At 44.1% G+C, this 57671-nt stretch carries 48 protein-coding genes and 1 pseudogene; 12 read left to right on the top strand and 37 right to left on the bottom strand.

Annotation, left to right across the window (positions count from 1 at the left end; all coding sequences use genetic code 11):
* Window positions 1-3 precede the first annotated feature (3 nt).
* From E6W40_RS10245 to E6W40_RS10230, 4 genes are all read left to right on the top strand, one after another.
* Window positions 4-1524 carry an ABC transporter substrate-binding protein gene (locus E6W40_RS10245; RefSeq protein ID WP_136605386.1) on the top strand — a complete coding sequence of 507 codons (1521 nt, stop codon included), beginning with the start codon at window positions 4-6 and terminating at the stop codon, window positions 1522-1524.
* A gap of 203 nt (window positions 1525-1727) precedes the next feature.
* Window positions 1728-3491, top strand: a complete 1764-nt coding sequence (locus E6W40_RS10240; protein WP_136605385.1) for a sensor histidine kinase — start codon at window positions 1728-1730, stop codon at window positions 3489-3491.
* Complete coding sequence (locus tag E6W40_RS10235) at window positions 3466-4227, top strand: response regulator transcription factor (RefSeq protein WP_136605384.1); 762 nt, start codon at window positions 3466-3468, stop codon at window positions 4225-4227. The genes E6W40_RS10240 and E6W40_RS10235 overlap by 26 nt, the downstream gene beginning before the upstream one ends.
* 29 nt (window positions 4228-4256) lie before the next feature.
* The gene (locus tag E6W40_RS10230) at window positions 4257-5777 is read left to right on the top strand and encodes an ABC transporter substrate-binding protein (protein ID WP_136605383.1); all 1521 of its coding nucleotides are present in this window, start codon (window positions 4257-4259) and stop codon (window positions 5775-5777) included.
* Window positions 5778-6054: 277 nt separating this feature from the next.
* On the opposite strand, the gene E6W40_RS10220 is transcribed toward E6W40_RS10230, so the two are convergent.
* Both E6W40_RS10220 and E6W40_RS10215 read right to left on the bottom strand, forming a co-directional pair.
* Window positions 6055-6363 carry a hypothetical protein gene (locus E6W40_RS10220; protein WP_136605382.1) on the bottom strand — a complete coding sequence of 103 codons (309 nt, stop codon included), beginning with the start codon at window positions 6361-6363 and terminating at the stop codon, window positions 6055-6057.
* 281 nt (window positions 6364-6644) lie between these two features.
* Window positions 6645-7070, bottom strand: coding sequence for a DnaJ family domain-containing protein (locus tag E6W40_RS10215; protein ID WP_136605381.1), 426 nt, complete (start codon window positions 7068-7070; stop codon window positions 6645-6647).
* A 214-nt stretch (window positions 7071-7284) separates the two neighbouring features.
* Here E6W40_RS10215 and E6W40_RS10210 point away from each other — a divergent pair, with 214 nt between their 5' ends.
* Entirely contained in the window at window positions 7285-8547 is a 1263-nt protein-coding gene (locus E6W40_RS10210; RefSeq protein ID WP_136605380.1) for an FAD-binding protein, read from the top strand.
* An 82-nt stretch (window positions 8548-8629) separates the two neighbouring features.
* Here E6W40_RS10210 and E6W40_RS10205 read toward each other — a convergent pair whose 3' ends face one another.
* From E6W40_RS10205 to E6W40_RS10050, 31 genes and pseudogenes are all read right to left on the bottom strand, one after another.
* Window positions 8630-10474: an Ig-like domain-containing protein gene (locus tag E6W40_RS10205; RefSeq protein WP_136605379.1), complete on the bottom strand. Its 1845-nt coding sequence runs from the start codon at window positions 10472-10474 to the stop codon at window positions 8630-8632.
* 334 nt (window positions 10475-10808) lie between these two features.
* On the bottom strand, window positions 10809-11195 hold the full coding sequence (locus E6W40_RS10200) for a RidA family protein (protein ID WP_136605378.1): 387 nt from the start codon (window positions 11193-11195) through the stop codon (window positions 10809-10811).
* 154 nt (window positions 11196-11349) lie between these two features.
* Window positions 11350-12876 carry a Na+/H+ antiporter NhaC gene (gene nhaC, locus E6W40_RS10195; protein ID WP_136605377.1) on the bottom strand — a complete coding sequence of 509 codons (1527 nt, stop codon included), beginning with the start codon at window positions 12874-12876 and terminating at the stop codon, window positions 11350-11352.
* A gap of 35 nt (window positions 12877-12911) precedes the next feature.
* The gene (locus tag E6W40_RS10190) at window positions 12912-14087 is read right to left on the bottom strand and encodes a MalY/PatB family protein (RefSeq protein ID WP_136605376.1); all 1176 of its coding nucleotides are present in this window, start codon (window positions 14085-14087) and stop codon (window positions 12912-12914) included.
* 40 nt (window positions 14088-14127) lie between these two features.
* Window positions 14128-14799: a helix-turn-helix transcriptional regulator gene (locus tag E6W40_RS10185; protein ID WP_136605375.1), complete on the bottom strand. Its 672-nt coding sequence runs from the start codon at window positions 14797-14799 to the stop codon at window positions 14128-14130.
* 335 nt (window positions 14800-15134) lie between these two features.
* A complete protein-coding gene (locus tag E6W40_RS10180) occupies window positions 15135-15728 on the bottom strand; it encodes a YdeI/OmpD-associated family protein (protein ID WP_136605374.1) in 594 nt (197 codons plus the stop codon).
* A 23-nt stretch (window positions 15729-15751) separates the two neighbouring features.
* On the bottom strand, window positions 15752-16081 hold the full coding sequence (locus E6W40_RS10175) for an ArsR/SmtB family transcription factor (protein WP_136605373.1): 330 nt from the start codon (window positions 16079-16081) through the stop codon (window positions 15752-15754).
* A gap of 128 nt (window positions 16082-16209) precedes the next feature.
* On the bottom strand, window positions 16210-17190 hold the full coding sequence (locus tag E6W40_RS10170) for an alpha/beta fold hydrolase (protein WP_136605372.1): 981 nt from the start codon (window positions 17188-17190) through the stop codon (window positions 16210-16212).
* Between the two features lie 575 nt (window positions 17191-17765).
* Window positions 17766-18959 carry a transposase gene (locus E6W40_RS10160; protein WP_136606927.1) on the bottom strand — a complete coding sequence of 398 codons (1194 nt, stop codon included), beginning with the start codon at window positions 18957-18959 and terminating at the stop codon, window positions 17766-17768.
* A 112-nt stretch (window positions 18960-19071) separates the two neighbouring features.
* A complete protein-coding gene (locus tag E6W40_RS10155) occupies window positions 19072-20277 on the bottom strand; it encodes an alpha/beta hydrolase family protein (protein ID WP_246072948.1) in 1206 nt (401 codons plus the stop codon).
* A gap of 70 nt (window positions 20278-20347) precedes the next feature.
* Window positions 20348-21319 carry an alpha/beta hydrolase gene (locus E6W40_RS10150; RefSeq protein WP_136605371.1) on the bottom strand — a complete coding sequence of 324 codons (972 nt, stop codon included), beginning with the start codon at window positions 21317-21319 and terminating at the stop codon, window positions 20348-20350.
* A 178-nt stretch (window positions 21320-21497) separates the two neighbouring features.
* Window positions 21498-22865 (bottom strand): annotated as a pseudogene (locus E6W40_RS10145) (sensor histidine kinase).
* Entirely contained in the window at window positions 22862-23536 is a 675-nt protein-coding gene (locus E6W40_RS10140; protein WP_136605370.1) for a response regulator transcription factor, read from the bottom strand. The pseudogene E6W40_RS10145 and the gene E6W40_RS10140 overlap by 4 nt, the downstream one beginning before the upstream one ends.
* 229 nt (window positions 23537-23765) lie before the next feature.
* A complete protein-coding gene (locus E6W40_RS10135; protein WP_136605369.1) occupies window positions 23766-24326 on the bottom strand; it encodes a histidine phosphatase family protein in 561 nt (186 codons plus the stop codon).
* 135 nt (window positions 24327-24461) lie between these two features.
* On the bottom strand, window positions 24462-26180 hold the full coding sequence (locus E6W40_RS10130; protein WP_136605368.1) for an ABC transporter ATP-binding protein: 1719 nt from the start codon (window positions 26178-26180) through the stop codon (window positions 24462-24464).
* A 56-nt stretch (window positions 26181-26236) separates the two neighbouring features.
* The gene (locus E6W40_RS10125) at window positions 26237-27274 is read right to left on the bottom strand and encodes a FecCD family ABC transporter permease (RefSeq protein ID WP_425464918.1); all 1038 of its coding nucleotides are present in this window, start codon (window positions 27272-27274) and stop codon (window positions 26237-26239) included.
* Window positions 27274-28338, bottom strand: a complete 1065-nt coding sequence (locus tag E6W40_RS10120) for a FecCD family ABC transporter permease (protein ID WP_136605367.1) — start codon at window positions 28336-28338, stop codon at window positions 27274-27276. The genes E6W40_RS10125 and E6W40_RS10120 overlap by 1 nt, the downstream gene beginning before the upstream one ends.
* 94 nt (window positions 28339-28432) lie before the next feature.
* A complete protein-coding gene (locus tag E6W40_RS10115; protein WP_246072947.1) occupies window positions 28433-29515 on the bottom strand; it encodes an ABC transporter substrate-binding protein in 1083 nt (360 codons plus the stop codon).
* 100 nt (window positions 29516-29615) lie between these two features.
* Window positions 29616-31196 (bottom strand): AraC family transcriptional regulator, encoded by a 1581-nt coding sequence (locus E6W40_RS10110; RefSeq protein ID WP_168928876.1) that lies wholly within the window; start codon window positions 31194-31196, stop codon window positions 29616-29618.
* A 44-nt stretch (window positions 31197-31240) separates the two neighbouring features.
* Window positions 31241-32248, bottom strand: a complete 1008-nt coding sequence (locus E6W40_RS10105) for an ABC transporter substrate-binding protein (RefSeq protein WP_246072946.1) — start codon at window positions 32246-32248, stop codon at window positions 31241-31243.
* Window positions 32249-32821: 573 nt separating this feature from the next.
* Window positions 32822-33130, bottom strand: coding sequence for a hypothetical protein (locus E6W40_RS10100; RefSeq protein ID WP_136605365.1), 309 nt, complete (start codon window positions 33128-33130; stop codon window positions 32822-32824).
* Window positions 33131-33287: 157 nt separating this feature from the next.
* On the bottom strand, window positions 33288-33935 hold the full coding sequence (locus E6W40_RS10095; protein WP_136605364.1) for a FusB/FusC family EF-G-binding protein: 648 nt from the start codon (window positions 33933-33935) through the stop codon (window positions 33288-33290).
* Between the two features lie 332 nt (window positions 33936-34267).
* Window positions 34268-35692 carry an N-acetylmuramoyl-L-alanine amidase family protein gene (locus tag E6W40_RS10090; RefSeq protein ID WP_246072945.1) on the bottom strand — a complete coding sequence of 475 codons (1425 nt, stop codon included), beginning with the start codon at window positions 35690-35692 and terminating at the stop codon, window positions 34268-34270.
* A 188-nt stretch (window positions 35693-35880) separates the two neighbouring features.
* A complete protein-coding gene (locus E6W40_RS10085) occupies window positions 35881-36969 on the bottom strand; it encodes a hypothetical protein (protein WP_136605362.1) in 1089 nt (362 codons plus the stop codon).
* A 61-nt stretch (window positions 36970-37030) separates the two neighbouring features.
* Window positions 37031-38431 carry a sensor histidine kinase gene (locus E6W40_RS10080; protein WP_136605361.1) on the bottom strand — a complete coding sequence of 467 codons (1401 nt, stop codon included), beginning with the start codon at window positions 38429-38431 and terminating at the stop codon, window positions 37031-37033.
* A gap of 3 nt (window positions 38432-38434) precedes the next feature.
* Window positions 38435-39094 (bottom strand): response regulator transcription factor, encoded by a 660-nt coding sequence (locus E6W40_RS10075; protein ID WP_136605360.1) that lies wholly within the window; start codon window positions 39092-39094, stop codon window positions 38435-38437.
* 177 nt (window positions 39095-39271) lie between these two features.
* Complete coding sequence (locus E6W40_RS10070) at window positions 39272-40102, bottom strand: nucleotidyltransferase domain-containing protein (protein ID WP_136605359.1); 831 nt, start codon at window positions 40100-40102, stop codon at window positions 39272-39274.
* 20 nt (window positions 40103-40122) lie between these two features.
* On the bottom strand, window positions 40123-40566 hold the full coding sequence (locus tag E6W40_RS10065; protein WP_136605358.1) for a DUF6843 domain-containing protein: 444 nt from the start codon (window positions 40564-40566) through the stop codon (window positions 40123-40125).
* Window positions 40567-40795: 229 nt separating this feature from the next.
* A complete protein-coding gene (locus tag E6W40_RS10060) occupies window positions 40796-41785 on the bottom strand; it encodes an aldo/keto reductase (protein WP_136605357.1) in 990 nt (329 codons plus the stop codon).
* Between the two features lie 276 nt (window positions 41786-42061).
* The gene (locus tag E6W40_RS10055; protein WP_136605356.1) at window positions 42062-43042 is read right to left on the bottom strand and encodes an aldo/keto reductase; all 981 of its coding nucleotides are present in this window, start codon (window positions 43040-43042) and stop codon (window positions 42062-42064) included.
* A 1-nt stretch (window position 43043) separates the two neighbouring features.
* Window positions 43044-43463, bottom strand: coding sequence for a MerR family transcriptional regulator (locus E6W40_RS10050; protein ID WP_136605355.1), 420 nt, complete (start codon window positions 43461-43463; stop codon window positions 43044-43046).
* 324 nt (window positions 43464-43787) lie between these two features.
* Between E6W40_RS10050 and E6W40_RS10045 the strand changes: the two genes are divergently transcribed.
* The 4 genes from E6W40_RS10045 to E6W40_RS10030 all read left to right on the top strand — a co-directional run bounded on the left by E6W40_RS10045 (window position 43788) and on the right by E6W40_RS10030 (window position 50068).
* Entirely contained in the window at window positions 43788-44108 is a 321-nt protein-coding gene (locus E6W40_RS10045; RefSeq protein WP_136605354.1) for a carboxymuconolactone decarboxylase family protein, read from the top strand.
* Window positions 44109-44128: 20 nt separating this feature from the next.
* The gene (locus tag E6W40_RS10040) at window positions 44129-44524 is read left to right on the top strand and encodes a cupin domain-containing protein (RefSeq protein ID WP_136605353.1); all 396 of its coding nucleotides are present in this window, start codon (window positions 44129-44131) and stop codon (window positions 44522-44524) included.
* A gap of 365 nt (window positions 44525-44889) precedes the next feature.
* Window positions 44890-48900, top strand: a complete 4011-nt coding sequence (locus E6W40_RS10035) for a glycoside hydrolase family 10 protein (RefSeq protein ID WP_136605352.1) — start codon at window positions 44890-44892, stop codon at window positions 48898-48900.
* A 133-nt stretch (window positions 48901-49033) separates the two neighbouring features.
* On the top strand, window positions 49034-50068 hold the full coding sequence (locus E6W40_RS10030) for a phosphotransferase (protein ID WP_136605351.1): 1035 nt from the start codon (window positions 49034-49036) through the stop codon (window positions 50066-50068).
* Window positions 50069-50110: 42 nt separating this feature from the next.
* On the opposite strand, the gene E6W40_RS29425 is transcribed toward E6W40_RS10030, so the two are convergent.
* Window positions 50111-50266 carry a hypothetical protein gene (locus E6W40_RS29425; RefSeq protein WP_168928875.1) on the bottom strand — a complete coding sequence of 52 codons (156 nt, stop codon included), beginning with the start codon at window positions 50264-50266 and terminating at the stop codon, window positions 50111-50113.
* Window positions 50251-51159 carry an NAD(P)/FAD-dependent oxidoreductase gene (locus E6W40_RS10025; protein ID WP_136605350.1) on the bottom strand — a complete coding sequence of 303 codons (909 nt, stop codon included), beginning with the start codon at window positions 51157-51159 and terminating at the stop codon, window positions 50251-50253. The genes E6W40_RS29425 and E6W40_RS10025 overlap by 16 nt, the downstream gene beginning before the upstream one ends.
* A 428-nt stretch (window positions 51160-51587) precedes the next feature.
* On the opposite strand from E6W40_RS10025, the gene E6W40_RS10020 reads away from it, so the two are divergent.
* The 3 genes from E6W40_RS10020 to E6W40_RS10010 all read left to right on the top strand — a co-directional run bounded on the left by E6W40_RS10020 (window position 51588) and on the right by E6W40_RS10010 (window position 55298).
* Complete coding sequence (locus tag E6W40_RS10020) at window positions 51588-52043, top strand: AraC family transcriptional regulator (RefSeq protein ID WP_136605349.1); 456 nt, start codon at window positions 51588-51590, stop codon at window positions 52041-52043.
* 538 nt (window positions 52044-52581) lie between these two features.
* Window positions 52582-54687, top strand: a complete 2106-nt coding sequence (locus tag E6W40_RS10015) for a PrsW family glutamic-type intramembrane protease (protein WP_246072944.1) — start codon at window positions 52582-52584, stop codon at window positions 54685-54687.
* 26 nt (window positions 54688-54713) lie between these two features.
* Window positions 54714-55298: a pentapeptide repeat-containing protein gene (locus E6W40_RS10010; RefSeq protein WP_136605348.1), complete on the top strand. Its 585-nt coding sequence runs from the start codon at window positions 54714-54716 to the stop codon at window positions 55296-55298.
* A gap of 140 nt (window positions 55299-55438) precedes the next feature.
* On the opposite strand, the gene E6W40_RS10005 is transcribed toward E6W40_RS10010, so the two are convergent.
* A complete protein-coding gene (locus tag E6W40_RS10005) occupies window positions 55439-56188 on the bottom strand; it encodes a sugar phosphate isomerase/epimerase family protein (protein ID WP_246072943.1) in 750 nt (249 codons plus the stop codon).
* Window positions 56189-56464: 276 nt separating this feature from the next.
* Window positions 56465-57592, bottom strand: coding sequence for an NAD(P)/FAD-dependent oxidoreductase (locus tag E6W40_RS10000; protein WP_136605347.1), 1128 nt, complete (start codon window positions 57590-57592; stop codon window positions 56465-56467).
* Window positions 57593-57671: the final 79 nt, after the last annotated feature.

Below are 57671 nucleotides of genomic sequence, written 5' to 3'. Positions count from 1 at the left end.
GGAATGAAGAAATCTTTTAAGTTCATCTCTACGCTCTGTGCTCTAACATTGGTAACTACGTTAGCGGCCTGTGGCGGCTCGAAGTCTGGATCTGCAACAGATGGATCTACAACAGACGGTTCTACAACAGATGGATCTACGAAGACAACAGACACATCAAAGGACACCACAACAGCCAGTAAGGATATTCCGACTTTAGTCTGGTGGACCATCGGGGGCCAGGTGCCTAATAACTTCAGTAAAGCTATTGATGCCATGAATGCATACACAGCTGAGAAGATTGGTGTGAAAATTGACATCAAGGTAGCCAGCTGGGGTGAATGGGACACAAAAATAAACACCATTGTGAATACTGGCGAACCATTCGACATTATGTTTACGAACAGCGGTAAATACAGTAAACAAGTGGCTATGGGCGCTCTCGCCGATATCACCGATCTGGTTCAAAGTGAAACACCTGACTTATACAAAGTGATTCCTGAAAAGGTATGGGAAGGTACTAAGATTGGCGGCAAGTATTATTCCGTTCCTACTTATAAGGATTCAGCACTAACGCAGTATTGGGTATACGATGATAAATATGTGCAAAAGTACAATATTGATATCAACAATATCAAAACACTACAGGATCTTGATAAGCCTCTGCACGCCATGAAGGCTGAAGGCAAGAGCTTCTATCCATTGCCAATGACGCAAGGTGAAGGCTTGAACGGTTTCTTAAACGAGTATGACGATTTAACACTGGGCTTCCCTCCGGTTGGCGTCAAAGCTGACGATGCATCACGCACGGTTGTCTCTGTGCTCGAGCAGCCCGATGTGATGGCTAATCTGAAGCTCTTGCATCAATGGTATAAAGATGGCATCATCAACCCAGATGCTCCGACGAAAACAGAGAACGACAAAGGAAGAGCCTTCTTTGCAGCACAGGCATTCCCTGGAGCAGAAGTAGGCTGGCAAATCAATGATGCTGTTCAGAAGTATGATATGGTTCAGCATTATGGACCTATTTATTCAACGAGTACGATCCAAGGCTCCCTAAACGCAATTTCGGCGAATTCAAAATATAAGAAAGAAGCTTTGAAGTACCTCGAATTAGTCAACACAGATCCAAAACTGCGCAATATGTTGGCATTCGGTGAGTTAGGCGTAGACTATAAAAATGTCGATGGTGAAAAGGTTATTGAGCGTACTTCCGATACTTGGCCGCTGGCTGCCTACACACAAGGTACATTCTTTAATCTAGCGGTTACAAAAGGAGCTCCTGAAGATCAATGGGAACAGGTTAAAAAGCTGAATGATGCAGCAACCTCTTCTACTGTCCTTGGCTTTGCACTAGACATCAGCAATCTTCAGACAGAAGTGGCCAATTGCCAAGCTGTATGGGATAAGTACAAATATGAACTCATCACAGGAGCATCCGATCCGGAGAAAATGGTTCCGAAGATTACAGCTGAGTTAAAGTCTGCTGGTATGGACGCGATCATGAAAGCCGCTCAAGAGCAAATTAATAATTATTTCAAGTAAGATTACATTCATGCGCATCCCTTATTGAGACATTCTGTAAGGGATGCTTTTTCCTTGCTTCTCCTTGATTCCATCTGGAATACAGGCGAAGTGTTTTCTCTTTCTTTCGTTCAATTTATATATCTATGAAGCTTCGCTTAATCATGTTAAAGTGGTATGGTAAATGCTTACTTTAAGGCTACCTACTGCAATTGAGGTGTCGTATGAGCTCTTTTTTACAAATCAAAATTTATCGTCACAAGTTTATTGCTTATGTCATCTTCGTTTTGACCATTGGAATCGCACTTGGCATTTTAACCTGTGCAATGCTGCTGAATCAATGGGTTGGTGATGCCCGTATAGAGGCAACCAATGCTTTCGCCGGTGTAGAGAATGAGCTGCAGTATGATGCCGACCGAATTGAGGCTTACATGCAGCGTATATATTCCAATCACAGTCTGATGGATGATGTTCGGAGCTATTCAAGCAGCAGTGTTGAAGGCTACTTAACCAGCAGACTGCAAAACAGTCAATTCTCACAACCTCTGGTATCCTTCCCGGAGGATATTAAAACCTATCTGTACAGCTGGGCGCAAGGTGAAATTACGCAGATTAGCCTGCATACCAACCAATACGGCAATGTCGTACGCTTCACTGATAACGGAAATACGAGCTTCATGTTTGGTCTTCCAAATACAGATGAAGCTTTTCACGATACCCTATTAAAAGGATTCGTATATCGCAAGAAACTATCGGAACCAACATTAGGCTCACAGGAATTCGGAGAGCTGCGTTTCTTGGTCAGCAGTGATCAAATCTTTAAATCCATACAAACTTATCGATTTGGCAAGGCTGCTGCAGTCAGTGCTTCCGGCGACATATACCTTATCGGTAATGAACAGGACCAAGACTTGAAGGAACTGTCCCGTATGGCGGCGGCGAATGGACACAGTCACGGTTTTATTTCAAAGGGTCTTTTTAAGCATATATTTTTTGTCACCTTCCCCTCCACCAAGTTTAATTTCAAGTTCGTTAGCATCGTTGATTTATCTATGCTGATTCGTCAGCATGCCAGGATGCTGCTCACCATCTTTCTGATCATAATTACAACCATGATTAGCGTACTACTGCTCATTGTGTACAACATGCGTGATGATGCCCGCTTTCTGCACCGCATTATTCAATCGATCGGACGCGTGAAAACAGCCAATTTTACACCTAATCGCCCTGCTCGTTATCGACGCAATGAATACGGCATGATCGCGAGGGAATTAGACGATATGATACAGCAATTAGATAAGCATATTCGTAACGAGTATTTGCTTAAGCTAAAACAGCAAGAAACTGAAATGAAAGCGCTTCAACACCAGATTAATCCTCATTTTCTGTACAATACATTAGAGGTTATCCGCTCCACTGCTCTTGTTAACCAGGACAGGGATACCGCTGATGCCATTGCTACCTTGGGTGCGCTCTATCGTGAAATTGTCAAAAAAGAGAATATTATTTCGATTGCCAGTGAGCTGGAATTGCTGCAAAAGTACCTGGAGATTATGGAGTTTAAGTATCCAGAGCGTTTTTATTATCAAGTCAATGTCGAGCCGGCGTTACTCTCGATCCCTACCGTAAAATTCTGGATGCAGCCTTTGGCTGAGAATTTTTTCATCCATGGTTTTATCGCCAGTAAAGAGTTGAACCTGTATGTCGTTAATGGCTGGGAAGCTGAAGACCATTATGTATTGGAATTCGTGGATAATGGGCGTGGTATTCATGAGGAACGCTTAAATACCGTTCGAAGCACCCTCTCGAGCCATGATGATACTTCTTCCAAGAGTATCGGTCTACACAACGTAAACACCCGTCTTCATTTCTTCTATGGGAACAGCTATTCTATAGAAATTGAAAATAATGAGGAAGCTGGAGTCAAGATTTCTGTACGGATATCAAAAGAGGTGATTGAACATGTACAAGCTGATGATTGTGGATGACGAACCTCAGATTTTGGAGGGGATGAAGCGAATCCTGGACTGGAAACAATACGGCTTCGGCCGGATCGATACCTGCGAGTCTACGCAGGAGGCCATATCCAAGATCATAGACCTTATGCCGGATGTCGCCATTTTTGATGTTTGCATTGGCAAGAATCTTGGGTACGAAGCGATCTGCAGACTCAATGAACTTCAAATTCCTACGAAATATGTTATTATGAGCGGCTATAGTGAATTCAAGTATGCCCAAGAAGCCATCCGCTGTGGAGTCAAAGACTATCTGCTCAAGCCTGTAGAACGTCCGAAGCTACAGCAAGTTATTGAGAAGATTATTGTTGAAGATCTGGGTGGTACGATAGGCAATAAGGGCAGCGAGCGTTTGAACAAGGATCCGGTACTGGATGTCAGCTATGATAGCCTATCCAAGCTAGTCAACCGTATTCTGCTTATGATCAAGACGGAGCATGCTCAGAATATTACCTTAAAATCAGTGGCAGAGCGCTTTCAAATGAACAGTACCTACCTTGGGCAATTATTTCTTAAGGAAACCGAAATGAAATTTTCAGAATACCTCATGGCTTACCGTATGCTGCTCGCACAAGAAAGAATTCAATCGACAGATGAGAAGATTTCTTATATCGCACTATCTGTTGGATATAACAATCTCAATTATTTTTATACACATTTTCAAAGCTTTTTCGGAAAATCCCCCTCTGATCTGCGGGGAAAAGGTTAACAACGAACTCGGCGGAAAGGAGGATATTGATGCAAAAGCGCACTAGACACAGATATATCTTCATGACAATCAGCCTCATCCTGCTGCTCACAATAAATATGACTGGCTGTTCCCGGCAGCCTAGCAAAAATAACTACGATAAATTTGGTGGCGACCCCGTCAATCTGATTTATTACACGATTGGAGAGCCCGACAAAGATCTGCAGCTCGTAAATGATAAGATCAATGAAATCATGGCTCCTAAAATTGGTGTAACGATCACCTATATCAAGGTAGGCTGGCAAGAGTATGAAGATCGGCTGAACACGCTTATATCCGCAGGAAGCCCTTTCGATATTGCTTTTGCACCCAATTATGCAGCCACCGCAATGCGCGGAGCATGGCTGAAACTTGATGATTACCTTACGAGTCTGGGCAAGGATTTATATGACAACATTGACCCGACTTTTTGGCAAGGGGTACGAATGAACGATGGAGGCATTTACGGTGTACCGACCAATAAAGAGCTGGCCGTACGTGATCATTGGATGTATCCTGCTTCAATAATAAAAAAGCACAATATCGACATTACCAAATACAACACTCTGGAATCACTTGAACCGTTGCTCCGGATGATTAGAAAGGAAGAGCCGTCATACATACCCATGGAATTGGATCAGGATTCACAAAATTTCTTCGCTCTTTATGGCTATGAATATGTTGTGAACAATAAAGTTCCCTTGATGGTGAAATCTCTGGACCCGAGCGCTAAGGTCGTGAATATCTTCGAAACAAAGGAAGCACGGCAGGTATTAGACACGTTACGTCGTTATTATAAGGAGGGCTTCATTAACAAGGATGCAGCGCTACGGGAGCCTGGCGGACTTAAGCGTGGGGCTAAAGTGTTCTGGAAATCCTCAGGTGGCGGCCCGCTCTCGGAGACGACTTGGAGTAAGGATCGCGGCTACAAGGTTGTATCGAATCCCGTAACCCCCACCGTCGTTACCACGGAATCCGTCCGTGGAGGCATCATGGCTGTTAATGCCAACACCAAGCATCCCGTTGAGTGTATTAAGTTTCTGAATCTACTCAATACCGACCCTGAAATACGAAACTTATTTAATTACGGTATTGAAGGAGTCCACTACACGCTGGATGAACATGGGCAAGTAGCCCCCATTCCTAGCAAAGACAGCCACGGTGAACCGATCCCGGATGCGCCAGCCAGCTATGCAGGAGTACAATACACTCAGGGTAACTGGTTTATACTGAAAACCATGGGCGGTGATAATCCGGAACCTCTCGATAAATGGAATCAATTCCGTAAATACAACGCAGAAGTAATCAAGTCCTCCGTGCTCGGTTTTACTCCTGATCTCTCCAAGTTGACCGCCCAAACCGATAACATCGAAATGATTTGGAAGAAATACTATCCCAGCCTCATGACTGGCTCAGTCGATGTTGACACAATCCTCCCCAAATTTAATGAGGAGCTAAAGCAAGCAGGCATCGACGAGATACGGCAAGAAGTGCAAAAGCAGCTGGATGCGTGGCTTGGCGCAAAGAGGTAAACGCTATAGCAGGCAGCCGCTTTCCTGACTAAGCAAAAGTCCCGCAATCACGAAATTGATTGCGGGACTTTTGTGTTCTTTTGTGGATTTCTATCCATGGCCATAATAATCTAATATTCCAAACTTGGTCGTTTACTCATTTCTCATCATTTTCATCCACGAAGAAACTCCGAATATACAATTCCTGTTGTTTGATCATATAATCCGAAGCTTTTCTCATCATCTCGGCAAAGAGTAGGCTTTCTTCCTCCCCTAAATGCTTAACGAGACCAACGTTTTACCCTTCAACCACATCTGCCCGCAAATCTGTTGCAATTTCAATCATTTTGGGAACTATAGCTTCGCTGGAAATGGCTACATATAAATCTCCTGAATAAAGCCGGAAAGGAATTTCAATGCCCCCTTGCTTCCACATAAAAAAATCCCCATCGATGGACATCGTGCTCTCGGTTCCTTTAACTGTAAAAACCTGTGAATAGGAAAAATCGGGTTTGGATGCAAAGTATTGTTTGCACTCATCCAAAGAAATGGCTTGCTCTGCATTGTCTTCTTGCATCGAACGTGTTATACGAAAACGCTGATTCATGGATATGCCTCCAAATTTTTATAATTCTGATATGTGACAATTTTTCACTCAACTATCGTTCTCCTACAAAACAATATTTTCTCATTCCCTGAATACACTGTCAAAATCCATTTTTGTCAGAGGCCGAAGACGACTTCATTAAGTCACAAAAAAAAGTATTTCCTTTTACGGGAGATACTTCTTTTAATTAAAATGCAACAGCTATGTCTATCGCTCTTAGGCCTATAAATCGACTTTGTTCATTAAACCACTGCACTTGGCGAATAGATTTAATAACCGGGCTAAGCCCATTTATCGTAGGCTGTGTGAAGATTCATGCCGGATACCAGACCTTTTTGCAAAAGCGGGTTCGGAACCAGTCTGTTATATTTCCGGATTTTTTGATTGATGGGCTCCAGCTCAGCTTCCATAAGTGGGTTCAGGCCTGAACGTTCGGTAATCCGCTTTAAGTCGGCAGCAATCTCTTTTCTAAGTTCAATCCATGCAGGCTGGTAGTTGGCGTTTCTCATGATCCCGGTGAGAACATCCCCATCCTCTATCTTTATCGGCTTTCCCTTTCCGGGCAAATCGTCAAAGCCGCCATTTAAGGCAAACTCGTCAACGGCTGACTCCAAAAGCCTACCGCTGGTCGACATCCGGTTCTTTTCTTTTTTGTTATTTTGAGTATCTTCCGGCGCTGCTTCCTTTTGGTTATCGTTCAAATCCATACAAGTCACCTCTCCTTAAAAACGGATATTGATCCATTTTATGAAAAATGCACAAGTTACAGCTTCATTGTAGCATAAGCCTCTCACACCGCTGCTGCTCAAATTTGAATATTTTCCAAATGATAAAAGAGTTACGGCAGGGTTGAGACTCTGTCCCTGCCCCTGCTATCATGTATATATATATGAATATTCAAAGTGAAGGAGGAGTGAGAAGATGAATCAAAATCACAATTGGGCAGGCAACTACAAGTACAGCACCTCGGAGCTCCATATCCCTGAGACCTTGGAACAAGTGAGAGAGATTGTGGCTCGGAGCCGCCGGATCAAGGTGTTAGGCACAAGGCATTCGTTCAATGGAATCGCTGACAGTTCGGAAATGCAGCTATCACTGGAAAAGCTGAACCGGGTAATCGCACTGGATCGCGAGAATCATAGGGTAACTGTTGAAGGCGGAATCCGCTACGGGGATCTGTGCCGTTATCTAAACGATCAAGGCTATGCGCTTCATAACCTGGCATCGCTGCCACATATTACAGTTGCCGGCGCATGCGCAACCGCAACGCATGGCTCCGGCGTGCGGAATGCCAATCTGGCTGCAGCAGTTCATTCCATGGAGATCGTTAGGGCGGACGGAGACATGATGCACTTCTCGCGAGATCATGAAGAAGGAGTCAACGGAGCGGCTGTCGGGCTGGGGGGCCTTGGCGTCGTCACGAAGATCACGCTCGATATCATTCCAGCATTCGAGATGAGTCAGTACGTCTACGAAAATCTGCCTTTGGAGAACCTGGAGGAGCATTTCGATGAAATCACCTCCGCCGCCTACAGCGTCAGCCTGTTCACGGACTGGAAGGAATCCCGCTTCAACCAAGTCTGGCTGAAGCATCGAATGGTGGACGGCATCAGCGTCGGGATGGGACCGGAATTTTTCGGCGCTACGAGGGCGCCAAGAAATGTTCATCCCGTGCCCGGTTATACAGCGGAAAACTGCAGCGAACAGATGGGGATCCCTGGACCTTGGTTCGAGCGGCTTCCTCATTTCCGGATGGAGTTCACCCCAAGCGCCGGAGAGGAGCTGCAAAGCGAGTATTTTGTGCCTCGACAAGTCGCTTACCAAGCCTTATGTGCGATCGATGAGCTGCGGGAGCATATTTCCCCTCTCCTTTATGTATCCGAGGTTCGCATGATTGCAGAGGATGAACTATGGATGAGTCCTTGCTATAAGCAGGATTCGGTTGCGATACATTTCACCTGGAAGCCCTACTGGCAAGCCGTGCAGCAAGTGCTGCCCATGATCGAAGAGCGTCTCTCTCCCTTTGCTGCTTGTCCGCATTGGGCCAAACTGTTCACCATGCCGCCCGCCCAATTGCAAGCGCTTTACAAACGTCTGCCCGATTTCCGAAAACTTCTCCTTCACTGTGATCCGGAAGGTAAGTTTAGAAACCAGTTTTTGAATACGTATCTTATGGCGGATTGATCTATTCATACACAAAAAGCCGCCATTTCGGCGGCTTCTTAAGCTTATCTTCCTCGGTTGCGTGACAATGAACGAAGCTGCCTTATTCTGTCGTTACACTATGTTCAGAATTTTCCATGCTCGGCTGCATTTTTTCTTGAGGAAAAGCTGTACGGACCACCTGCACATCGGCAGAAATGCGGCTTCCTTTGTATTGCGCATAAATTCGGGTCACTCCCAGCTTATGACCAATCAGGTTTCCTTCCTCATCCACCTCTGCTATGTCCGGATGATTACTGGTAAAGGTCGTAAGCTTCGTGATATCCGATTCCGTATTCGTTTTATAGTCATACAGTGTGACCTTCAGATCGAGCATTGAACCTTCCAAAATGGAGTATTCGCCCGAATCAAGCTTGATATAACCGGACACCGGATCGAATTCATCTGTATCCTTAGGCAGCACCGTAATGTTGAGCCTTGAAGTAAACCCTTCAAATGTTGCTTCGACGTACGTTTCTCCCGGCTCGTTCCCCGAAATCCGGCCTAATGCGTCGATGGTTGCAACGGCACTGTCACCCGAAACGTACACTCCGGCACTGGATAAATCTTCTTTGCTTCCGTCGGAATATACGGCTTGAAGCACGGTGGCGGCGCTTGTGCCTGCTTTTAATCTTTTTTCTTTGTCCGTAAACGAAATGCCTGTCAGAGCACGCTCGGCAGGGGTTCCTTCAGCCGGAGGCGACAGCTTCATCACTTGGAATTTATGTGTATCTCCCCGCGTAACGGTTCCAGGGAAAATAAATCCCCCGTCTGGCGTTCCTGCCGCCTTACCGACATAGGTGATCGGAGGACCTTTAAATAAATCCCGGCTAATCACCCCTCCATTAACATTGACACTTAATACGCCGTACTGCGTTTTCGATTCATTCAGACTATTTCTGGAATTATGTCCGCCTAACATGGCATAGCCGTCCTTTGTGCGCACCAGACGATTATACATTTCGGAATTCTCGCCGTCGGAGTAAGTTTTTTCCCATTGCACTTGTCCTTCAAGGTCGAGTTTGGTGAGTAACACCAAATTTTTGTCATCCATTTTTTTTCGGCTTAAGACCACATATCCGCCATCTTCCGCAGCCACAATTGAATGGGCAGTCCACCTGCTTTTCGGATCGACAAACTGTTTCGACCATAGTTCTTTGCCCTGATCGTCGAGCTTCAGGATCAGCATGGCATCATAGTCTTTGGATTCATACTCCGCCAATCCTGCATGACCGATAGCGATATATCCGCCGTCGTTCGCGGGAATCAGATCGGTGAAAAAGTCGCTTCCCGTGAATGGGTATTTGTTATACCATACCTCGTTGCCGTTCGCATCGATTTTCAAAATATAAGCTTGTTCATATGCAACCCAGCTAACAATTCCCCTTCCGGCAATCAAAAAACTGCCGTCGTCCGTTTCTATTACAGATACCGGGGTGCTGTCTATCGCAGCGTCCTCCTTAGTCTTGTCCCATAATACATTGCCCGAGGAATCCAATCTGATCATATAAAGCTCATCTTTGGATTCGCCTTCAGACCTTGACGATCCCAAGACGAGGTAACCTCCGTCTTTCGTCTCCTTCGCCAGGTAAGCCGTATTACTCGAATAGCTATGGGCGAGCTTTTGTTCCCACTTGACCTGACCTTTAGCATTCAGCTTCAAAACATAGGCCTTTTGAAACGAATCATCTCCGTCTTTGTCTCCACCCCTCACATTCCCCGTGGCTAAATAGCCGCCGTCGGAAGTAGAGATCACGCCCTCCCCGGAAGAAATGCTTCCGTAATCCCTGGTCCATTCGACGACAGATTGCGTTCCATCCGCAGAAGCTTTGTCAAATCCCACACCACAATACATCAATAGCGAAGCGGTCATGCATACAGTCAGCATTTTCGATAAAAATCTACCCACAAGCACACTCCTTTCAACACCCGGTTATTTTAGTCGTGAAAATTTGTCAAAATCCTTAATCCCATTCATTATCCATTTGATCCCATTTCATTTCTATCCAACAAATTTCTCAATTCCTTGTTACAATGGTATGATTTGTCATCTGATACTTTAGACGAATACACCGATATCTGATTTGGGCAAGCGACTACAAGTATAGTGCTTTGGAACTCCGTTGAGAACAGTGGATACCCATGCAAAAAAGAGCCGTCCAGAAAATCGTTATCAACGTTTTCTTGGGACGGCTCTTTTTATTTACCTATTTTCTTTTGGAGGGGAATATTACTTCAAGATGTTAAGCTTTCACGGCGATAACCTCGATCTCCACAAGCCCGCCCTTTGGCAGCTTGGCTACCTGTACCGCGCTTCGTGCCGGATATGGCTCTTCAAAGAATGTTGCATACACTTCATTAACCTTCTGGAAGTCATTCATATCCTGCAAAAACACCGTCGTTTTTATAATATGATTCATGCTAAAGTTTGCAGATTCTAGAATCGCCTTCACATTGAGCAGTGAGCGCTGAGTCTGCTCTTCCACCGAAGCTGGAAACTCGCCGGTTGTATCCATTCCGAGCTGTCCGGAAGTGATCAGCATATTTCCGAGCTGAACCGCTTGGGAATATGGGCCGATCGCTCCAGGAGCTTCGGTTGTTGCAATAGTTTGTCTCTCTTGTGTTGTCATGGTTTCTCTCTCCTTGTTCGCGCTGGATAAACGCTTATATAGTTATTGTCATTGCAAAAATCCGGTCAGCGATGCGACTAGGAAGACATTTCAACATTCAGGCAGCCGTAACCCGAATTTTTGCAAATACCTTCTTGAGCATATCAATGCGTCGTTAATTGGCTTGCGCTGCTTTTGCAGCTGCGGTTGGCTTCTGGTTCATTTCTCCTCCACCCTGTCCGTCATACTCTTTTAGCATTTCCTCTTGCTGCTCCGGTGTCAGCTTGGCGATCCCAAATCCGGTAAAGCCCCAGATCGTAGCGAAAATAATTCCTGTCCAGCACAGCATTGCCCATGGCAAATATGCAAGCGTTGCGACGCCCAGGGTACCGGCCATATATGCACCTGCTGCAGTCCAAGGCAGGATCGGTTCTGTTATCGCTGCGGAGTCTTCGACCGTCCGCCCGAGATTCTTCGGATGCAATCCCCGACGGATATACGCCTCACGCAGCATTTCTCCAGGCATCAGAATCGAAACCTGACCGTTGCTTGTGACGCCAATCATCGTTAAACCGGTTACAATTGTCGCCACGATCAGCGAACCTGTGGAGTGTACATGCTTCAGGATTTTGTTCACAATCAGCTCGAGCGATTTCGTGAGCGAAATCGTGCCCGCAAACGTGATAGCACTGAAACAGATTAACAGTGTTCCCATCATGGAGTTCATTCCACCGCGGTTCAGAAGCTTCGGCACATCCGGAATGACCGCAGCCGGATCAAATCCCTTCACGGGAACCATCGTGATGTCGAATCCGTTCAGTACAGAACTTACGACATCATGCAGAGAGAAACCTTGGAATATCAGTGCATTGGCCATCGCAAAGGCTGAGGACAGCAGCATGACCGGTAGTGTTGGTTTTTTTCGGATCGAGCCGTATAACACGATGAGTATCGGAACAATAAGCAGTAAATTCCAATGGTAAATCGTGCTTAAGGTATCCATGATGGTACCCACTTTTTCAGGAACACCCACGCCGGATGCATGCGTGTTCAGACCGGTAATCACATAGACAATTCCGGCTACGATAAACGAAGGCAGTGTCGTATACAGCAAATGTCCAATATGCTCATACAGATTCACTCCGGTAGACAGAGAGGCAATATTCGTTGTATCCGACAGCGGTGATAGTTTGTCACCGAAATAGGCACCGGCTACAACCGCACCTGCAACGGCTGCCAGATTCGCATCCAAGCCGGCGCCGACGCCCATAAACGCGACCCCGATCGTGCCCGCCGATCCCCATGATGTACCTGTACAGACCGATACGACCGATGTCACCAAAAATGCGGTAATTAACAAAAACTGCGGGTTAATAATTTTGAGCCCGTAATAAATCATCATCGGAATCGTACCGCCCACCATCCATGCGCCGATCATGAATCCTACGGTAATCAGGATCAGAATGGCCGGCATCGTTTTGGCGATTTTTTGGGCAATGGAATTCAATATATCATTGTAGCTGTGGCCCAGTTTAACCGCAATGATTCCTGCGACAACCGTTGACGCAATAATAAGCGGTTCAGGTGGTAGCTCGAACATCACATATCCTAAGCACAGCAGCACGACCATCGTAATAATCGGAAGTAAAGCCAAAAACAGCGTTGGTTCCTTGATGTTTTTTCCCTTGTTTGGCTCAGTCATCGTTGTATTCCCCCTGGGATAAAATGAATTGCTGACTACTTCTGGTATAAAGGATAGTGATCTGCCATACGCTGAAGCGCTACCTGAAGAAGAGGCCTTGGAGCAGCAACGTTCAGGCGAATAAAGCCCTCACCGTACACCCCGAAGGAGGTTCCGTAGCTCACACTTACCCTGCTCTTTTCTTGAATCCATTCAATTAAACCGCTTTCATCACTGCTGCAGGCTGTGCAATCCACCCACAATAAATAGGTTCCTTCAGGCTGAATAACTTTGAGTTCAGGCATCTGCGCCTTTATAAAATCCATCGTATAAGCAATATTGTCCGAAATATAAGCGCGAAGCTCGTCCAGCCATTCATCGCTTGCCGTATAGGCCACTTCCAAGGCCGGTACCGAGAAAAAGGTTGGGTTATGAATGCCTGCCTGCTGCAATCCTTCCTTAAAGATTTCCCGCAGCTGCATGTTAGGAATGATAATGTTGGCAATTTCCAAACTTGCGAGATTAAAGGTTTTTCCTGGAGAAGTACAGATAATCGAACGGTCTGCCACCTCATCCGATAGCTTGGCAATCACGGTATGTTCATGACCTGCATGGATGAAATCTGCATGAATATCGTCGGATACGATAAGCGCATCATATTTTATACACAACTCACTGATCCGCTTCAGCTCATCGATCGTCCATACCCTTCCCGTCGGGTTATGCGGGGAGACCAACATGACCATTTTTACACCCTCACTCATCTGTCGCTCCATGTCTTCAAAATCGATCTCATACCTCCCGCTCACGAGCTGCAGCGGACTCTCCACTAGCTGTCTGTCATTTAGCGAAACCGCCTTCGCAACAGGCTGATAGGCCGGGGTATGGACTAAAATACGGTCTCCTTTCTCCGTCAATTTCTGAATAATAACCGACACGGCCTGTACGATCCGCGGGCAAAATACGATCCATTCCTGCGGCACTTGCCAATCGTAGGCTTTGGACAGCCACCCTTGTACAGCATCGAAATATGGCGGGAACGGATCCGTATAACCGTATATTCCGTGTTCTGCCATCTCCGTTACCCGCTCCACCACGACCGGTGGCGCTGGCAAATCCATGTCGGCTACCGAAAGTGCGATCATATCCCTTCCCAGGGACCGGGCCATTCCGTCCCACTTCGCGCTATTCGTGCCGAATCTGCTGATGATTTGGTCAAAATTATATTTCATGATGTCACCTTCCCTTGATCGTACGTATACATGATCGTGATTATTTCAGCTTTTGCAAATAGCGGTACACCGTAGGCTCTGATATCGATAATGAAGCTGCCACCTGAGATACGCCGCCTTTCAGCAAAAATACGCCCTGCTCGTTCAAATCTCGCACTAGCTCAATTTTCTCTTGTGAGGATAGCCGGTCAGCAGGAATTGTTATTTTGCTGAGTACCGATGTGATCATATGCTGAAGCAAATCATCCGCGTTTCCCTGTAAATATTCCTTGGCCTGCTTGTCCTCCTGCGGCGCCTCAATCGAGGATGGCGGTAGCAGAGATTCTCCCTGCAAAATATGCTGAATCCACTCCGCAGCGACCTCCATATGGGTAATGTCAATGTTCAGGCACATCAGTCCCACCAGCTCATGCTCGTCATTTTTTATAAAAAAGGTGGATGATCTGAAGCTTTGACCCAGTTTGCCCGAAGCCTTGTAATTGGCAATAAACTGCTCTTCCCGATATGCTTCCGCTTTCAACAGTTTAAGAACCAGATCGGTGGAGGCATCTCCAACCTTGCGCCCGCTGATGTGACCGTTTTCAATAAAAATAATCGATCTTTCTGGATCACTGATATCATGCACAACCACTTCACACTTAGGTCCAATAATGGCTGCAATAAATGAAGCAATCGGGAAAAACTTCTCAAGAAACTGCTGGTTTCCGTTCATGGATAATATCTGTCTCCTTCCCTGCCTGCTTTATGTGTTTTTTAATTATCGTTATAATAATTTATTATCGTAATAAAATTATATTACATTGATAAAGCGGTTTCAATCCCTAATTTGCAAATTTTTATTGGCAATTCCGGATCTGCTCCGATTTTCCTGATAGGAACAAGGTTTACAGCCTCTTTTTAACGAACAAAAAACTTCTTCTCGGGTAACGATAGGAAAGTAAGGATTCACAACGATAAGGAAATTCCAATACTAAAAAGCCCAACTTCTCCGTAAATGAATAGGGAAATTGAGCTTTTTCATTACTATTATAAAATTCTTCATTTAATCTAATCATTTAATCCTTTTCCACCCAGAATTTTCGGCATGCATTTTTCTACCCTTGACTCCCTGGTTTTGGATTGCTTGGGTCCAGAAAAATGAAGAAGGTATGCTCTTTGCCGTCCGGGTGTCAACGCTTCAAAGGCAGTTTTCAAGGCAGGGATTTCATCTAATTTAATTTGAAATTCTTCAGCAATTATGAATTCTGTATTCTTTTTGAAATTAACTTCCAAACCAGCCTTTTCAACTTCAATGGCATCATATATATAGGCCTTCAAAATAGTTTCCATTTCAATGATTTCTTGAACATTTGTGAACCTAATTTGACGCGCCGCCTGTACATTCTCCGTTTGTTGAATTAGAATCCGATGGGTATCCTGTAACAAGGCACCTTTGTTAAACAGAATCGCACAATATTCTTTAAATCCATGTATTAAAACGATGTTTTTATTGTCAAACGTGTAGCAAGGATGCATCCACTTAAATTCTTCTGTCAGCTCACAATCAAGAACGATATTTCTCAGCTTCTCATACTCTTTCTTCCACTTTTTGGATTTGTTTATATATTCATCAACCTTAGGATTCAATCGACTAGTAGTCATCAAGCACACCCTTCTTCTTCGTATTAATACTGTGTTTTCAAAACATTTTTAGAGTTCTCCCCAATTCTCTCTTTCCAGAATCCTTCGTAAAATGATACCCAATCTTGAATTTCTTGGAGTGGGGCGGCATTCAACCGATACCTCGTTTCTCTACCAACCCTTCGAGCAATGACAAGATCAGCATCTTTAAGGATAGCCAAGTGCTTAGAAACTGCAGTACGACCCATTTGAAAATGAACCGTTATTTCATATAGGGGTAATTCCTCAACATCTGCCAACATTTGAAGTAATTTCCGCCTTGTTGGATCGGCAACAGCGTCATAAACATCCCTTACTTGGCTTTTTTCGTTCATAATCCCCCCCACCTTTTCATCAATATTTCCTGTAATACAAACGAGTAAACTTCATACTAACCTAATAAGACACCTTTTGTTGTCTAAATGAGTGTAGGACACCGAACGATGACATGTCAAGTGAACGATTATTTTATTTCTTTCATAAATCCCATAAAGTTTTCAGCGATTTCTTTATATTTCGTATGATGTAAATAATGCTCTCCTTCCATTGTTATTACTTTTCCATGCACAGAATTTTTGACTTGCTCTTCATGCAGTGGTATCCATCCTTCAGTCTCTGTATCATTCGCTTGTAAAAAGAAAATAACAGGAAGATTTTTAGGGAAAGTTAAATTTTGAGCTGCTTTAAAATTATGATTAAAATTTTCTCCTTCATTCAAGATGTTGGGATTAAACATGTTTTTGAGAGAAAGGATTCTTATCTGTTCTTTTGTTTCATCATCAACTATTGGTGTAACAAGTTGGTCAGGGCTTAGTTTCATTAGCAATCTGAAGAAACCTGAGTTTTTGAGTAGTTTATAAGTTTCTGTCGGAAATTCATCATCCGTACCGCCTTGCGTTGGAACACTGCTATCGATTCCGACAAATGCACTTACTTCGTTTGGATACTTGTTCACATAATCGAGTCCGTAAATGCCTGAAATGGAATGGGCCATTAGAATATATCGGTCAATATTAAGACTCTGAAGCGCTTCATGAGTCTCACTCACAATATTTTCTATGCTCCGTTCTTTTTCGGTTACATCACTTAATCCATAACCAAAAGGCTCAATCACGACGACTTTATAAAATGGAGATAGCTCTTCCACTAGCGGCTTATAATCAAGGGCAGGTGCTGCTGTTCCATAACCAGGTAGTAGCACGACGGTCTCTTCGCCATTTCCTTGAATCAACACATTCATATTTTTCCCGTCTACTGATACATGCTGACCATAGGGCTCTATTCTCTTTTGCTCCGAGAGGTTACTGATCACATTAACGGAATAAACAATGCCTAGAAAAAGAACAATGACTATCACAATTGCTCCTATGGTTTTAAGCAAAATATTGCGTGCTTTCTTTAATTTCGTTCCATTCTTCGTTTTCATTTCCTCTGTTTGTGTCACTCTCATCTTCTCCTGTCTTTATCTGTTTATTGGACTATCTTAAACCGCCGTAATAAAAAGCTTATACGACGAATATGTACTCCCAATGGCGGCAATATGAACGGAGCATGAATATGTAAAAAAAATGCTACGGCGTCATTTGCAATGAAGCTTGCACATGACGCCGTAGCAAGTCACTCTACGCGGTTAAAGGTCTTCCGGATTTATAAATTTTACCTCTGGATACATGTCGTTCGGACCCTGAATCAGATTTCCACCCGTTCCTTTCAGTTGCTTATTAAAGAAATCGAGTACATTTTGATTTACGATGCTTGATCCTCTTTTACCATTTATATCTCCTGTTATCCCAGTCAGTTTAATCAACTCAGAATAGAATTGAAGGTCCGTGAAATTGAAGTGCTGGGTTCCTTCTATATAAATCGCATTTCCCCCCTGATTGATAACATTTTTAATAGAGCATTTTGCATAATTCCGTTTTTGTTAGAAAGGCAGCAAAATCTAATTGCATCCGGGGAATTGTAGTGGCTCAATTCTAAAAATGGGCAGACCTGCAGAATTTCAGCGTTTGCAAATTTTTAAGCTGCGTTTTGGTTCTTTCTAGTGGTAGCAGAAAGAGCGGATACAAGCAGGACGATGGCATTCAGATACTGGTGAGTCGTTACTTTCTGAATGCCCCAGACATGCATGTCATCTGCAGTAAGATAGGTTTTCATTCTGGAGTTGCATCGTTCCACGCTGGTACGTTCGTTGTAAAGCTCCTTCCAGCGTTTGGTATCCCGATGCGGGCTGCTAGATCGCCGAAGATCGTCCTTTGCATCTACTTTGACGACCATGCCATAGTTGGAAGGCGAACAGGCGGACATTCCTAACGGGCAATCAACTTTACCCGTGGCGTGAGGACATCGGAACTTCAAGTAATCACCGTCAGCACCCCAATAAGTCATCGCGAATCCCATCGAGCAACAAGGCGTTCCGTTTGATGTCATCCCAGCAGGAGGTTCTTTCTCTCCTCGGGGGTTGAGGGGAATAATGGCTTGCGCCTTCACGTTTCGAGCGGCTTCGTAAACTTTCATTTGGTCGTAGCCCGCATCGAGCATAAAGAATCGCGCCTTTGTTTTGACAGCCGCCTTTTCAATCAAACCCGGTGCCATTTCCCCGTCATTGACATGCGCTGGCGTGACTTCCAGTGCGAGCGGCAATTCGCTTTTTGTATCCACAGCCAAATGGAGCTTGTAACCGAACCAAGTCACCTTGTTTCCGAAGGAGTCAAATTTCGCACCCCAATTCGCATTGCCGGTCTGCTCGCTTTTTCGTTTGGGCTGCTTCTTTTCGAAAGCATGGATGGCGGCGCTATCGATTGCAACGTGGCTGCCATCAATAATGCCGTCTTGCTGACAGCGTTTGACCAGATCTTCGAAGAGTTGCTTAGCCAGGTTTTTCTTAGTCAGCTCGCTGAAGACTCGGCTTAACGTCGAGATGGAAGGGACTTCGCGATCTAGCGGAAGTCCACACTGATAGCGAAATCGAAGATCGGTATCCAAACGATGATGCAAGCCCGTAAAAGTTTGAATATGCTCAAGTGGTGCGGCTAAGAGTGCACGTAAAATCCCTTCTCTACAATGACCATCAGCACCTCGGGGTGAACAACTTCTCAGTTGTTTGGCGTAAGGACGAAGATCCAAGACGCCAAAGAAGATTGGCAATCGATCTTTTGAATTCATTTTTAGCATATCTTCAAAGGAAAATAGACTTTCTTGTAGAATATACAAGGTGACTTCCTCCGTTCTTGGGGTTTTTGGTTTGGTCACCGAAAAACTTCTCCAAGTTGGGGTGAAGTCCCTTTTTTATGCTTAGAAATCCTTGTGTATCAAGGGATCAAGTTTATGCAAAACACTCAATAATGTGCAGCTCATCTGAAAGTTGTTTAGTTATTTCATTATCCGAATCTTTATTATTTTTAAAATCTACTAACCAGTCTTTAAAACTTCCCGATCTTATGAACATAAACGGCTTGTTTATAACATCTCTATTTTCCACTTCAAATAGTGACCCGTCCATATTGATCCCGGCCTTGATTCTATGATCTAAATAAGTTGTATTAAACGCCGTTGCACCTCCAAAAGAATGCCCCATCACGCCTAGGTTGTTTAAATCTATTTTCCCTTTAAATTGACTTTCGATTGTACCTGAATTCAGCTTTTCAATTTGATTGATTACAAACTCTACGTCTCTCGTCCATATATTCCCAATTCTTTCACGATCATCTATTGTTGTTATCTTTGTTTTATAGTCCGCTACATGACCATCCGGAAAAATGGTAGCAAAGGTGCTATACGTATGATCGATTGTGACCACGATAAACCCATGACTGGCAAGATTCTCAGCTTGTGATGCATGTAGAACTCTACTGGTTCCCATACCATGAGATAGCAGTACCAAGGGATATGGACTTGTAGAAGGTAATATTTCTACATTTTCATAAGAGTTGGTTTTACTATACTTCCAGTAATCGAACACAAAATCGGGAAGGTTTAAAGATTTAGCGTATGTCTGAATATACTTTTTGAACATTTCTTTATCTTTTGGAAAAAGCGCTTCACGCTTGTTGTTATTCTTATTTTCAGTAGGGTACCAAACTTGAACCATTAGCTCCCTCTTGTCACTTTGATCTTCAGTTAAGACTTCATCTCGGTTTTGATCCGTAAAATGAAATGTTTGCGTACCCACTTTCTCTGGACCATCAGGCTTAGGCAAATGAAAGACAGGCAAGTATACAGACAAGCTGGTAGAAACAACAAGTAGAATGACGATGATGGAAGATAAAATATATTTCAATATCTTCCCTAATTTTATATCTAGCATCTTTCTTGAATGTCTGAATAACACGATGAGTAGGAGTAGAGCCGTCATGATATATACCAAAAGCAACTGCCATCTGTATCCCTCAACCAACAATTGAACTACGAATATAACGCTGCTTCCTATACTCAGAAGCACTCCTGTTTTCTGTGCGCTTCTTTTAATAAACAATAAATCGAGTAGTAAAGCCAAACAGGATAGAACTAAAAGTATTTCAAATAATCTCATTTGTATCCCCCTCTTCCATCAATAGGACTGTAGAAAACCGTCCAAAGGGACGGCTTTCCATTTGTTCTATTTATTTCGATTCTTTCATAAATACTCTAACGCCCTCAGCGATTTCTTTGAATTTGGTATGGTGCAAATAATGGGAGCCTTCCATAATGATTACTTTTCCGTGTACCGAGTCTTTGATCTGCCCTTCATGCAGAGGAATCCATCCGGGTACATCTTGATTATCCGCTTGTACAAAGAGTAGAAGCGGAAGGTCTTTAGGGAAGGTTAAACCTTGAGCTCCTTTAAAATTGGAAGAAATATGGTCCATCTCATTCAACATCGTGGAACTATTCGAGTTAATATTCGACAGCATGGTCATCTGTTCTACCGTGCGATCATCAAATGGGAATCCAGCATAGGGACTGCTACCAAAATTGACCATCAATCTTTGGAGACCTGATTTTTTAAGAAATGCAAACGTTTTTAATGGGAATTTAACATCCATACCCGGTTGAGTTGGAACACTGCTATCGATTCCGACAAAGGCAGTCACCTCGTTAGGGTATTTGTTCACATAATTAATGCCGTAAATGCCTGTAATCGAGTGGCCCATGAGAATGTATTGGTTAATGTTAAGCTGCTGTAGCGCTTCATGAACTTCACTTACGATATTCTCTGTGGTTCGATCTTTTTCAGTTCCATCACTTAATCCATAACCGAAAGGCTCAACGGCAACAACTTTATAATATGGAGATAGTTCATCGATGAGCAGCTTAAAATCAAGCGCCGGTGCAGCGGTTCCATAACCAGGCAGAAGCACGATCGTTTCCTTGCCATCGCCTTGAATTAACACATTCATATTTTTTCCGTCCACAGACACGTGTTGACCGTACGGCACGATTTTTGCTTGATCCGATTTTGTTGCGAAAACATTCACGAGAAATACAATGGCTAGAAAAAGCACGATTGCTATGGCTATGGCGCCTAAGGTTTTGAGTAAAATACGCAGCGGCTTACGCATCCTTTTTTTCGTTACCTCTTCTATTGGTTTCATGTTCATCTACTCCTGTCCCTCTTCTCTATATTGGGCTGTCTTGAATAAGAAGCCGTTAAAAGAAGCTTATCTGACGAAGATGTACTCCCCATGACGACAATATGAACGGAATATGAACTGACCTAAAATAAAAGGCTTCACACGCAAGAAAGCTTGCGCATGAAGCCGTACAATTGAATTACTCAATTGAGGTTATAATTGGCAAAGTGACAAAGAATGTCGTTCCTTGACCAGGCTCGCTCTCCACTCGAATGTCGCCTTGATGCAGCGAAATGATTTGCTTCACGATGGCAAGACCCATACCGCTGCCGCCATACTTACGACTATGGGAACGATCGGCTTTAAAGAACCTCTCGAATATACGCTTCTGGTCCTCCGAGGAAATACCAATACCCGTGTCGGATATTCGGACGATCACGTATTTGATATCTTGTTTGATGCTGACGTTAATGATGCCGCCATCCATGGAAAATTTAATACTATTGCCGATGATGTTCGTCCAGACCTGATTTAATAGATCATGATCTGCCATTAGTCGGACGGCTTTCAAATTGAGGTCGAAATGAATATTACGCGCAGACCATTACGGCTGAAGCGCCACGATAACCCGACGGATCTGTTCATCCAGGCTGAGCGTGACTAGACGAAGCTGCTGTGATTGTGATTCGAGCAAACTCAACTTGAGTAAGCTGTCGCTCATTTTGGACATCCGCTGCGCTTCCGTGATGATAATGTCCAGATACCGGCTTCTTTCCTGATCTGAGAGATTGACTTGCTTAAGGGCGAGCGCATAACCGGATATCGATGTGAGCGGAGATTGTACCTCATGCGACACGTTCGTTACGAATTCCCTGCGCATCTGCTCGAGCTGCTGCAGATCATGCATCATTTCTTCGAAGCTTCGAGCCAACGTTCCCAGCTCACCTGCCTGTTTAATATTCAGCTTAATATTGAAATCTCCAGATGCGATACGTTTAGTCGCTTTTGTCAGCTTTTTGATCGGTCTGACCAGGAATACAGAGGCGATGAGAATCAATAAGCTTCCTGCAATCAACGAGCTGATTGCAAAGGTCAATCCCCATTTGATGACAAAAGAGGCAGATGGGGGGGCGAGCGTTTCCAAAAACATCGCTTTCGTTCCCATCTCCGTTTTCAACGGCAACCCTAAGAGGACCGTAGCAATCCCATTCGGCGTGTCTTGAACAACCCCTCCATCGATGACTTTCTTGAGATTGTCCATCGACACAGCAGCAGGCTTATGTCCGTTAAGTTTACCGTATGACTGGAACTGACCTGTTGCTTCGTAAATGCGAATATAATAGGAGTTGAGCTGCTTCATTTCACTCACGAACGCGTCCGCTTCGGGTAACGGAAGCGTCTTATAAATCCGGATGACATCTTGACCAAAGTTGCGTAAATTGATTTGTGCATTCTGGTTCAATTTGTCTTCGAATATCCAAGTAGAAGCATAAAAAGCAATGACCGTGCCCGCGATAACGGAGACGAGAAATGTCAGAACAACACGAATATATAAAGATTTGATCATTCGTGAACCTCAAGCCGGTACCCCAGCCCGCGCACCGTTTCGATCCGAAAATCAGGTGTCGTCGCGAACCTCTCGCGAAGGCGTTTGACATGTACGTCCACCGTTCGATCGTCGCCTGCGTAATCGATCCCCCAAATCTGATCAATCAACTGCTCCCGCGTATAGACTTGCCCAGGTGTGCCTGCGAGCTTATACAGTAATTCGAACTCCTTAAGCGGGAGCGTGAACGATTCCGTCCCTCTTATCACTTTATAAGTCTGCCGGTCAAGGGTGACGTTGCCGAACTTAATCGTCTGCGTAGAGCCAATCCGGTATCGTTTGAGCAATGCCCGAACACGAACTGTTAACTCGAGCGGATCGAATGGTTTCGTCAAATAATCATCCGTTCCCAGATCGAACCCTTTTACTTTCTCCCATGTCTCGCCTCGCGCAGTCAGCATTAGTAACGGAAGATCAGGATTGGCTCTCCGGAGTTCCCTGCATAACGTCCACCCATCCATTATCGGCATCATAATATCGAGCACGACAAGATCGACAACGGTTGAGGCATAGACGGTCAGTGCTTCCTTGCCGTCAGCGGCTTCGACCGTAGAGAATCCGTCGTTACGTAGAAATAAACAAACGAGTTCGCGAATGTTCGCATCGTCGTCAGCAACCAGTATAGTAGGCATTCGTTCCCTCTTTTCCTGTTATCATCCTATATAGAAGTAACTATTATACTATAAGTAAAATTGAAATACGCCTATTCTTCCAATAATCTTAGATACGATATTATCAGAAGTGAACCTCTCGTTAGCATAACCGGCTGCAATAGTTCCTACAACAGATGCTACAAAGAAAGATGCAGCTTCTGGAAATAACTACAGGTTCTTGTCCTCCGAGAATATAGCTAAGACTGAACTATATATGTTTAACATCGTTTTCTAATGTGAATTCCCATTTCCCTACTTGATAATCAATTTTATGAATACTCGTGTATGAAGCCGGGAATTTGACACTTTTGTTTGTCCACTCCAGTCCTCTTAAGATATGGTATATAACATTTATTACTCCACCATGAGTAACAACAATTACATTTTCCGTAAGAAGGTTATCTTCCTGCTCTTTACATAGTTTTGAAAATGCCCCGCTTATTCGTGTGAAGAACTCAATGGGGCTTTCTCCTCCAGGATATCTCTCATCCATCCGTAAAGCCGAAAAATAGAGACCTGGAAATCTTTCATCTACTATTTCGTGTGGCATCCCGGCTATTACACCATTATTTGTTTCTCTCCAGTATTCGCTCATTTCAAGAGGTAGCTTAAGCTCTCTGGCTATTTCATTTGCTGTATCTTTTGCACGTTGCAGGTCGCTGGTTGTATAGACTTCTATAAAAACCCCAACACTCCTTCCTGTAGTCTCTATATTAGCTGAACAGGCCGCCGTTTCCGGCAGCCTGTTGTTTTTATGCTTTCGCTTCAAGTCAGTTCAACGATTTTTCAAGGAAACTATTTACTAAGAAGTTTTACAGCATCATCAAGTTGGGCACTTATGGACATTACATCATAAGAAAACCAGAGACTATGATATACTAATAGCTCCCGCTTGTTTTCGAGATCAATATGAACCAAATTGGGCCTCATGCAGTTTGCTGTACACACCTCCTGCAGCCACCAATTCCTGGTGCTTACCTTGCTCAGTGATTCCCTGTTCCGTGACAACTACAATCCTGTCCGCATTCTTAATCGTTGCGAGCCGGTGTGCGATGACCAACGTTGTTCGGCCTGCCGAGAGTTCTGCCAGCGATTGCTGGATCGCTTTTTCCGTCTCGGTATCAAGGGCGGAAGTAGCCTCATCCAAAATGAGAATCGGTGGGTTTTTAAGGAACATTCGAGCAATCGCAAGCCGCTGCTTCTGACCGCCCGACAGCTTCACGCCGCGCTCTCCGATGACCGTATGCAATCCGTCGGGCTGTGAACGGATAAACTCTTCCAATCGTGCCCGCCTGACGGCTTCCCATATTTCCGCATCCGCTGCATCCAAGTCTCCGTATGCGATATTTTCACGTATCGTACCGGAAAACAGAAAAACATCCTGCTGCACAATACCGATCTGACCACGCAGGGAAGAAAGCTTCATTCGGGTGATGTCAATGCCATCCACCGTGATCTTTCCGGATTGCGCTTCATAAAAACGCGGCAGCAAACTGCAAAGCGTGGTTTTACCTGCGCCGGATGGACCGACAAACGCGACGGTTTCTCCCGCACGGATCCTTAAATCAATGTTATTCAGCACCTTGGCTTCATTTTCATAACCAAACGTCACGTTCCTGAATTGAATATCGCCGCGTAGATGGCCTACTTCTATGGCATCCGGAGAGTCCGCGATATCGGGTTCGGTCTCCAGCAGTTCCAAGTAGCTTTTAAAGCCGGCCATTCCCTTGGGATAACTCTCGATTACAGAATTGATTTTGTTGATCGGTCCCAAAAACACATTGGATAAAAGCAAAAATCCGACAAACTCCCCGCTAGTCATTTCTCCTTTTATAACAAACCATGTGCCGCAAACCAGCACGAATAAAATGACCAGCCGCATAAGGAGATAGCTGATGGATGAGTTTTGAGCCTGAATTTTGTAGGAAATAAACTTGGTCTGACGGTATTGTTCGTTATTCTCGGCAAAACGCTTCGATTCAAATTTTTCGTTGGTAAATGCCTGTACGACACGCACGCCGCCGATACTATCTTCCACTCTTGCGTTAAATTCACCGATATCCTTGAACATGCGCTGAAAAGCGTAGATCATCTTCCGGTTGAAATAAAGTGACAGATAAACAAGCCCCGGAATGACAATGACCGCCAGCAGCGCCAGCTTCCAGTTAATCAGCAGCATGAGCACAAACGCACCGACAAGCGTCATGGCGGCAATAAACAAATCTTCCGGACCATGATGGGCCATTTCCCCAATTTCCATCAAGTTGCTCGTCATACGGGCCATCAAATGTCCCGTTTTATTATTGTCGAAGAATCGGAAAGAAAGCTTCTGTACATGAGTGAACAGCTTGCCCCTCATATCCGACTCGATATTGATTCCGAGTTGATGTCCCCAATATGTAACGATATATTGCAAAACGCTATTGAGCGCATATACGGCAAGGAGACCTACGCAGGCCCAGAAAATCAGCGACCAATTCCCACTTGGCAATAAATTATCGACAAATTTGTTGACCACAAGCGGGAAGCATAATTCCAACAATCCTGCAAATACGGCACAGCAAAAATCAACCAAAAATAAAGTCTTATATGGTTTATAATAAGCAAAAAATTTCCACAGCACTTGTATTTACTCCCTTCTATATGAACAGACGCCTGAACTGGTATGGTACTTCAATGTTAAGCCCTTGAACGGGCAAGCAAATATAAAAAATACGGCGCACCGATGATGGCGACAATGATCCCGGCAGGGATTTCAGATGGCTGCATTATCAAGCGACCAAGCATATCCGCCAGAATTACCATGAGAGAGCCGGTTAATGCGGAAGCAGGGAGCAGCACTTGATGCTTCGGACCAACGAGGCGTCTGGCCACATGCGGACCAATTAGTCCAACGAAGCCGATACCACCGCTTACTGCAACGCAAGAGCCTGCGAGCCCCACCGCAGCGGCAAGCAGAACAACCTGTTCCCTGGATACCTGCGCGCCCAGGCCCGTCGCTGTGATCTCTCCCAGATTAAGTACGTTCATCGTTCTTGCTTTGTAGAAAACGAATGGCAGCAGAACAATAATGAACGGAAGCAGCGCCAAAACGAATTTCCAGTTTGTTCCCCAGATACTCCCCGCCATCCATGTGGCAACGAACTGGTACTTTTCTGGACTTATTCGCAGCGTTAATACGATCGTTGCCGAACTGATGCCTGCAGCGACCGCAACGCCGGTTAACAGAAGGCGAGTTGGTAATAATCCCTTATGACGCTTGTACGATAATGAAAAGATGAGTGCGGCGGTTACTCCTGCTCCGATCCAAGCAAGTACGGGCAGCAGGAATACTGGAGCTGCGCCTGTGGTCGGAAAGTAAGCAACGAACAGCAGTACGACAAGCCCGGCCCCTGCATTGATACCGAGAATTCCCGGATCGGCAAGTGCATTGCGGGAAATCCCCTGCATGATACAGCCTGATACGGCAAGTCCGGCACCGATCAAAACCGAGATGACGATACGAGGCAAACGGAAATCGAATAAAATCAATTCTTCCTTGGCTGTTCCGCCTCCAAACAAGGTTCGGAGCGTATCTAGCGGCGAAAGGCGGATAAAGCCTGTGTTCATGCTCATGACAAAGGAAATGATGATTAGCAGACCAAGCGTAATCATAACGATAATATTTCGCTTTTGCTTGCGTTTATCTTCAGGCGACATTTTGCTCATCTGCATCATTACAGCTCCCTCCCTTCTTTACGTGAAATGTAGAGGAAGAAAGGTACCCCGATGAGTGCAATGAGTGCTCCGAGCGGCGTCTCAAAAGGTGGGTTGACCATTCTCGCAGCCAGATCTGCAAAAACGACTAGCAGTGCTCCAAGCACCGCGGAGCAAGGAATGATCCACCGGTAATCGACCCCGACCAACTTCCGTGTCAAATGCGGGATAAGCAGACCAACAAATCCGACAGCTACAACTACCGATACGGCTGCTCCAGCCAGAATGAGTACGATTACGGTACCCGCCAGCTTCACGGGTCCGCTTCTCAGGCCGAGTCCTTTCGCCACTTCATCGCCTAAACTGAGCATCGTTATCGACCGGGATAGGATAATTGCCCCTATGACTGCAGCGGCTACCCATGGGAACATAATTTTGAGCTGCAGCCAGCTCGTGCCCGCGATACCGCCCGCATACCAAAAAGCAAGATCCTGCCCGATGCGGAAGTAAAGGGCAATGCCTTCGCTAAGCGCAGACAATAGTGCGGATAAGGCCGCTCCAGCTAAAATCAGGCGCAGCGGCGTCAATCCTCCCCTGGCCATCGAACCGATGCCGTAGACAAGCCCGGCGCCAAGACCAGCACCCAAAAATGAGTATAAAATCAAAAACATGAATGGCAGCCCCGGAAAGAATGCAAAGCAAAGAGCCAAGGCAAAACCTGCACCTGCATTCAGTCCGAGCAGTCCGGAATCAGCAAGCGGATTACGCGTCATCCCCTGCATAATCGCTCCCGCCACGGCAAAGCAAACGCCGACCAACGCGCCGCCGAGGACTCGCGGCAGTCTCAGTTCTTGAATAATCTGATGTTGTGTCAGTTTCGAATTATAGTGAAATACCGCTTCCCATACCGTCATGAACTTGATGTCAGCCGCCCCGAAGGATACGGATAGTGCAATACCTAGAATGAGTACAATCAATCCGCTGACAAGAACAAGCGTCGCCGCCCATGGACGGGAACTGAGTGTGATCGTCTTGACGTCGTTGTCACGTTTGGTTAAGTTGATTTCTATCTTGCTTAGACTCATAAAAGCCACCTTTGCATTCTATATTTAGCGCAAACATAAAGGGCCGCTTCAGCTAAAGCGGCCCTTTAAATTCATGTGTTGTTGTGGGCAATCGCTAGTGCTTGCCGGTAATGGCATTCACGACATCGTCAGCTTCCTTGCTCTCTGCAATCGGACCGGAAGACATCCAATGTCTTGACGATACTTTAAAGACTTGATTATTCTTCACAGCCGGGATGGATTTCCAAAGCTGTAGTTTCTCGATCTCCTTGGAGGCTGCGGTTTCTTTTTGGAACGCATCCTCCGTATCAATCGAACCGCCATAGATCGCGAAAACATAATCGGCCGTAATCAAAGGAAGATCTTCAAGGGACAAGTTGATACCCCAGTCATCCTCGGATTTCTTTTGGAGATCGGAGATGCTTGCGTCAGGCTTTAATCCAAATTCTGAATAAACCAGATTGAAGCTTGGGAAAAACACCTGCAAATCCTTATCCGATGGACGTATATAAGCAACCGTCTTGTCATTCCCCACTGCTTGCACAATTTTCTCCTTGACCTGCTTCAGCTTTTCTTCATGGGCTTGAATTACTGCCTGTGCTTTATCCTCCACTCCTAATGCCTTGCCGATTTCAACGATCGAGGATTTCCAATCATCCGGAGCAAAAGCCAACGTAGGGGCGATTTTACTCAACTCATCATAGCCCTTTTGATCAATCGAATATTGTTGCACGATGATCAAATCCGGATCCGTCTGGAGAATAGCCTCCAGATTAGGCTTAAAATCCGCGTTATCCGACACAGGAATGTTCAATTTCCGTAGAGCGTCATCCAGATAGTATCCTTTGAAGTCATACGCGTACACCATAGGAACATCGAGGGACAACATGATATCTTCCAAACCAAACACAGCGATCCGTTTCGGATGCGGAGGGACTTCCGTTTCTCCAAAACCATGCTTGATCTTGATGGACTGCCCAGCTTCATTGTCCTTGGTGGATTCCATGGCGGTTGCTTGCATGTTCGGTTGGGAATCGGACTTGCCCGTATCTCCTGCCGAATTTGTTGTATTTCCACAAGCGCTGACCAATGCGGTTATAAGCATAATCGTCAGCAGCATTGCAAATTCTCTGAAATTTCTCTGCCCCTTTTTCGCTTTCAAGCTTGCGATACCGGGTCTCTTTGTTGGATACATCATTTCCCCTCCATAACTGATACTGATAATCATTATCGCTAGAAATTATTATATATCACGCTATGCGAGGATAGGAATACGAAATAATGCTGAATTTTCATGATTATAAAGCACTAAATAACTGGTACAGCTCTTGCAGCAGATATTCGTGACGATTCGCTGTGTATTCCAAAATCGGTTCTGAGATCCATGCCGGACTCGAAGTATGATAGATTTGTTGATTTCGGACAGCCTTCAGCTTCGTCCAAGTTTCAGACTCCTGAAGCTGCAGCCATAACGTCTGGGACTGATGGTCTTTCATCACGTGAATCAACAGAACATCCGCATCGAAAGTCTCCAACTGCTCGGCAGTTACGAATTCAGTATATTCAATCTGTTCAACACCTTCGCCGCTAGCAATCTGCAGATCGTCATATAGAACGGTCCCTGCCCTCCTTCCCCAAATCTTTATTCCAATAGAGCTAAAATTCAGTATGAGCAAGGAACCATGCTTGAACGAATGCGGCACCAGCTTTCGTACATTTTCAACTTTTTTCTCATAACGAGCCAGCCATTTTTCTCCTTCTATTTCCCTGTCCAGGAACCTCGCCGTCATTTGCAAATGAACCCTCCAGTTTTCCCCATGCCAAGGCAGGAACAAAACGGGTGCAATCTGGCGCAGCTTCTCTTTCTCCTCATCCGGTATCATTTCTTCCAAAGCAATGATCATGTCCGGCCTGGCACGCCATAAAGCTTCCCGGTTGAAATCATAGTCATGGCTTAATGGCACCTTTACATCGAAGCGGTATTTCCTGCGGTATTCATCGGACCAAAATTGATCAATCGGGGCCGCATAAGGAATGATTTGGAGCGTCAATAAATGACCAATGTTGGGCCAACTGTACGCAGCAATTTTGTTTTTCCGGTTCGCGATATACATGCTGGGCGAAATTCCGGTATGTTTATTGAACTGGCTGCTGAAGTATTGCGGATCTTTATAGCCTATTTTTTCCGCAATCTCTCGGAGCGTTGAGCCATCTTCCTCCATAAATTGCTTGGCATGGTTCATGCGGATCTCCGTGAGGTAATCCATCGCGCTTTGGTCATACTTTTCTTTAAAAGATCTCATGAAATAATACCGGCTCATTCCGGCCATTCTTGCTAAGTCATCGACTGTAAGTGCACTCGGATAATGTCGTTTTATATATTGACGGACCTGATCAAGAGCATCTGCGTGTTGTCCTTGTCTCTTCAATAATAAATGCAGCAGATCCTGAAATCCGGCCTGGCTGGCAAACCGGTCCACAATATCGTTCGTATGCCAATGTTCTGCAACTTTTTTGCATAGGTACAACAAATTTTCAGCTGACGATACGACGCCTAACTCCATAGTAAGCCTGGAAATATCCGGATCAGCATTGACCTCTTCAGACACCGTAATTTCAAAACAGAGCATGTACAACGTCTGCTCCCCTATGGATGGGCAATTGATTTCGACCCGCTGACCGGGATGAACTATATTCACCTTCTCTGGTGTCAAGGCGCTCAAAATACCATCTATCACGATGCTCCCATGACGGTTGGCCGAAGCAATCAGAATATAACTAGGGCTTTCACTGAATAATAAATGATAACCAGCCATGTGTTCATGCATCATCACCACAGCTTCTGTCAGTCTAAACCGCGCATGAAGAAGCCATTCCATATCCGATGATCCGTACGTGTAATGTATAGAATCGGTCATAGACTCTATTTAACCGATAGCAGGGAATTTGTGATGAAATCCAACTGCGCTTCCAAATATATCGCATCGTTATATGTATCGCCTTTGGGATTCAGCTGAAATACATGCCCCGCTTTCACAGCAGGAAGCCCCTTCCAAAGCACACTGTCATAAACGATCTTGGGATCGCTCGTATCCCCTGTCCATGGGCAAGTGAAGATAATGTCGCCTGAAAATTCCGAAAGCTTCTCAAGAGAAATAGTAGCCCATCCTATTCCGCTATCAATGACTGATTTTTGTACTTCAGGTGGTGCCTTTAATTCGAATTCGTTATATATGATTTCGCCACCCCGTCCATAGTTATGGCCAAATACGAATAACCCTTTGGCGTAAGGATTGAGGATCGATACCGTCTTGTTTCCTACAGCAGCTTGTACCTTTGGCTTTAAATCACTAATTTTTTGATTCCATTGGTTAACCCATTCTTTTGCCTCGTTCTCTTTCCCGGTCAGTTTGCCGAAATCAATCATCAGGTCCTTAAAATTCTTCTTTCCGTAATCGAACGCTACGACTGGAGCGATTTGTTCCAGCTTATCGATTCCTTCCATACCTGTGAACGTAATAATCAAATCGGGATTAAGCTCAAGGATCTTTTCTGGTGAAGGTTCACTGCCTATATTCTCTACCCCGTCCAGTTTGCCTTTTAAATATGGACTCTCCATGGCTCCAGCAGCTACGGCAACGGGTTTTACCCCAATGGCCAGGAAATTGCCGGTATAGAAATCCGTCAAATCGACGATGCGCTGCGGACGTTTAGGAACTTTTATATCTCCGTTTCCTGCATGGAATATCACAGTCTCAGTGGATTCAGATTTGACAGATGAAGACGTTTCTGAGATTGCAGCAGAAGCATCGGATTTCACTTCCGATCTTGAGGAATTCGTATTACTATCTAGTTTCCCGCAAGCTCCTAGAAGCATTGCTAATCCTAAAATAAAAGCCAGTAAAAAATGAAGCCTCAGTGATTTAGACAAAATATATCCACCTCTAAATATATTGATAATGAGAATCATTATCAATATAGCATGAGATTGACATACATACAATTCTTTTTTGTATACCCCTGTCTTTTGATAATTTTTCAGGTAAAAATGCAATTATTTCTCCGAATAGTTTCGCTATATCAATTGCTCACCTTTCTGAACCGTTCTCTTCACTCCTCCTGATACTCCAAAAGCCCTATTTTTCTCTTTAAAACGGTCGTTATGGGAGGAGCCTGTTTCCAGGCATGCCGCTGCATCCATGCTAAAGTCCTCATTATGGAGCAGCCTTCCTGCCGTTCGGGGCGGTTATATGTATGTCATGGAAGCAGAAGAATGGAATCACGGGGACGCACGCACCCGAGAAAAACTGTTAGACCTGCTTCCCAACCTTCTTTCACGGATTTGATGAGGATTGATTGCACTATACGGGATGTGTTTGGTACATACATCTATATCGCAAAAATAATCCACACCTGGGAAGCATCAGGTGTGGATTTCATCTAAATAATTTAGAGTTCAAGTCTTCTTTTGACACTTCAACCCAAGTACTCTAAAGATGGGAGTTCATTTCCAGTCATATTTTGCACAGGATAGTTGAGTTCTGACCATACCCCTGTTAATAATGTTGTCACTTTTCACCTTGCCCTTAAATCCGTTTGATGTTTTCACTACCCCATCCACATAGACAAACATTATTTTTGAACCATCTGTTTTATGTAATATAATTGTATAATTTCCGTCTAATGGCTTTGCACTATCGTTTGGTTTAATTTTGTTTAAATGGTTTAACACTTCTGCAATATCATGTCGTTTGTTTATCTTCATCATCTGAACTTCCATATCCTTTGAAGCAGGGCTAGACGCATTAAACAAATAATTCCCGCCCAATAATATCTTTTCACGATATCTTTCACCTACAACTTATGTGAATTTTCACCACTATTTATTAAAGCATTCCTATAATGTTCAACTTTCGAACGGATTATAGAATAAAAATGGCTGCCATAAGGGCAGCCATTTTTATTTAGTGTTATTTACGAACAGAGAGAATGAACTTCTCCAGTGAAGCTGTATCGGTAATACTCTGATTACATCCTTGGTTCTCGATACAAACGTATTGTCCAATGGAAGAATAATGATCCGGTAAAGCGTTCGCAGGCTTAGTCTTCACCGCGAGGAAAGCAAGCTCTTGATGACGATTACAGAACAGGCAGTAACCTTTCTTGTGTGTCGGCGTTATCCTTCCCTCGATGCCGATAAACTGTCCTTCGAACGGATAGACAATGAATAATTTGTTTGTGGCAATATCTACCCAGCTCAGATACGTCACATATCGAAAGTCAATGGATCCTAGATCAGGTATTTTCAACTTTTTATTTTTAGGGAATAGCTTCTGAATCTGCTTCAGCGTAATCGGTGGATATGGCTCCAGATATGGTTCCAATGCGCTAAGATATCTCTGGAAATCAAATGCCGTCTCGAAGGTCGATATCTGCTCCAGCATTCGCTGCTGATCCTTTGTCAGACCGGGAAATGCTTCAATAATATTCGTAGCTGCACGATATCTTACAGTCTCCAAGACTCTCCGATCCGCGACGGTACGCAGCGTTTTCTGAAGAAATTCCGCTTGCTTCTTAATAATGTTATATTGATGGTTTCTAATAAATGGTGTACTCATAGCTCTTCAGCCCCTTATTTTTAATAAAAAAATCATAAGGTGCAAAGCCCGTTATTAGAAACGATAAAGTAAGTTTGGGCGATCGAATTCATTCTATCGCACCCCACGCAAAGTATCGCCCTAGATTAGGCTTTGCATGAGGACTTCCTAGCAAATGAGCAATTCAGCGTTGCCAACAGTAAAACCCCCAATCATATATACATGCGAAAAGTATAGCAGGAAATCCCAAAGGGTGCAATTTGCTCTATATGGGCTCGATGCCGATGTGTGAAACCTCATTGGTAAATCAAAAAAAAAAAATAACATTGCCAGTTTGCATATTCCTGTATGACTTACCTGATGCTCAGATATTCTTTTATTCCATCGACAATAGCTTGAGCAGCTTGGTATTGAACAGAATTGGATAGCATCGCTTTTTCATCAGAGATATTGCTCAGGAACCCAGCTTCTAATAGGACAGCAGCCATCTTTGTTTCTCTAATGACTTGAAAACTGCTATCTTTTATACCGCGGTCTCTCAGACCCATTGCTTTAATTAATCGCTTGTGAATAGCATTAGCCAGCTCCCTACTGCTGCTTCGCTGATAATAATGAGTCTCTGTACCATTGGCTTGAGGTGACTCGAGAACACTGTTTCCATGTATAGATACAAATACGTCCGCATTTAATTTATTGGCGAACAACACACGTTCCGTTCGGGTGGGGTACACGTCACTGTCGCGGGTCATCAATACTTCGATTTCAGGTTCCTTCAACAGGAGTTCTTGGACTTTTAGAGATAAAGCAAGATTAAAATCTTTCTCATGTTTATTTGAAATACTTGTCGTCCCCGGATCATTTCCTCCATGGCCAGGATCGATCACTACAATCTTTCTGCCCTGCTCACCTGCTGATGGCGCTTGAATAGGAGATTCGAAATCACTGGTATCGTTTAAATCAATAACCAGTTGATCACCGATAAATTCATGATTAACCTCGATACCACTAGCTTGTTTTAATTCAATCACGATTCTGACTTGATCTGGATCACGATTAAATAACGAATATCTAACTTCCGATACATTGGGTTGACCTTGAAGATCCAATTTGCCCACAGATCCCGAATCTAATCGTTGAGATAAATCACCAAACGTTGTATCAGGTAAATCAACAACTATTCGCTGAGGATCTTTTAAATGTGAAATGATTGGGGTAACTTTACCATCCAATCTTACAACGAGTTGGTTATTCAAAAAATTAATTTCGTTGAGATGTTTTAACGATACTTTTTCATTGTTTTCTGAATGGGGAGTAGAATCTTCAGTTGGAGCAGAATGATTGTTATTACTTGTCAGATATACTATTTTATCCTTATTGTCCCAAGTCACAGCGAGTCCCATCTCTTCACTTACGAAGCGTATAGGAACGACTACACTTTTATTCAGAATTTGAGGAGCTATATCCAGTATTACGGTTTTCTCTGCTACCTTTGCTTCTCTTTGGTCAACGTGTAAAGAAATTATATTTGAATTTTGCTGGATTTTTACAGAATGCGATTTTTGATCCCAATCCACTCTGAACTTTAGATTCTCAGTCACAACACGAATTGGGATCATAACATGCTGATTAATTACTGTGATCTGGACATCAGAAGGCAAAATCACTTCCTGATCGTCTAAAATGATCTTAGATTGGTTAGCTGCCGCCTGGCTTTGATCTGGTAAAACGATAAGAAAGAATAGGGATAAAAACATTAAAAGAATGACTTTTTTCATCATGCACCTCTATTATGATTTCTTGAGCATTAATGCTAGCTTTATGGACGCAAAAATCCCACTTCAATATAGAAATGGGATTTTTGTCTGGTGATGCATTGTAGATGATTTAATTAGACAAACCAATTCTGAAAGAGTTCTATGTTATCACATGCAATATTTTTCTGTTTTATATAAAACATATCCTATGACTATATCTTCTTTGGAGCTGGTTCATATATAAGACATCGTAACGTTTTTTCGGGATATCGCAATTCTGCTATATATGAGTTACCGTCTTCTAAGTTGATAGATATGGCTACAACACCACGTTGATCATATTTGACATCCTCAATGAATGACGTCTTTGTGATCACACGAGTTTCACCCTGTTTCTCTCTTACTATGGTTTTAGACGCATCAATCCAGCTGTGATCCTGATTGATCTGCTCTTTCATAGCCGCTGTGATGGGCGTTCTCTTATAGTTAGAATTGAAAAGAGTGGTATCGAACACATTCCCGGTCAAGGAATCTATGAATACATCATACATAAAATAAGTTTCTCCATTTGCTTGCAGTCTCTCCGCATTGTAAGGCTGAAAATGAACAAACCATTCTCCAATTTGCCCAGGGCCAAATTTATTATATGATGTGATTATTTTTAGTTTGGAGACATCGACATCAAACAGACGAGTTACACTGTCATGAGCTTTTGCCAACGCCTCTGCTTCACTTATATCTTTCGTATCCGGCTGGGGCTTGACGATCCGTTTATTCAAAGCAAAATCCACTCGGGAGTACCAATCAATATACTGCAATAATTCCTCATCTGTCAGAAGCCGCTCGGGATATACATAAGCTGCTTTACTCAAGTCTAAATAGAAACTATAGTTTCCCTCTTTAAGGGGCAAAGGTTTTTGAGGACGAATACCTTCATAAAAATATTGTTCCTTCAATACCTTCAGTCTTTTAGCCTCCTGATCGGTCATTTTACGGTTACTTGCTTCCGCTTCAACCTTGATGTTGTCAAAATAATGATAGATTTGTTGAATATCCTCGTCCGTCATCGTTTGTTCCAGATATTCCCTAACCGTCGTTACCGGAACTGTCGCTTCTACCTTTAAAATCGGTATCTTGCTGTTTGCTAAAGTCATTGCAGGTATCCCTTGCCGCTTGGATTCCCCATACAGTTCAGGTACAGGCGTAGGAACAAAATGCAGGACCGCAAACGTGCTGACTGCAAGCAATCCACCAGAAATGGTGATTATCGCGAGAGCCGCCAGGACATTCTTGTTGTTCACAGTTATAACCTCCACTTTTTTAGTAGGCTTGGCCGCCTATGCATACCTTAATTTAAAAATGTTATCGAGTTAGAAGGTTGTTGTTATGAAGTTGTAAGTTAATTCGGATGGTTGTGCCGATATGCTCCTCGGATTCGAGAAACAGCGTCGCCTGATGTTCTTCCGCAATTTGACGGCATAAAGATAAACCAAGTCCTGCTCCACCATGTACTCTCGACCGGGCGTTGTCCACTCGATAGAATGGCTCAAACGCAAGTTCCACCTGCTTGGCGCTCATACCTCTCCCAAAATCGCGCACCTCCAGTACAGCCGTGGAATTCTGTTCATAAGCGAGAAACCTGATTTCGGAACCTTCGGATGAAGCGTGAATTGAATTTTCAATGCAATTGATCAGAAAAGATGCTAGTAGATCACGATCTCCCCATACGCTGTCAATTTCAGCCTGGAGGACAAGTTTAATACCGGCCATCTCCAAATTATTGTGTTCCGTTCGCCAGACAGATTCAAACAAATCAACAACCGACACCGATGTACGTTCTACCGGCTGGTGACTTAGGATGGAGAGATCCAGCAGCTTAAAGACCAGATTTTTCAATCGCAATGTTTCGCTCCAGATATAACCGCTAGCCGTCATTCGTTCTTCTTCGCCGATGTTTGCGGAATTCAAATATTGGGCGAAACCCTGCATACTTGTCAGAGGGGTTCTCAATTCGTGAGCCAGGTTATCGACAATTCTTTGCTTTGCTTCAGCCATAGCAGAAAGCTCGGTTACATGACATTCCACTGCTTCGGCCATACGGTTATAATTTTGCGCCAATTCACCAAATTCATCGTTGTTCTTTAAAGTTACCCGTTCACCATAATTTCCTCCTGCGATATTTTTGGTCGTATTGGATAATAACCGCAAAGGTTTCGTTAACTGTCGGATCAGGATATACAGCAAAATAATAAGAATTGGACTTGCGATAAAATTGATATAAACAAAATAACGATTCAATTCGGCTTGTTTGGCATACAGCTCCTCGATATCCCGCCGGTATGTCAGGAAGAGGTGATTGTAAGGAGTTGGCAGCTCTTTGGTAATGATAACTTCGTGTACCGTTTCATTATCTGCTTGTTCATTTCGTATTACGGGCATGTCCTTTGTATCAGACTCGTCACTATATACTAACTGCCCCTGATCCCATAGTTGTAAAGCGATTCCCTGCTGCCGATAATAATCAGCATAAGAGCGTGCAACATCCAATAATACGGTATCATTGATAGACATTCCCCGGGATTTGATAGAATTCAAATTTTCATAGATGTTGTTGGCAATTAATGCCTGCTCACTGGATGCCCTTTGAATCTCTCTTTCCATATTAAGCTGCCAACTTTTTTTCATGATCATCATTACGCTTACATCAAGGGTAAGAATGAACAAGAGAAGCACGACCAGTAGTGTTTTCTGCCAAAATCGCATGCCTCATCCCTCCGATTCCAGACGGTAACCAAGCTTACAAATCGTTTTTATGCGTTCTTCCCAACCTAGTTTTTTGCGAAGCTGCCTGATATGTACGTCCACGGTGCGGGTATCGCCTTCAAATTCATATCCCCAGGCAAGCTCCAACAGCTTGTCCCTGGACAACGCGATATTTCTGTTCTGAATCAAAACCTCCAACAGTTCAAACTCTCTTGCAGTCAAGTCGACAAGTTGTCCGTCCTTGTAAATCTTACGTGCCGCCAAACGGACATCAACACCTTCGGCAATAAATCCGTCATGTTCCTGTACGTTTCGACGTAAAACCACATTTATGCGTGCAAGCAGTTCTAAAATTTCAAAAGGTTTAATAATATAATCATCCGCGCCGAGTTCAAACCCTGTAATGCGGTCATATAATGAATCTTTAGCGGTAATAAAAATAACCGGAACATTTAAATGCCGATTGCGTCTCATGAGCTCAAAACCGTCCAAACCGGGCAGCATAACGTCGAGCAAAATGAGATCAACCTTCTCCTGTTCCAGAATTACCTGCATCTCCATCCCATTGAAAGCTTTAAAAAACTGATGCCCCACAAGCTTTAAATTCATTGTAATCAAGTCGCTAATCGGTTTTTCATCTTCAACTACCAATATGTTTGCCATCATTAATCCTCCATACATTGCATTGTTTATCTATTAAAAGTTCTTAGGCTCCTTAGTTATGTATCTCGGCTCTTGTCGCATGCCGAGGATAAGCATCATGTCCATAAAATAAAAAATCCGCGATTTCCGCGAACTTTTAAGCGTATATGCTCTTGTCTCTCGACATTAAGTTCCGTATTATATAAGGCTCTCTGTTTCGAGAATCAGATCACGCAGCAGACTTAAAGACCTTTCCAAATTATTCCGGTCATTAGTCACTAAGCCTAGTATAGCATTTACTTTATTGCTGTACTGCCTGGGAGCCACGTTAAATGAATCGGCAATGGCAACAGCCCCCTTTTCATTCATCCAGTAACATTCATTTAGTGCGTACAAAACCTGATTCAAGCAAGATAAAGATCGAAAACAGCATCCTGCAATATACGCTACATCTGTTTTATGAATACCTTTTCTTCCTGTATCAAGTGCAAAAGTAGCCTCCCAAAAAAACTTTTCAATTATTGCTTTTTTTAACTCAGGCGGATATGGAATCGTTCTAGTTTTCAATTCTCCAATGATACCGGAAGGATCCCATAACACTTTGGACAATGCTATCTCCGAAAAATAAATCGAGTTGATAAATCCATGCGGATGCCCAGGTTGATAGTCAATTGTAATTTCTCCTGAAAGACACTGCTCCATGACTGTTGAAACTTTATTGAGATCACGATATAGAATATCGACAGGATAATGATTAACACTCAGCCAGCCACCGCCGTTAATCCATGGTCCCCATCCATCGATTGGCGTAACTAAGTTATCTCGACCAGCATCATCTATGATTGTGGCGACTTGTTGAATCCCGGAAATATCTAATCCAATACCGGAATCGTAATATATGCCAATATCAATATCTGAATGGATATTATGACTTCCTCTGGCTCTTGATCCGCCAAGGACCAAAGCTTTCACACCATTTATTGGCTTTAGGCTGTCAACAATCCTGCTAATCGTATGTTGTACTTTCATAAACATCCTCCTTCCGTTCATCACGTTCCCCAAGATTGAAATTGTTCACCACACTTCGTCCGTGTGACTTTCAGATACTGATGTTTTGTAATGATCGAACCAACCTCCGACGTGCCGTTTCCTTTAACATGAATACAACTGTGATCAATAGGCGTTCTTCGTCCGTCCTGATCCACATAATAATATTGGTCGGTTACCAATCCGTATTCCATATCCGGTGTCGAAGTATCGTAGGTTCCATCGGCGCGAAGTGGAATCACATCAAATTCTCCTTCCTTTTCAAGCTTTGGAGCACCTGCAACGTTATAATTCACTTGGATATCGCCTTCATAACCTTCGGGGATTAAAAATTTGTCGTTCGTTGAAGAGCTTTTAGGCAAAAAAACGATCGCTAGCCCAAACACAACGGCAACTGCAATTATAGTAAAAATAATACGGTAAGAATATTTATGATTCTTTGCCATGATTCAATCCTCCTCGTTTTAGGGATTCCAATGGATCCCCTGCACCGGCAGCCGATCTGCTTTGACACATACATTTTTCATTCATTATTAGGTTAAACGTATTTTTGTCTATGGAAGTTGCTGCTGCATGGCGATGTGCGGGCACGAAACGAATTTTCGAGTTGAAAAAAAGCTGCCCCATAAAAAAATGGAGCAGCATAAGGAATTATAATACCGATCATTATTCTGTTTATTTTCCAGCTCTTTTGGCGTAATCTGAGCCAGCCGGATACCGGTCTCCAAAAATCTCAATTTTTGAGAGCGCGCTGTTCAAATCACGGAGTTCATCAGGTGTGAGACGGACATCTATTGCACCTAGATTTTCGTCAAGACGCTCCAGTTTTCGCGTACCGGGAATAGGTACGATCCATGGCTTCTGGGCTAGAACCCATGCGAGTGCAATTTGTGCCGGTGTAGCTTCTTTTGCTGCTGCAATTTCCGCAATGAGCTGAACCAAAGCTTGATTCGCTTCCAGATTTTCTGGTTGAAAACGAGGAACTATGCTTCGGAAATCAGAGTCAACGAACGTTGTGTTCTTGTTTATTTTCCCCGTAAGAAATCCTTTACCGAGCGGTGCGAATGGTACGAATCCGATTCCAAGTTCTTCAAGCGTGGGCAGCAGTTCTTCTTCGGGACTTCTCCACATCATTGAGTACTCACTTTGTATAGCGGTAAGCGGCTGCACCCCATGTGCACGACGAATGGTGCCCGCTCCCGCTTCAGAAAGTCCCCAAAACTTGATTTTACCTTCATGGATTAAATCATGTATCACTCCGGCAACTTCCTCAATCGGGACATCAGGATCAACACGATGCTGATAGTATAGGTCAATGGCTTCCACTTGAAGCCGTTTAAGTGAACCCTCGACGGATTGCCGAATGTTATCCGGCTTACTATTCAGAATTTGCTTGCCACCCTCCATATTAATGCCAAATTTAGTCGCAATGGCTATTTTCCCTTTGTATGGGGCAAGCGCTTCGCCAACCAGCTCCTCATTGACAAATGGACCATAAACTTCGGCAGTATCGAAGAAAGTAACACCGCGATCTATTGCTGCATGAATAAGGGAAATCATCTTTTTTCGATCTGACTCCGGTCCATAACCATGGCTCATCCCCATGCAGCCAAGCCCAATAGCAGATACTTCAGGACCGTTCATGCCTAATTTACGCTTTTGCATTGTGTATCATCCTTTCTAAATTCTTATTTAAAATCTGATCAGCAGAGATATTACGCCATGATTGCCTTGCAAGCTCTGCTGGATCACCCGGCTGTTTATGATTGAGGGCGCACTCTTATTATGCAGCGGGATAACACATAACTGATATCTCATTCGTCTTAAATGATTGCCTGATCCTCTCATGGTCATTAATACTGAAAAGATATAGTACCAAATACGCCCGATTTAAAAGAAAAAGCCGATTCCCTTTGTAGGAAATCGACTCCTTCTCTTTAATTACTCAAATCCTATAATCGGATGAGGAACATACGGCGCTTCTAAAGACCTGATCTCTTCTACAGTCAATTGAATCGAAAGAGCAGCCGCCGCATCTTCAAGATGGGATATTTTTGTTGCACCGATGATGGGAGCTGTTACCGGATTTTTCTGCAGCAGCCAGGCTAGTGCGATTTGAACACGAGGAACGCCCCGCTTCTCTGCGATGTCCGCTACCTGTTCCACAACTAGTCGATCGGCATTCGCTGTAGCATCATACTTTGATTTCTGAACTTGGTCGGTTTCGGAACGATGCGTTGTTTCTGCCCAATCACGCGTTAATCTTCCTGAAGCTAGCGGGCTATATGGAATGACTCCAATTTTTTCTTCTCTACAAAGAGGAAGCATTTCCCTCTCCTCTTCACGATAGATGAGGTTTAGATGGTTCTGCATAGATATAAAACGGGTCCAGCCGTTCTTCTCAGCTACATGCAGTGCTTTCAGGAATTGCCACGCGTACATGGCAGAAGCGCCTATGTATCTTGCTTTACCCGCTTTTACCACATCATGCAAAGCTTCCATCGTCTCTTCGATTGGTGTATTGTAATCCCACCGGTGAATCTGATACAGATCCACATAATCGGTTCCCAATCTCTTCAGACTTTTATCGATTTCACTCATGATGGCTTTGCGGGAAAGTCCGGCGCCATTAGGACCTGGATGCATACGGAAATGAACTTTCGTCGCGAGGACAATTTCATCACGGTTGGCATAATCCTTTAACGCTCTTCCTACAATTTCTTCGCTGGTTCCGTCAGAATATACATTGGCCGTATCAAAGAAATTGATGCCCCTCTCCAGTGCATTTTTTATAATGGAACGACTGCGATCTTCATCGAGAACCCATGGGTGAATCCACCGGTCTGCCACGCCAAAACCCATACAGCCTAAACAAAGGCGAGATACATCCAAGCCTGTATTACCAAGTTTCACATACTCCATCTCATGATTCCTCGCTTTCGAATCGTATATTGTTTTTGGGATAAAGGACGAAATCGTATTTGTTACCCTTCATTTGATCATTGTAAAATACCATCTTTCGATTCAAAATATCCAGGTTTTGCTGTAAAGCTTGAATCTCCTGTTCGACGAAATGCTTACGCTGTTCAAGTAATTTCAGCCTATCCGGAATCGTTTCATCACCCATGGCCCGCCACTTGGTATATTGTTTTAGTTCTGTCATAGACATGCCGGTATTTTTCAAATGGAGCAAAAATTGAAACCAGCCAATATCATGTTCGTTATATTCGCGTAAATTATTTTCATTTCGGTGAGGCGTGAGCAGCCCTTCCGATTCATAGTATCGGAGCGTACTCTTATTTACACCGACGATATTGGCAAATTCTCCAATAGGATAATTCATGCTTCGCCACCTCGTTTTATGTGTATGTGTTTATATTCATACGATACACTTAATCCTGTCTCGAAGCGAATGTATTACTTTTATGAATATAAAACCAAACAGGGGTCTCCACGCAGCCCTTCCATAATGGCCCGAACGGCGAATTTTGCCTTGATGATTGATACAGATAATTCTACAACTTAAAGTCAACTTTAAGTCAAGCGAAAAACCAATTCCCAAGATGCATTTTTATTTTTCGATTTTTTATGTCTTGCATTAAAGTTTACTTTAAGGTCTATACTTGACCCTGTAACACATCAAAATTGAATGGAGGGAATGACTTCTATGGCAAAAAAACAAACTGCGGGACGAGATTTATTGGGAGAATTCGCGCCTAAATTTGCTGAACTTAACGATGATGTCTTATTCGGTGAAGTATGGTCAAGAGAGCAAGAATTATCTCCCCGGGATCGCAGCATGATTACCGTCTCTGCATTAATCGCTGGAGGAAATTACGAGCAATTAACGCCTCATCTTCAAAAAGCGAAGGATAACGGGATCACCAAAGATGAAATTGCAGAAATCATCACTCATCTTTCATTCTATGCAGGTTGGCCCAAGGCTTGGTCAGCATTTAACATCGCTAAAGAAATCTATAAAAATTAACAGGAAGCAGGAATTAATATATGGCACATGCAGATTTAAGCAACAGCACCATCTTTCCACTCGGCAAAAAAGTTGAAAACAACTTTATCGGGGATGCGTACTTACAAATGGTATTTACCGATCCGAAGCCGCTCAATACAGCGATCGGGAATGTAACCTTTGCTCCGGGAGCACGCAATAACTGGCACACGCATAAAATCGGGCAAGTTTTATTGGTAACAGGCGGTGAGGGTTGGTATCAAGAGGAAGGAAAACCTGCTCAATTACTCAAAATGGGGGATGTTGTAAATATTGCGCCGCATGTCAAACATTGGCATGGTGCGACGAAAGACAGTTGGTTTGTGCACTTAGCCATGACACCGGGAGAAACGGATTGGTTAGAACCTGTCGATGATGCAACGTATAAAAAGTTATAAAAGAAATAACGCATCGAGTCAACAGATTCGATGCGTTATTTCTTTTATATCATATTGAAAACGCCAACTTAGAAAATTCGGCTCCACCCTGCTCCGATACGGGCATAGTAAACCGTCGCTAGACCTAATGGCTAGCTCAATTGCTGCTGTATTACATTCCAATAAGAAACTACCCTTCTTATCCCATGTAAAATCCTTCTGCTAAACTTCGTCTAAACTCTAAATTTATATGTAATAAGTACGGTATATTCTTTAATTTTGAGTAAGACATGCTTTCTTATTGAATGGTATCATTTGGCGGGAAAGGAGAAATGGATCATTGAATGTAAGCGCTTAATATCGAATGATTAGGGGGAGTGCATTGAATGAGTAAATGGATCAAACAAGTCATGTCCATCTTAATCGTAGCGGCTTTGCTTATTCCATCAGGCTGGTTTACTTCGAATATACAAGCTGATACTACGCAGCTGGAAGAACCGGTAACGGTTTACCACGAAACCTTTTCTGACGGGATTGGTAAAGCCATTCAATCGGGCAGTGCCAGCCTGACGCAGGTCTCCGATAAGGTTTTTGCAGGCAATGAGGATGGCAAGGCTTTATATGTAAGTAACAGATTAAACAACTGGGACGCCGCTGACTTCAAATTTGCCGACATCGGGCTGGAAAACGGCAAAACTTATACGGCACTCGTATCCGTTTATGTTGACGCTAATGAGATTGTGCCAAACACCGCCAAAGCTGCGCTTCAAACCGTGGATAGCTATGAAAATTATGCGGAAACGGATTATGAAGCCGGCAAAGCCGTCACGCTGACGAAAGAATTCATCGTAGATACAAACAAGGATAAGGCTCTACGGATCAATTCAAATGGTAAAGGTGCCCCTGTTCCCTTCTACATCGGAGACATCCTCATCACCGAAAAAGCAGCTTCGGGTGGTGACGGTGGTGAAGAAACCCCTAGAGACCCAGCCTTACCTTTCACCGGGATCAACTTTGAGGATCAAACGAATGGCGGCTTTGAAGGCAGATCAGGCAAGGAAACGTTGACCGTCACCAATGAAGCCAATCATACCGCTGAAGGTTCATACGCTTTAAAAGTAGAAGGAAGAACAGCCACATGGCATGGACCGTCATTGCGCGTGGAGAAATACGTAGACATAGGCAGCGAGTATAAGATTTCGGCGTGGGTCAAACTGACTGATCCCGCAAGCTCGCAAATCCAGTTATCTACCCAAGTTGGCACTGGAAGCAGCGCTAATTATGTAGCACTTGCTCCCAAAACACTCAGTACCAGCGATGGTTGGGTTCAGTTTGAGGGAACCTACCGATATAACAGCGCGGGCGACGAATATTTAACCGTCTATGTGGAAAGTTCAAATCATGCGACCGCCTCCTTTTTTATCGATGATATCAGATTTGAAAAAACAAGCTCGGGCCCAATCGAAATTCAGAAGGATTTGACTCCCATCAAAAAAGCTTATCAAAACGATTTCCTGATCGGAAACGCCATCTCGGCGGAGGATCTGGAGGGCGTTCGGCTTGAGCTTTTGAAGATGCACCACAACGTCGCCACGGCAGGCAACGCCATGAAGCCGGATGCCCTGCAGCCGACAAAAGGCAGCTTTACTTATACCGCAGCGGATGCCATGGTTGAGAAAGTTCTATCGGAAGGCATGCAGATGCATGGGCATGTGCTGGTATGGCATCAGCAGTCTCCCGCCTGGATGAATACGACTCAGAATTCACAAGGAAACACCGTTTCATTGAGCCGTGAAGAAGCCCTGGAAAACTTGCGGACCCATATTCAAACCGTCATGGAGCACTTCGGCAACAAGGTGATTTCCTGGGATGTCGTCAATGAAGCGATGAGCGATAATCCGCTGAATCCGGCTGATTTGAAAATGTCATTGCGCCAATCCCCCTGGTATAATGCCATCGGTCCAGACTATGTAGAACAAGCGTTCCTCGCTGCAAGAGAGGTGCTTGACGATCATCCCGATTGGGATATCAAGCTTTATTACAATGATTACAACGAAGATAACCAGAATAAAGCCCAGGCCATTTACAATATGGTTAAAGAAATCAATGATAAATACGCTCTGACACACCATGGCAAACGGCTGATCGACGGTGTGGGCATGCAAGGGCATTACAATGTCAACACGAACCCTGAAAATGTGAAGCTGTCTCTAGAGAAGTTTATTTCCTTAGGAGTGGAAGTCAGCATCAGCGAGCTTGATATCCAAGCTGGTAGCAACTACCAGATCACTGAGAAGCTTGCCAATGCTCAGGGTTATGTGTACGCCCAATTGATGAATATCTTCAAGGAACATGCCGCAAACATCAGCCGCATTACCTTCTGGGGAATGGATGATAACACGAGCTGGCGGGCCTCCTCCAATCCGTTGTTATTTGATAAAAGCCTGCAAGCCAAACCGGCTTACTATGGCGTCATTGATCCGGATAAATTTATGGAAGAGCATCCTCCAGAGTCGGGAAATGCCAACCAATCCACCGTTATGTATGGTACTCCTATTATTGACGGAACGATTGATGAGATTTGGAGCCAAGCTCCAGCTATGCCGATGAACCGTTATCAGATGGCATGGCAAGGTGCAACCGGAGTGGCGAAAGCGCTCTGGGATGACCAAAATCTGTATGTATTAATCCAAGTTAGCGATGTTCAGCTTGACAAATCAAGCGAAAATGTCTGGGAACAAGATTCCGTTGAAATCTTTATGGACGAAAACAACGCGAAAACAACGTTCTATCAAGATGACGATGGGCAGTACAGAATAAACTTTGACAACGAGACTTCATTCAACCCTGCCAGCATCGCAGAAGGTTTCGAATCGGCAACCAAAGTTACGGGAACAAACTACACGGTTGAAGTGAAGATTCCATTCAAGTCGATTACACCGGCAAATCAGATGAAAATAGGCTTCGACGCTCAGGTTAATGATGCGAAAAACGGTGCACGCCAAAGCGTTGCCGCATGGAATGATACAACCGGCAATGGCTATCAGGATCCATCCGTTTTCGGCGTGCTAACCCTCTCCGGCAAACCCGGAAAGCCGGATGACAATGGCTCCGGCAATGGTAACGGCGGTAACGGGAACGGGAACAGCGGCGGCAATAGTGGCAGTAGCAACAGCAATGGTAGTGACAGGGTTATTGATAGCAACGCACGATCAACAGGAAACTCTGGAAGCGGGGATGGTGCGATTACGATCAAACCGGAAGTGAAAATCTCCAATGGTCGTGCGGTGGGCACCATTTCCAGCGGCAACTTGAAAAAGGCGTTGGAGCAAGCCGCTCCGACCATCAATGGCAGGAAACAAATCATTATTGAAGTGGCGAAACAAAAAGACGTAAAATCATATGAAATTCAATTGCCGGCTCAAAGTCTGAAAGGTCAGGAACCCTTCGAGCTTGTGCTGATGACAGAAAACGCGATCCTTCATATTCCAAGCAACATGCTGTCCAATATGACAGAAGACGCTGAGCAGGTGTCAATCCGTATCGGGGCTGTCTCCACGGACCGATTGGATGCAGTTGCCCGCGAAGGGATCGGCAGCCATCCGGTTATCGATCTTAACATCGTAGCAGGCAATAGCATCATTTCCTGGAATAACCCGAATGCGCCTATCACAGTAGCAATCCCTTACACGCTGACAGCGGAAGAGCTTAGCCATCCGGACCACATTGTAGTATGGTACATTGATAGTAAAGGCAGCGTGATCCCTGTTCCGAACGGTCGGTATGATGCGGCAACCGGAACGGTTGTTTTCCAAACGACCCATTTCAGTACTTTTGCTATAGCCTGTGTATCTAAAACGTTTAGAGATCTGCAAAATGTTCCTTGGGCCAAACAAGCCATTGATGCCATGGCAGCCCGCGGTATCATCAAAGGAACGGCCGAGAGCAGCTTTTCACCAGAAGCATCCATCACGAGAGCCGACTTTATATTACTTCTTGTCAGAGCCCTTGAATTGAAAGGTACAGTCAATAATGAAGCAACCTTCAGTGATGTCGAGCCAACCGCTTATTATAGCAACGAACTGGCAATCGCCATTTCTCTCGGAATCGCGGCTGGCTATGAGGACAATACGTTCAAACCAGACAGTAATATCTCCCGTCAAGATATGATGGTGCTAACTGCACGTTCGTTAGCGGCTGCCAGTAAACAAAGTGAAGACAGCCTTAGTTTAGACGCTTATCCCGATGTGGCGAGCATTTCCGGTTACGCCAAAGGCAGCGTGGCTGCTCTGATGAAATACGGAGTTGTAAACGGCAAGAATGGTAATATCGCACCGAAAGATCTGCTCACCCGTGCTGAAGCGGCAGTGATTCTGTACCGTATCTGGAATCTGTAGCAAGCAGGCTGACGCTGGTACATTATCGGCGTCAGCTTTTTTTCTGAATGGATGTATAATCTAATAATCAAGACTCTCTCCGACGAACTTTCAAATAGAAACAAACTCCTCTGTATTGAAAGGATGCTTTACTATGGAAAACTCAACATATCGTTTAAATTTCGAAAAGCTCTGTGATAAATACTTTCTAGGACAATTAACAACTGAACCACAACAAGTATTTGGCGGTTTCCTTCATCGGATGTATAAAATAAAAACGGACAAAAATCAGTATGCAGTGAAAGCATTAAATCCTCAAATTATGCAGCGTAAAACAGCCATGGATAACTATATTTTTTCTGAAAAAGTTGCTAACAAGGCATTCCAAAATGGGATTAACGCACTTCCTGCGATCATATCAAACGGAAGCTGTATACATGAGGTTGACGGCCAGTATTATTTGCTGTTTCCATGGGTTCAAGGAAAGACGCTACCCACAGGCATAGTTGATATTGAGCGTTGTAAAATAATTGGAATCATACTTGCGAATATACACAATACCGATTTCACTCAGATAATCGTTAATAATAAAAATGAAGACTTTAATGAATCATTCATTGATTGGAATGAGTTTGCCCTGCAAGGGCAGCAGGAAAACTTGAAGTGGTCCACCTTGCTATTAGAAAACCTGACTGAATTTTATAACTGGGAGAAACTTGCTAATTCATCATCAAAACTATTGATGAACAATAGCATTATCAGTCATAGGGACTTAGACCAAAAGAATGTACTATGGGATGAAAATCTTGTTCCTATCATTATTGACTGGGAAGCAGCTGGCATGACAAATCCAGCACAAGAACTGATTGATGTTGCGTTATATTGGTCAGGTTTTGAATCGGGTAATTTAAGTAAAGATGCTTTCTGTACAATGATTAGTAACTATCGGAAACATGGAGGAATGATTGGTGATAACTGGGAAGATGTGCTGAATTCTGGTTTTCAAGGAAAACTTGAATGGCTTGCATACAATATCAGACGCTCTCTTAGACTGGAATGTACGGATGACACAGAGCAAGAGCTTGGAACCATTGAAGCTTTAAAAACAATTCAAGCAATAAAAGACTATGCTAATTTTATTCCCCTCTGTACAGAATGGTTGACAGAAATTGATTCAATCGATATCTGAGGACACCGCCAATTCCTGGGAATATATAGAAAAGGCCGCCCTTTAACGGACGACCTTCTTCATTACCCCGAACGTTCCCTCTCCTGTGATTTCATCCTGCGAAGAAACAGACCGGGAACGAATGGGATGAGCACGAACGAAATAAATCGCTTTGCTTTCACCTAGAGCAAAATGCTCCTCCCTTAAAGCAGCTGCCAATTCTCCTCCGTAATATCCGCAACAACGGAAACCGCTGCTTTGCTGCCGGAGGCTGCGGCATAAATCAATTGGGAAGGCATCACATAGGCTGAATCCCCGGCCGCGTATACTCCGGCTGCGGTGGTTCTGCCCATCGGATCGGTAATAATCCCTCCGTCTTCTGCAGTCTGATAGTTGAGCGCTTCATCAAACCTGGCTTTTGGAAGCAGAGTGGGAGTAATAAATCCTCCGCTCCGCTCAATATGCGTGCCATCTGAAAAATGAACCCGTTCCAGCAAGCCGTTCTTCCCGGAAAATTCCGTGACTGGCGTATCCACGATTCTTATGCCCTTGGAAGCAAGCTGCTGCCGTTGTTCAGCTGTCAGAATATCGTGGCCGTTAGAGCACACGACCAAATCCTGACTCCAATTGAGCAGCATCTTGACCATATGGAACACACTCGGATTATCCGAGACTACCACAAGCGGTTGCTCCCGCAGCTCCCAGCCATCGCAAAAAGGGCAGTTGAACAGGCTCTTACCGTAAAAATCGCTAAGCCCCTCGATCTCTGGAAACACTTCCTTCAGCCCAGCTGCCAAAATCAGCCTGCGGGCATTCACATACTCACCAGATGCGGTTCGTAGAGAAAATCCATTGTCTGTCCTGCGAATATCGGTTACTTCGTCCTGCCAATGTCGAACCGAAGGGTAACTCAGCACCTCCTCATAGGCAATGCGCCGAAATTCGACCGGCTCTATCCCATCTCGCGTAATGAACCCGTGAGAGGCATGCGTCACACGATTCCTCGGCTGACTATTATCAAACAACGCAACGTTAAGTCTCGCTCTGCCGAGCACCAGCGCTGCATTTAATCCCGCTGGCCCGCCGCCAACGATGGCACAATCATAATTCATAAGATCAATCCCTCCGCTCAATATTATTAGATATTATAGATGTATTATATCTATATTTAATCAAAGCTTAACATCGTCCTTGGGAATACAAGGACAATGCAGCTTGATTAGCAACCTCAATCCTTTTGCTTTGCTTAGATGACACTCCATTACCTCTCTTTCTCACAAAGTCGATCATTTATTAAGGACTTAATGTATCTATAATAACTTCCATATTCCCAACCTGTCAAGAAGCTTCTCGATCACTTCTTAACTCAAACATAATCCTTGTTACCTAAATAATCTAAAACCTTATCAAAAGGGGGGTTCTCTTGTCCATCATTGATTATTTACAAGTCAAGATTAACTAAAAAAACAAATGTATTTATTTTTATATCATGTTAGCATTCGAAATGTAGTACATCTAATACAGAAGGGAATTAGAAAATATGAATATTAAAGTCGAATCTCTTCCAGCATTTCGTATCGCATTTGTACGACAAGTGGGTCCATATGGTCCTGGAAACATTCAAGCAATGGATAAGTTGAAAAAATGGGCTAGGGAAAGAAATTTGCTTACTGAATCGTCAATACTACTCGGAATTCCGCAAGATAACCCGGAAACTACACTTCCTGAAAACTGCCGATATGACGCTTGTATCGTCATTTCAAACGATTATCAAATTAATAACTCCATTTGCGAAAATGAACTTTCTGGTGGGAAATATGTTACGTTCAAAGTCAAACATACAGCTGAAGATATTCAAAGAGCATGGACTGAAATCATCCCAGCTTTACAAAACAATGGATATCAAATTGACAACAATCCGATTTTTGAAAGATACATTGGTGATATGATTCACAATGATTTTTGTGAAATATGTGTACCTGTAACAGTAGTTTAATTTGAAATCTAAAGAAAGCCGGGAAAAGGTTCCCCATCCCCCGGCTTTCAGCCTTTCGCCTGATGGAAAATTCGAACCGCGTCACCGAAACTTTCGCAACTGGAAATCGCACTCCCCGCTCTTCACTCTCCTGAATGAAGCCGAGATGAAATGTCTTAGGATTCGGAGATACTCCTACAAACTAATTCCAGTATTAAAAACCTATATAGGCCTAATTACATGGCAAACCAAATTACTTAATTAGTTAATGAAGGTAAATGAGATAGTCTGTGAATACCTATCTTTCCGGTTTTTTTATCGATATAATTCAGTAAGATTTGAGACTTACGCCTTTTGCCAGATTTTACAATAATGTCTATACTACTAGTATTCTGAGAGAAGTAAGATAGGTACATGTTGCAGGAGAAACTTATAATTTAACCTCCGCCCCGTCGATCGGCATCCGTTATGATGAATTCATTTATTTACTCACGGCCGAACTATCGTCAAGAGAGATATCCTGCTTGTACGAGATCGGCTTTCAAAGGAGGCGACTCTAGTGAATACGATCTGGACTATTCGAACCGGAATTCGTGATTTCCTTGAGGCCATCTATCGAACCTGCCAATCATGGATTGAGAAATATCCGTTTATTAAAACGGCGTATACCCTTTTGTCCTGGTTGTCGCTAATCATGTTTGCTTTCAGCTTGTTTTTTGTAAAAGGTTCGCGTACCATGACGGTTCAATATTTTTGGTCGTTTTATGTGCTGCTGCAATTTTGGTTTCTGTGCCGAAGCAAAACGATGCCATGGAAGCCGATTGTTTTGTTCGTTCTGGCGGGTGTTTTTCTTGTTGTTCCGTTCACGACGCTTACGGTCAATGCTCTTCACGTGATTTTCGGAGGAAAACCATCCGACACTTGGTCCATGGACGTGATCACGCCAATTTTTGAAGAGTTGTGGAAGCTCCTTCCACTAGGCATATTTCTGTTGTTTTCACGTCGAGCTTCCGCCTTGAGTTTAAGCGATTACACGCTCATCGGTGCGGCGACCGGCGTCGGCTTCCAACTGATGGAAGAGCTCTCCCGGAGGTGGCAGAGTTTCGGCGCTCTTGAGGAAAAGTTCGGCTACAGCTATACATGGCTGGGCGGCGAAACGATCCATTGGGACCTGTTCTCGCTGTTTCCCGGACGTTTTGAAGAAAGTGTGTTTCCAACGCTGATGAGCGTCAGTCATCCCGTACATACCGCCATGGTCGCGCTTGCGTGTGGAATTGCCTATCGGCTGCGGACAAAACTGACGAAATGGGTTTTTCTGTTCCCTGCAATCATCTTACTGTGGTCCATCCTGGATCACGCGGCTTATAACGGTCAGCACCAGCTGCCGGGTTGGGTGTTTCGGCTTCATGACTGGATGGGTAGCGGTTATAAAACTCAGCCGGCCTTCCTGTTGATGCTGGCCGCATCGCTTTTTGCCGATTACTGGTCGCTGAACAAAATACGAAACCGCCTTCCGTCGCTGCCAAATGAGCTGCTGCTTAATCCGTTTTCCGAGCTGTGGAATATGACCCGCTCTTTATGTCTGGACCGGGGAAAATTCATATATTGGCTCGGCTTCTACCGGGAGCGCAGGGAGCTTGGATTTCATTTGCTTTATGGAAATGAAGAAACGGACAGTAGACGAGAGTCTGTTCAGGCTCGGGTGAATGCTCTTTGCCAGACGCTTACCGGACTCGCGGTGATTCTGCTCGTGGCCTCTCTTATCGCAGGTATCGGGGCTCATACGGGAGGAGGAGAACCGGCATGTTTCGCCTGCATGTTCGATTCGCTGCAAGATTGGTGGGATCGACTGGAATGGTATGAACAGGGCGCAATTGTGCTCGGAGCCATAGCCTTATCAATGCTGTTCGTCGGATTCATGCCAGCATTAGGCTTCGCGATAACGGGGGCGGGAATCGCCGGGAGCGGACATGAGATTGCCGGTTATATCCGCGATCCGAAGAAGCTGCTGAGTCCCGGTAGATTGCTTTCCATAGCTATCGCTGTTGCACTGAGCCGAATCCCATTCGGCAAAGTGCTCAAATGGGTTGGCAAGAAAGGACGCCGGTACTTTCGCAAGTTCTTGGATAAACTCGGTTCACGGAAGCCGGATATCGACGTCCCTATTAAGTCGAAACCTCCGCAGATGTCCAAAGCTGAGTTGGACAAAATTAGGGAAACAGCTCCAGACTATTACAAAGACTTAATGAACAAGTATGGGGATGAAGGAAAATACTTTAATAGACCACCAGAAGAGTATGAGAGTTTAGCTAAAGATCCAGCCAAAAATTTTAAAATTAATGAAAAATCAAGGATCGAGAGACAGGCAGGCTTGGAATTAGAAGCAAGAGGCGATTTACCTGGTCCTATAGTCCGGGATCCTAATCCCGCTGGTGCAGAGTTTATTGATACTGCAGGTGTAAAATGGGACGTAAAAGGATGGTATTCTAAATATGCACCAAAAGGGTACTCACTTGAAAAAGCAATTTCTGATATAGAAGAATCTCTTTCAAAAGGTGAAAATGTAATCATAGATACCACAAAAATGTTCCCGGAACATATCAAAGAAGTAGGCGAGGCAGTTAAGGAATTAGGCTTAAGTGATAAAATATTGTGGTGGCCATAACAAAAATATCCGAGAGGAAGTATTCCATGGATACTGAAAACATATTTTTAAAACATAGCCAGTGGGCAGATTCAGATGGTGAAACGGGTGAGAAATTAGAAATTGAAAAAGTAGATATGAGCAAATTAGACGTTACTGGCATGAATCTAAGTTGTTCATTAATTGTAGAATCCAATGTAAACAATTCAATCTTATCAAATAATGACATGAGTGATTGCTATTTTTTAAGCACCTCGTTTGATGAAACAGATTTCTCGGAAAGTATACTGAGTAAAACGGTATTTGATTACGCGTCATTAAAACATTCGATTTTGAAAAAATGCACAGGTATCAAGGCGTCATTTGATGATGCAGATCTTAGCTATGCTGACTTATCTGGATCGGATTTGCGTCGAGCTTCCTTTCGAAGAGCAAATTTAAGCCACACAAATTTTTCTGGCGTTGATTTAACAAGTGCATCACTTGATGGAGCCCTACTCTACGGAACTAGCTTCAAAGGTGCAAAAGGAATGGATGAAGTGTCTGCCCAATATATTTTTGTTGGGACAGAAGAGAATCCAATTAGGTTAGAAGGAGATGATACCCATAAATGGTTGAAAGAGCAAGAATGACTTTGATCGCTCGCTAATGATGATGCCGGGCTTGCGCTAAGTCACCTGATATATTGGATAAAAACAGTCTCCTACACTAAAAGACAAGAAGAAGTCTATCCTAATGGATAGACTTCTTCTATATTTTTTAACTTCAAAAATTATGTAAGAAACATTCCTGAATAGGTTTCCCTGAACCAATTTGCCATCCACGCATTCACTTCACGCAAATCTGCTACCGGCTGACGGGTAAACGGGAGAGTTGGCATATACCCTGGCGGACCGAATTCAGGCGTTACTGTAGCATAAGCCGCATCATTTTGACTCCGCTGCCTCAGAATATCCCCCCACCAATGCTTGAAGGCATTGCGCTCATAGTCGTATTCTTTCGCAGCAGGATGCGGGATCTGCGGTCCTTCCGCGTGACCAATTCGTGCATGAATATGAATTGTACGCTCTGCTGCCAGACTCAAGTGATCCTGGTAGTCCTCCAGCATAGATTCCGTTACACAGCACCAGTGGCTGAAATCAGCCGTAATTCTTAGATCGGGCAGTTCTCTCAGCAGTGCTGAAGTAGCCCAAGGAGTAAACATTGCACGTGAACGATGAGTTTCATGCCCGACCGGAATACCCACATGACGCTCAGCTTCCAGCGCTACCTTGAAAAAATCAATCTGATCCTTTATCGGCATCGCATCCTTGGCGCTATGCGAAACCACAAGCAGAGGTTTGAATGCCGCCGCACGCTCCAGTTGGGCAACAAACGAGGCTGCATGGTCTTGGGAGGTTACAATCTGCGCAATATAATCGAGGTTATTTATCTCCAGCAGCTCCTTGAACGCTTCTTCCTCTCCAATCGGAGGCAAAGGCGCCTCAATCCCCGCGTATTTTTCCTCAGATGCCCGTTTCATCAGCTATGCATAGCTGCCTTCCAGTCCCCATAAAGCTTGAAATATTCGAATCTCCATGATTACTGCTCCCTTCCGGCTTTTTCTACTCCGCACTGTGTATAATGCGGGAATCATTCTGAGAGCACTCGCCTGGTGCAGCTCAATATAAACCGTTTTAAACGTATCTATATTATCCGTTTTATTCTATACCGCCGTCTCGATTTAAAACTCCTCTTCCTTTCGGATTTAGTACGCATATCATCAGATCGATTAATATTAGATATACATAGGGTATGATTAACCCTCCTTCATTGCTTTGCGAATGTCATAATCATGGATATCGATATCCAATGCCCTTCCTAGTGCTAGTTTGGCCAGCTGATCTCCAATAAATGGGCCCATCGTCAATCCGGAAGCTCCAAGACCATTTGCCGCCAAAAGACCATCCCAGCCAGGGACAGCGCCTATGACTGGAAGAAAACCGGGTGTGAAAGGACGGAAACCAACTCTTACCTCCTGAAAAGTACTATTAGCTAAACCAGGTGCCAAAGCTAACCCCTTATTCAGAATTTCCTGCATTCCTCCCGCTGTGATCCTTGAATCGTAGCCTTCGATTTCGTTCTCATGTGTCGCGCCTATAACAATCTTTTGTTGATCAAAAGCAAGGAGATATTGGTCGGAAGGCGGCATGATTACAGGCCAATTGCCTGTGTCTTGTCTATCATGAACCCGTAAATGCATGATTTGTGCCTTTTGAAAACGGATGTCAAAATGAATGCCCAAAGGCTGCAGCAGTTGACCTGCCCAAGCCCCAGCACAAACAATGGTTTTGTCTGCCGAGTAGCTATTTGTACCGACAGTGACTCCTGTTACACGGCTCGACTGATACTCAAGAGATGCGTCACCATCTATAACCGTGGCACCCTTTCTTTGTGCTGAACGGATCAACGCATCGCGCAGTGCGCGACCATCAATTCGGGCGGCACCGCTAATTCGAACAGATTGGTAACCTTCTTCTAACAGAGGAAATAGCTCACGGGTTTCATACTCATTAAGCCTGGTAATGTCGCCCATTTCAGGTGCTTCCGCTCTTCTCTTGCATGCCCGCTCCTCCATCTTGCTGATTTTCTCCAAATCCTGATGAATACTAAGAGCCCCAACCTGAGCATAGCCTGTTTCTGTTTCTCCCTCATTTTTAAGCTCTTCAATCAATCCCGGGTAAAAACATGCACCAGCCTTCGCCAGCCGATACCAAGCCTGATTGCGTCGTTGTGATATCCACGGACAGATAATGCCGGCAGCGGCATCTGTCGCCTGTCCTTTATCTTTACGATCTATAATAAGGACATCTGCTCCCATTTTTGCTAGCTGGTATGCCGTTGAAGCCCCAAGGATTCCTGATCCAATGACGATGAATTTATTCATGACTGCATTCCTTTCCTAATCACTGTATCCATTATAACGAATTCGATATCCCCTTCAAAAAAAAAAAAAAAAAAAAAAT

Origin of the sequence: Paenibacillus dokdonensis (assembly GCF_004916975.1) — a bacterium.
Lineage (GTDB): Bacteria > Bacillota > Bacilli > Paenibacillales > Paenibacillaceae > Paenibacillus_AQ > Paenibacillus_AQ dokdonensis.
Note: the sequence above shows the minus strand (reverse complement) of the source record. Positions and strands in the feature narration are given on the sequence as shown.

Coding starts and splice junctions, on each gene's coding strand:
- E6W40_RS10020 (WP_136605349.1), top strand. CDS start 51,588: ATGAATATTAAAGTCGAATCTCTTCCAGCATTTCGTATCGCATTTGTA.
- nhaC (WP_136605377.1), bottom strand. CDS start 12,876: ATGACTGAGCCAAACAAGGGAAAAAACATCAAGGAACCAACGCTGTTT.
- E6W40_RS10215 (WP_136605381.1), bottom strand. CDS start 7,070: ATGGATTTGAACGATAACCAAAAGGAAGCAGCGCCGGAAGATACTCAA.
- E6W40_RS10040 (WP_136605353.1), top strand. CDS start 44,129: ATGGCACATGCAGATTTAAGCAACAGCACCATCTTTCCACTCGGCAAA.
- E6W40_RS10070 (WP_136605359.1), bottom strand. CDS start 40,102: ATGAAAGTACAACATACGATTAGCAGGATTGTTGACAGCCTAAAGCCA.
- E6W40_RS10000 (WP_136605347.1), bottom strand. CDS start 57,592: ATGAATAAATTCATCGTCATTGGATCAGGAATCCTTGGGGCTTCAACG.
- E6W40_RS10005 (WP_246072943.1), bottom strand. CDS start 56,188: ATGAAACGGGCATCTGAGGAAAAATACGCGGGGATTGAGGCGCCTTTG.
- E6W40_RS10175 (WP_136605373.1), bottom strand. CDS start 16,081: ATGAACGAAAAAAGCCAAGTAAGGGATGTTTATGACGCTGTTGCCGAT.
- E6W40_RS10060 (WP_136605357.1), bottom strand. CDS start 41,785: ATGCAAAAGCGTAAATTAGGCATGAACGGTCCTGAAGTATCTGCTATT.
- E6W40_RS10155 (WP_246072948.1), bottom strand. CDS start 20,277: ATGAGATTATTTGAAATACTTTTAGTTCTATCCTGTTTGGCTTTACTA.
- E6W40_RS10180 (WP_136605374.1), bottom strand. CDS start 15,728: ATGACTACTAGTCGATTGAATCCTAAGGTTGATGAATATATAAACAAA.
- E6W40_RS10150 (WP_136605371.1), bottom strand. CDS start 21,319: ATGAAACCAATAGAAGAGGTAACGAAAAAAAGGATGCGTAAGCCGCTG.
- E6W40_RS10010 (WP_136605348.1), top strand. CDS start 54,714: ATGGATACTGAAAACATATTTTTAAAACATAGCCAGTGGGCAGATTCA.
- E6W40_RS10035 (WP_136605352.1), top strand. CDS start 44,890: ATGAGTAAATGGATCAAACAAGTCATGTCCATCTTAATCGTAGCGGCT.
- E6W40_RS10050 (WP_136605355.1), bottom strand. CDS start 43,463: ATGAATTATCCTATTGGAGAATTTGCCAATATCGTCGGTGTAAATAAG.
- E6W40_RS10200 (WP_136605378.1), bottom strand. CDS start 11,195: ATGACAACACAAGAGAGACAAACTATTGCAACAACCGAAGCTCCTGGA.
- E6W40_RS10075 (WP_136605360.1), bottom strand. CDS start 39,094: ATGGCAAACATATTGGTAGTTGAAGATGAAAAACCGATTAGCGACTTG.
- E6W40_RS10125 (WP_425464918.1), bottom strand. CDS start 27,274: ATGATGCAGATGAGCAAAATGTCGCCTGAAGATAAACGCAAGCAAAAG.
- E6W40_RS10240 (WP_136605385.1), top strand. CDS start 1,728: ATGAGCTCTTTTTTACAAATCAAAATTTATCGTCACAAGTTTATTGCT.
- E6W40_RS10095 (WP_136605364.1), bottom strand. CDS start 33,935: ATGAGTACACCATTTATTAGAAACCATCAATATAACATTATTAAGAAG.
- E6W40_RS10230 (WP_136605383.1), top strand. CDS start 4,257: ATGCAAAAGCGCACTAGACACAGATATATCTTCATGACAATCAGCCTC.
- E6W40_RS10245 (WP_136605386.1), top strand. CDS start 4: ATGAAGAAATCTTTTAAGTTCATCTCTACGCTCTGTGCTCTAACATTG.
- E6W40_RS10185 (WP_136605375.1), bottom strand. CDS start 14,799: ATGAACGGAAACCAGCAGTTTCTTGAGAAGTTTTTCCCGATTGCTTCA.
- E6W40_RS10115 (WP_246072947.1), bottom strand. CDS start 29,515: ATGATGTATCCAACAAAGAGACCCGGTATCGCAAGCTTGAAAGCGAAA.
- E6W40_RS10235 (WP_136605384.1), top strand. CDS start 3,466: ATGTACAAGCTGATGATTGTGGATGACGAACCTCAGATTTTGGAGGGG.
- E6W40_RS10055 (WP_136605356.1), bottom strand. CDS start 43,042: ATGGAGTATGTGAAACTTGGTAATACAGGCTTGGATGTATCTCGCCTT.
- E6W40_RS10120 (WP_136605367.1), bottom strand. CDS start 28,338: ATGAGTCTAAGCAAGATAGAAATCAACTTAACCAAACGTGACAACGAC.
- E6W40_RS10220 (WP_136605382.1), bottom strand. CDS start 6,363: ATGAATCAGCGTTTTCGTATAACACGTTCGATGCAAGAAGACAATGCA.
- E6W40_RS10210 (WP_136605380.1), top strand. CDS start 7,285: ATGAATCAAAATCACAATTGGGCAGGCAACTACAAGTACAGCACCTCG.
- E6W40_RS10045 (WP_136605354.1), top strand. CDS start 43,788: ATGGCAAAAAAACAAACTGCGGGACGAGATTTATTGGGAGAATTCGCG.
- E6W40_RS10025 (WP_136605350.1), bottom strand. CDS start 51,159: ATGAATTATGATTGTGCCATCGTTGGCGGCGGGCCAGCGGGATTAAAT.
- E6W40_RS10190 (WP_136605376.1), bottom strand. CDS start 14,087: ATGAAATATAATTTTGACCAAATCATCAGCAGATTCGGCACGAATAGC.
- E6W40_RS10110 (WP_168928876.1), bottom strand. CDS start 31,196: ATGGAATGGCTTCTTCATGCGCGGTTTAGACTGACAGAAGCTGTGGTG.
- E6W40_RS10065 (WP_136605358.1), bottom strand. CDS start 40,566: ATGGCAAAGAATCATAAATATTCTTACCGTATTATTTTTACTATAATT.
- E6W40_RS10090 (WP_246072945.1), bottom strand. CDS start 35,692: ATGATGAAAAAAGTCATTCTTTTAATGTTTTTATCCCTATTCTTTCTT.
- E6W40_RS10030 (WP_136605351.1), top strand. CDS start 49,034: ATGGAAAACTCAACATATCGTTTAAATTTCGAAAAGCTCTGTGATAAA.
- E6W40_RS10080 (WP_136605361.1), bottom strand. CDS start 38,431: ATGCGATTTTGGCAGAAAACACTACTGGTCGTGCTTCTCTTGTTCATT.
- E6W40_RS10140 (WP_136605370.1), bottom strand. CDS start 23,536: ATGCCTACTATACTGGTTGCTGACGACGATGCGAACATTCGCGAACTC.